At 53.8% G+C, this 57,671-nt stretch carries 55 protein-coding genes and 1 tRNA gene (1 of these 56 running past the window's edge); 28 read left to right on the forward strand and 28 right to left on the reverse strand.

Annotation, left to right across the window (positions count from 1 at the left end; genetic code table 11):
- The 3 genes from ACFQ1Z_RS14210 to tyrS form a co-directional block, all read right to left on the reverse strand.
- A partial coding sequence (locus ACFQ1Z_RS14210) for a pertactin-like passenger domain-containing protein (RefSeq protein WP_379058926.1) occupies positions 1–604 on the reverse strand: 604 nt, incomplete at its 3' end.
- Between the two features lie 60 nt (positions 605–664).
- Positions 665–1,168, reverse strand: coding sequence for a hypothetical protein (locus ACFQ1Z_RS14215; protein ID WP_379058928.1), 504 nt, complete (start codon positions 1,166–1,168; stop codon positions 665–667).
- 433 nt (positions 1,169–1,601) lie between these two features.
- Positions 1,602–2,840 carry a tyrosine--tRNA ligase gene (tyrS, locus tag ACFQ1Z_RS14220; RefSeq protein ID WP_379058931.1) on the reverse strand — a complete coding sequence of 413 codons (1,239 nt, stop codon included), beginning with the start codon at positions 2,838–2,840 and terminating at the stop codon, positions 1,602–1,604.
- A 131-nt stretch (positions 2,841–2,971) separates the two neighbouring features.
- Here tyrS and ACFQ1Z_RS14225 point away from each other — a divergent pair, with 131 nt between their 5' ends.
- Positions 2,972–4,099 (forward strand): anhydro-N-acetylmuramic acid kinase, encoded by a 1,128-nt coding sequence (locus ACFQ1Z_RS14225; RefSeq protein ID WP_379058934.1) that lies wholly within the window; start codon positions 2,972–2,974, stop codon positions 4,097–4,099.
- 185 nt (positions 4,100–4,284) lie between these two features.
- Positions 4,285–5,574, forward strand: a complete 1,290-nt coding sequence (gene gltA, locus ACFQ1Z_RS14230; protein ID WP_379058937.1) for a citrate synthase — start codon at positions 4,285–4,287, stop codon at positions 5,572–5,574.
- Positions 5,575–5,667: 93 nt separating this feature from the next.
- Here gltA and erpA read toward each other — a convergent pair whose 3' ends face one another.
- The 6 genes from erpA to rplM all read right to left on the reverse strand — a co-directional run bounded on the left by erpA (position 5,668) and on the right by rplM (position 8,912).
- Complete coding sequence (gene erpA / locus ACFQ1Z_RS14235; protein ID WP_379058939.1) at positions 5,668–6,030, reverse strand: iron-sulfur cluster insertion protein ErpA; 363 nt, start codon at positions 6,028–6,030, stop codon at positions 5,668–5,670.
- Positions 6,031–6,082: 52 nt separating this feature from the next.
- Positions 6,083–6,478: a bactofilin family protein gene (locus ACFQ1Z_RS14240; protein ID WP_379058942.1), complete on the reverse strand. Its 396-nt coding sequence runs from the start codon at positions 6,476–6,478 to the stop codon at positions 6,083–6,085.
- A gap of 58 nt (positions 6,479–6,536) precedes the next feature.
- Complete coding sequence (locus ACFQ1Z_RS14245) at positions 6,537–6,899, reverse strand: hypothetical protein (RefSeq protein ID WP_379058944.1); 363 nt, start codon at positions 6,897–6,899, stop codon at positions 6,537–6,539.
- Positions 6,899–7,945 (reverse strand): N-acetyl-gamma-glutamyl-phosphate reductase, encoded by a 1,047-nt coding sequence (gene argC / locus ACFQ1Z_RS14250; protein ID WP_379058947.1) that lies wholly within the window; start codon positions 7,943–7,945, stop codon positions 6,899–6,901. Before argC ends, ACFQ1Z_RS14245 begins: the two co-directional genes overlap by 1 nt.
- A 123-nt stretch (positions 7,946–8,068) precedes the next feature.
- Positions 8,069–8,461, reverse strand: a complete 393-nt coding sequence (gene rpsI / locus ACFQ1Z_RS14255; RefSeq protein ID WP_379034087.1) for a 30S ribosomal protein S9 — start codon at positions 8,459–8,461, stop codon at positions 8,069–8,071.
- A gap of 22 nt (positions 8,462–8,483) precedes the next feature.
- The gene (gene rplM, locus ACFQ1Z_RS14260) at positions 8,484–8,912 is read right to left on the reverse strand and encodes a 50S ribosomal protein L13 (protein ID WP_055828872.1); all 429 of its coding nucleotides are present in this window, start codon (positions 8,910–8,912) and stop codon (positions 8,484–8,486) included.
- Between the two features lie 357 nt (positions 8,913–9,269).
- Between rplM and ACFQ1Z_RS14265 the strand changes: the two genes are divergently transcribed.
- Positions 9,270–10,856, forward strand: a complete 1,587-nt coding sequence (locus tag ACFQ1Z_RS14265) for a hypothetical protein (RefSeq protein WP_379058950.1) — start codon at positions 9,270–9,272, stop codon at positions 10,854–10,856.
- On the opposite strand, the gene ubiA is transcribed toward ACFQ1Z_RS14265, so the two are convergent.
- The 6 genes from ubiA to thiS all read right to left on the reverse strand — a co-directional run bounded on the left by ubiA (position 10,848) and on the right by thiS (position 15,098).
- Positions 10,848–11,711: a 4-hydroxybenzoate octaprenyltransferase gene (gene ubiA, locus ACFQ1Z_RS14270; protein ID WP_379058953.1), complete on the reverse strand. Its 864-nt coding sequence runs from the start codon at positions 11,709–11,711 to the stop codon at positions 10,848–10,850. The two genes, ACFQ1Z_RS14265 and ubiA, sit on opposite strands and share 9 nt — an antisense overlap.
- Positions 11,712–11,730: 19 nt before the next feature.
- On the reverse strand, positions 11,731–12,288 hold the full coding sequence (locus ACFQ1Z_RS14275; RefSeq protein ID WP_379058955.1) for a chorismate--pyruvate lyase family protein: 558 nt from the start codon (positions 12,286–12,288) through the stop codon (positions 11,731–11,733).
- 5 nt (positions 12,289–12,293) lie between these two features.
- A complete protein-coding gene (gene mltA, locus ACFQ1Z_RS14280) occupies positions 12,294–13,520 on the reverse strand; it encodes a murein transglycosylase A (RefSeq protein WP_379059073.1) in 1,227 nt (408 codons plus the stop codon).
- 142 nt (positions 13,521–13,662) lie between these two features.
- Positions 13,663–14,046 (reverse strand): Co2+/Mg2+ efflux protein ApaG, encoded by a 384-nt coding sequence (gene apaG, locus ACFQ1Z_RS14285; RefSeq protein ID WP_379058957.1) that lies wholly within the window; start codon positions 14,044–14,046, stop codon positions 13,663–13,665.
- A gap of 2 nt (positions 14,047–14,048) precedes the next feature.
- Positions 14,049–14,831, reverse strand: a complete 783-nt coding sequence (locus ACFQ1Z_RS14290; protein ID WP_379058960.1) for a thiazole synthase — start codon at positions 14,829–14,831, stop codon at positions 14,049–14,051.
- Between the two features lie 63 nt (positions 14,832–14,894).
- Positions 14,895–15,098, reverse strand: a complete 204-nt coding sequence (gene thiS / locus ACFQ1Z_RS14295; RefSeq protein WP_379058962.1) for a sulfur carrier protein ThiS — start codon at positions 15,096–15,098, stop codon at positions 14,895–14,897.
- A 315-nt stretch (positions 15,099–15,413) separates the two neighbouring features.
- Here thiS and ACFQ1Z_RS14300 point away from each other — a divergent pair, with 315 nt between their 5' ends.
- Positions 15,414–15,602: a hypothetical protein gene (locus tag ACFQ1Z_RS14300; RefSeq protein WP_379058965.1), complete on the forward strand. Its 189-nt coding sequence runs from the start codon at positions 15,414–15,416 to the stop codon at positions 15,600–15,602.
- Between the two features lie 212 nt (positions 15,603–15,814).
- Here ACFQ1Z_RS14300 and gndA read toward each other — a convergent pair whose 3' ends face one another.
- Both gndA and ACFQ1Z_RS14310 read right to left on the reverse strand, forming a co-directional pair.
- On the reverse strand, positions 15,815–17,329 hold the full coding sequence (gene gndA, locus ACFQ1Z_RS14305; RefSeq protein ID WP_379058968.1) for an NADP-dependent phosphogluconate dehydrogenase: 1,515 nt from the start codon (positions 17,327–17,329) through the stop codon (positions 15,815–15,817).
- Positions 17,330–17,478: 149 nt separating this feature from the next.
- Positions 17,479–18,219, reverse strand: a complete 741-nt coding sequence (locus ACFQ1Z_RS14310; RefSeq protein WP_379058971.1) for a dienelactone hydrolase family protein — start codon at positions 18,217–18,219, stop codon at positions 17,479–17,481.
- A gap of 166 nt (positions 18,220–18,385) precedes the next feature.
- Here ACFQ1Z_RS14310 and ACFQ1Z_RS14315 point away from each other — a divergent pair, with 166 nt between their 5' ends.
- From ACFQ1Z_RS14315 to hemE, 6 genes are all read left to right on the forward strand, one after another.
- Positions 18,386–19,402, forward strand: coding sequence for a S1 family peptidase (locus ACFQ1Z_RS14315; RefSeq protein WP_379058974.1), 1,017 nt, complete (start codon positions 18,386–18,388; stop codon positions 19,400–19,402).
- A 101-nt stretch (positions 19,403–19,503) separates the two neighbouring features.
- Positions 19,504–20,790 (forward strand): glutamate-1-semialdehyde 2,1-aminomutase, encoded by a 1,287-nt coding sequence (gene hemL / locus ACFQ1Z_RS14320; protein WP_379058977.1) that lies wholly within the window; start codon positions 19,504–19,506, stop codon positions 20,788–20,790.
- A gap of 493 nt (positions 20,791–21,283) precedes the next feature.
- Positions 21,284–25,933, forward strand: coding sequence for a glutamate synthase large subunit (gene gltB, locus ACFQ1Z_RS14325; RefSeq protein ID WP_379059075.1), 4,650 nt, complete (start codon positions 21,284–21,286; stop codon positions 25,931–25,933).
- An 88-nt stretch (positions 25,934–26,021) separates the two neighbouring features.
- A complete protein-coding gene (locus tag ACFQ1Z_RS14330; protein WP_379058980.1) occupies positions 26,022–27,449 on the forward strand; it encodes a glutamate synthase subunit beta in 1,428 nt (475 codons plus the stop codon).
- A 25-nt stretch (positions 27,450–27,474) separates the two neighbouring features.
- Positions 27,475–27,672, forward strand: coding sequence for a hypothetical protein (locus ACFQ1Z_RS14335; RefSeq protein WP_379058982.1), 198 nt, complete (start codon positions 27,475–27,477; stop codon positions 27,670–27,672).
- A complete protein-coding gene (gene hemE, locus ACFQ1Z_RS14340; RefSeq protein ID WP_379058984.1) occupies positions 27,669–28,733 on the forward strand; it encodes a uroporphyrinogen decarboxylase in 1,065 nt (354 codons plus the stop codon). Before ACFQ1Z_RS14335 ends, hemE begins: the two co-directional genes overlap by 4 nt.
- A 61-nt stretch (positions 28,734–28,794) precedes the next feature.
- Here hemE and ACFQ1Z_RS14345 read toward each other — a convergent pair whose 3' ends face one another.
- Positions 28,795–29,388, reverse strand: coding sequence for a cytochrome b (locus ACFQ1Z_RS14345; RefSeq protein WP_379058987.1), 594 nt, complete (start codon positions 29,386–29,388; stop codon positions 28,795–28,797).
- Positions 29,389–29,479: 91 nt separating this feature from the next.
- Between ACFQ1Z_RS14345 and ACFQ1Z_RS14350 the strand changes: the two genes are divergently transcribed.
- The 4 genes from ACFQ1Z_RS14350 (at position 29,480) to ACFQ1Z_RS14365 (ending at position 34,885) form a co-directional block, all read left to right on the forward strand.
- Complete coding sequence (locus ACFQ1Z_RS14350) at positions 29,480–30,409, forward strand: quinoprotein relay system zinc metallohydrolase 2 (protein WP_379058989.1); 930 nt, start codon at positions 29,480–29,482, stop codon at positions 30,407–30,409.
- A gap of 287 nt (positions 30,410–30,696) precedes the next feature.
- Positions 30,697–32,403, forward strand: a complete 1,707-nt coding sequence (gene cptA, locus ACFQ1Z_RS14355) for a phosphoethanolamine transferase CptA (RefSeq protein ID WP_379058991.1) — start codon at positions 30,697–30,699, stop codon at positions 32,401–32,403.
- Positions 32,373–33,089, forward strand: a complete 717-nt coding sequence (locus ACFQ1Z_RS14360; protein WP_379058993.1) for a phosphatase PAP2 family protein — start codon at positions 32,373–32,375, stop codon at positions 33,087–33,089. Before cptA ends, ACFQ1Z_RS14360 begins: the two co-directional genes overlap by 31 nt.
- Entirely contained in the window at positions 33,086–34,885 is a 1,800-nt protein-coding gene (locus ACFQ1Z_RS14365) for a phosphoethanolamine transferase (RefSeq protein WP_379058995.1), read from the forward strand. The genes ACFQ1Z_RS14360 and ACFQ1Z_RS14365 overlap by 4 nt, the downstream gene beginning before the upstream one ends.
- Before the next feature lie 37 nt (positions 34,886–34,922).
- On the opposite strand, the gene ACFQ1Z_RS14370 is transcribed toward ACFQ1Z_RS14365, so the two are convergent.
- Complete coding sequence (locus ACFQ1Z_RS14370) at positions 34,923–35,351, reverse strand: hypothetical protein (protein ID WP_379058997.1); 429 nt, start codon at positions 35,349–35,351, stop codon at positions 34,923–34,925.
- A 59-nt stretch (positions 35,352–35,410) separates the two neighbouring features.
- Positions 35,411–36,433 carry a hypothetical protein gene (locus ACFQ1Z_RS14375; RefSeq protein ID WP_379058999.1) on the reverse strand — a complete coding sequence of 341 codons (1,023 nt, stop codon included), beginning with the start codon at positions 36,431–36,433 and terminating at the stop codon, positions 35,411–35,413.
- Between the two features lie 60 nt (positions 36,434–36,493).
- On the opposite strand from ACFQ1Z_RS14375, the gene ACFQ1Z_RS14380 reads away from it, so the two are divergent.
- Both ACFQ1Z_RS14380 and ACFQ1Z_RS14385 read left to right on the forward strand, forming a co-directional pair.
- Positions 36,494–38,158: an ATP-binding protein gene (locus tag ACFQ1Z_RS14380; RefSeq protein ID WP_379059000.1), complete on the forward strand. Its 1,665-nt coding sequence runs from the start codon at positions 36,494–36,496 to the stop codon at positions 38,156–38,158.
- Positions 38,159–38,180: 22 nt separating this feature from the next.
- The gene (locus ACFQ1Z_RS14385) at positions 38,181–39,536 is read left to right on the forward strand and encodes a sigma-54-dependent transcriptional regulator (RefSeq protein WP_379059002.1); all 1,356 of its coding nucleotides are present in this window, start codon (positions 38,181–38,183) and stop codon (positions 39,534–39,536) included.
- Between the two features lie 81 nt (positions 39,537–39,617).
- Here ACFQ1Z_RS14385 and ACFQ1Z_RS14390 read toward each other — a convergent pair whose 3' ends face one another.
- The 3 genes from ACFQ1Z_RS14390 to ACFQ1Z_RS14400 form a co-directional block, all read right to left on the reverse strand.
- A complete protein-coding gene (locus ACFQ1Z_RS14390; protein WP_379059005.1) occupies positions 39,618–40,391 on the reverse strand; it encodes a DODA-type extradiol aromatic ring-opening family dioxygenase in 774 nt (257 codons plus the stop codon).
- A 25-nt stretch (positions 40,392–40,416) separates the two neighbouring features.
- Positions 40,417–40,806, reverse strand: coding sequence for a DoxX family protein (locus tag ACFQ1Z_RS14395; RefSeq protein WP_379059007.1), 390 nt, complete (start codon positions 40,804–40,806; stop codon positions 40,417–40,419).
- Positions 40,807–41,013: 207 nt separating this feature from the next.
- Complete coding sequence (locus tag ACFQ1Z_RS14400; protein WP_379059009.1) at positions 41,014–41,418, reverse strand: DoxX family protein; 405 nt, start codon at positions 41,416–41,418, stop codon at positions 41,014–41,016.
- Positions 41,419–41,704: 286 nt separating this feature from the next.
- On the opposite strand from ACFQ1Z_RS14400, the gene ACFQ1Z_RS14405 reads away from it, so the two are divergent.
- From ACFQ1Z_RS14405 to ACFQ1Z_RS14445, 9 genes are all read left to right on the forward strand, one after another.
- A complete protein-coding gene (locus tag ACFQ1Z_RS14405) occupies positions 41,705–42,331 on the forward strand; it encodes a TetR/AcrR family transcriptional regulator (protein ID WP_379059012.1) in 627 nt (208 codons plus the stop codon).
- A complete protein-coding gene (locus ACFQ1Z_RS14410; protein WP_379059014.1) occupies positions 42,324–43,400 on the forward strand; it encodes an efflux RND transporter periplasmic adaptor subunit in 1,077 nt (358 codons plus the stop codon). The genes ACFQ1Z_RS14405 and ACFQ1Z_RS14410 overlap by 8 nt, the downstream gene beginning before the upstream one ends.
- Entirely contained in the window at positions 43,400–46,588 is a 3,189-nt protein-coding gene (locus ACFQ1Z_RS14415) for an efflux RND transporter permease subunit (protein WP_379059016.1), read from the forward strand. The genes ACFQ1Z_RS14410 and ACFQ1Z_RS14415 overlap by 1 nt, the downstream gene beginning before the upstream one ends.
- Before the next feature lie 118 nt (positions 46,589–46,706).
- A complete protein-coding gene (locus tag ACFQ1Z_RS14420; protein WP_379059018.1) occupies positions 46,707–47,363 on the forward strand; it encodes a protein-L-isoaspartate O-methyltransferase family protein in 657 nt (218 codons plus the stop codon).
- Positions 47,364–47,376: 13 nt separating this feature from the next.
- Positions 47,377–48,720: a TolC family outer membrane protein gene (locus tag ACFQ1Z_RS14425; protein ID WP_379059078.1), complete on the forward strand. Its 1,344-nt coding sequence runs from the start codon at positions 47,377–47,379 to the stop codon at positions 48,718–48,720.
- A 23-nt stretch (positions 48,721–48,743) separates the two neighbouring features.
- Positions 48,744–49,298, forward strand: coding sequence for an isochorismatase family protein (locus ACFQ1Z_RS14430; protein WP_379059020.1), 555 nt, complete (start codon positions 48,744–48,746; stop codon positions 49,296–49,298).
- Positions 49,299–49,358: 60 nt separating this feature from the next.
- Positions 49,359–49,697 carry a tRNA-binding protein gene (locus tag ACFQ1Z_RS14435; RefSeq protein ID WP_379059022.1) on the forward strand — a complete coding sequence of 113 codons (339 nt, stop codon included), beginning with the start codon at positions 49,359–49,361 and terminating at the stop codon, positions 49,695–49,697.
- A gap of 18 nt (positions 49,698–49,715) precedes the next feature.
- The gene (locus tag ACFQ1Z_RS14440) at positions 49,716–50,198 is read left to right on the forward strand and encodes a GNAT family N-acetyltransferase (protein WP_379059024.1); all 483 of its coding nucleotides are present in this window, start codon (positions 49,716–49,718) and stop codon (positions 50,196–50,198) included.
- A 104-nt stretch (positions 50,199–50,302) separates the two neighbouring features.
- Positions 50,303–50,650 (forward strand): GFA family protein, encoded by a 348-nt coding sequence (locus tag ACFQ1Z_RS14445; RefSeq protein ID WP_379059026.1) that lies wholly within the window; start codon positions 50,303–50,305, stop codon positions 50,648–50,650.
- A gap of 61 nt (positions 50,651–50,711) precedes the next feature.
- Here the strand turns inward: ACFQ1Z_RS14445 and pnp are convergent, their stop codons facing one another.
- From pnp to ACFQ1Z_RS14460, 3 genes are all read right to left on the reverse strand, one after another.
- Positions 50,712–52,832, reverse strand: coding sequence for a polyribonucleotide nucleotidyltransferase (pnp, locus tag ACFQ1Z_RS14450; protein WP_379059028.1), 2,121 nt, complete (start codon positions 52,830–52,832; stop codon positions 50,712–50,714).
- Between the two features lie 295 nt (positions 52,833–53,127).
- Entirely contained in the window at positions 53,128–53,397 is a 270-nt protein-coding gene (gene rpsO, locus ACFQ1Z_RS14455; RefSeq protein ID WP_379034001.1) for a 30S ribosomal protein S15, read from the reverse strand.
- Between the two features lie 214 nt (positions 53,398–53,611).
- On the reverse strand, positions 53,612–54,505 hold the full coding sequence (locus ACFQ1Z_RS14460) for a PfkB family carbohydrate kinase (protein WP_379059030.1): 894 nt from the start codon (positions 54,503–54,505) through the stop codon (positions 53,612–53,614).
- Positions 54,506–54,818: 313 nt separating this feature from the next.
- Between ACFQ1Z_RS14460 and ACFQ1Z_RS14465 the strand changes: the two genes are divergently transcribed.
- The 3 genes from ACFQ1Z_RS14465 (at position 54,819) to ACFQ1Z_RS14475 (ending at position 55,514) form a co-directional block, all read left to right on the forward strand.
- Positions 54,819–54,894: transfer RNA gene (locus ACFQ1Z_RS14465), tRNA-Phe, on the forward strand.
- Positions 54,895–54,935: 41 nt separating this feature from the next.
- The gene (locus ACFQ1Z_RS14470; RefSeq protein WP_379059032.1) at positions 54,936–55,253 is read left to right on the forward strand and encodes a rhodanese-like domain-containing protein; all 318 of its coding nucleotides are present in this window, start codon (positions 54,936–54,938) and stop codon (positions 55,251–55,253) included.
- Between the two features lie 27 nt (positions 55,254–55,280).
- The gene (locus tag ACFQ1Z_RS14475; protein ID WP_379059035.1) at positions 55,281–55,514 is read left to right on the forward strand and encodes a sulfurtransferase TusA family protein; all 234 of its coding nucleotides are present in this window, start codon (positions 55,281–55,283) and stop codon (positions 55,512–55,514) included.
- A gap of 78 nt (positions 55,515–55,592) precedes the next feature.
- Here the strand turns inward: ACFQ1Z_RS14475 and ACFQ1Z_RS14480 are convergent, their stop codons facing one another.
- Together ACFQ1Z_RS14480 and ilvA are read right to left on the reverse strand one after the other, a co-directional pair.
- On the reverse strand, positions 55,593–56,708 hold the full coding sequence (locus ACFQ1Z_RS14480) for a YVTN family beta-propeller repeat protein (RefSeq protein WP_379059038.1): 1,116 nt from the start codon (positions 56,706–56,708) through the stop codon (positions 55,593–55,595).
- Between the two features lie 167 nt (positions 56,709–56,875).
- Positions 56,876–57,671, reverse strand: the 3' portion of a protein-coding gene (gene ilvA, locus ACFQ1Z_RS14485) for a threonine ammonia-lyase, biosynthetic (RefSeq protein WP_379059040.1). It continues 716 nt past the right edge of the window; the window shows 796 of its 1,512 coding nt (coding positions 717–1,512); its start codon lies beyond the right edge, outside the window — the gene reads right to left on this strand; its stop codon occupies positions 56,876–56,878.

The raw sequence follows: 57,671 nt of genomic DNA on the forward strand, positions 1-57,671 counted from the left end.
GGTGTTTGGCGTTGGGGTCGGTGCTGGTATCCATACTGCTGCCTACGCTTTGCGGGCCATTCAGCAGTGCATGCAAGGCCATACGGCCTGAGAGGTCCATGAGGGCGGGCAAGGCGGCGCTGGCGGGACGGTAGGCTGTCCGGGCATTCTCAGGACTGCACGACTGACCGCACAACTCACTGCTCAGATACCAGTTCTGGCCCAGGCCGCTCGCATCACCAGCGCGCAACAGATATTGATAGGCACCTGCATAGACCGGCTCCTTAAGTTTGAAACCATCTTTGCTGGTTTGTGCGGTGGTGCTAGCAATGCCCAGCGCCTCGACCACCAGCAGGCCGTTGCCCGTGGTCTTGCCACCGAGGCCGCCATGGTTGCGGATGGCGATGTTGGTGGTGCCGGTGACAGTACTGCCATCGCGGATAACGATCTTGTCACCCGGCGTATTACCCTGGTCCAGCACCTGGTTGAGCGTGATCAGGCCGCCTTTACCGTCTAGCTTATCTATGCTCAGGGTTTTGGCGGCGAACGCGCCGCCGGGGGCATCAAAGTCGATATGGCCGGTGCCTAAAAGTGTGAGGTTATTGAGGACAGAATTGGCAGTCATTTTCCAGGCGGTTTTAAGTACTGATACGCTATCGCTGCTGCTGCCTGGCTCGAACCTGATCTAGCCTTTCCATATTGAGCCAGCCACAAGATAAGCAGTGCCACCGGATTCGACGGTGAGATCTTCTATAGTCGCTTTATCATCAACATTCAGAGACCCAGACGATTTCACAGTGGTATTCTTCGCAGTACCGCCTGACTCTACATACTGAGCACCGCTGGCTTCTACTGTGGTCTTTTCTGTTAGGCCAAAAACATATTGCGAACTGCGCTGACCCCCCGCAGACTTACCGCGCACCGTAATATTAGTCGCCTTGCCTTTAACGACTTGTATATCACCATTATCAATCACGACATCCTCAGCAGTCTGGTTAGACTCCACTGTAAAAGTGGCCGCCTGGGCCTGCTGAGCACCCAGGTATAACAAGGCTATCAGCAGGCTGGCTGGGGTTAAAAAACGGCTCTGCGAACCCGGAAAAGCATGGGACTGAGCTGGGAGCTTATGGTGATAATGCAGGGATAAACAGCCTGTTGTTTGCAGGGGCTTAGTTGTGTTTTTTGGCATGCCGCTGGCCTTTCCAGATGAAAGCTTGAGAATAAAAATGCAGGTAGTGCGGCATTCTCAAACATCTGGCAGCCATAAAGCTGACAAAAACTGGCGCGTGTTAACGCTTTACTGTTTAACCTTTGAAAGATAAGCGATGAATAATGCGTGCGCCTGTGGCTGACCATCAAGCGCGACTGGTGCCGGGGAGTATTTAATTCGTTGACAGGTTTAGCATCGCATCAGTAGCTGCTGCGACATTGCCGCGGGGGTATCGTGGGCAGATGAGCCAGCCAGCTTAGTTGCTTGCTAAGTGGCTTGCCTGGTTATCAACATTGTTGCCATCACACTCAAAGCACTGGCATGGCAGCCTTTAGCCCTGCAACATACGGCGGTATGAGGTTGCAGCAGCGCGCTGCCGGCAGGGGAACAGCGTTTTTACAACACGCGAAGATTACTGGATGGTGATACGGGCAAATTTGCGTTTACCCACCTGGGCAACCACCACGCTTTTTGCCAATTGCAGGTTTTTATCTTCTACCTTGACGCTATCCAGCTTGACGCCGCCCTGCTGGATGGCACGCATGGCTTCACTGGTGCTTTCAACCAGGCCGGCCTGTTTTAATAACTGGCTGATACCTATGCTTTCACCTTCTATGCTGACGGTGACTTCAGGCACTTCATCCGGGATACCGCCTTTGGCACGGGTCTGGAAATCGTGCAGGGCTTTTTCAGCGGCTGCCTGACCGTGGAAACGCGCTACGATCTCCTGGGCGAAACCAACCTTGATATTGCGCGGGTTTTCGCCTGCCACTACACTGGCTTTCCACTCGGCTATGGTTTCCAGGCTGGCAAAAGACAGCAAGTCGATATAACGCCACATCAGTTCGTCCGAGATAGACATGATCTTGGCAAAAATGCTTTCTGGCGCTTCGCTGATACCGATATAGTTGCCCAGCGATTTGGACATTTTATTGACGCCGTCCAGCCCTTCCAGCAATGGCATCATCAGCACGCATTGTTGCGCCTGGCCAGCCTGCTTTTGCAACTCGCGGCCCATCAGCAGGTTGAATTTCTGGTCGGTGCCGCCCAGCTCCAGGTCTGCTTGCAAGGCGACCGAATCGTAACCCTGCAACAGTGGGTAGAGGAACTCGTGTATGGCGATAGGCTGGTTGCCCTTGAAGCGCTTGGAGAAATCATCACGCTCCAGCATGCGCGCGACGGTGTGGCTGGCCGCCAGTTTGATCATGCCAGCCGCCCCCAGCTCGCTCAACCATTTGGAGTTGAACACGATCTCGGTTTTGGCCGGGTCTAGTATCTTGAATACCTGCTCGGCATAAGTATCGGCATTGATCTTAACCTGCTCTACTGTCAGCGGTGGGCGGGTGGTACTTTTGCCGGTCGGGTCACCTATCATGCCGGTGAAGTCACCGATCAGGAACAATATCTGGTGACCCAGCTCTTGCAGCTGACGCAATTTATTGATCAGCACGGTGTGGCCAAGGTGCAGGTCAGGCGCGGTGGGGTCAAAGCCAGCCTTGATACGCAAGGGTTTGCCGGTTTTGAGTTTTTCGATCAGTTCCTGCTCTATCAGCAACTCATCGGCACCGCGCTTGATTATGGCGAGGGCCTTACTGATTTCCGGCGTAATTTCCGGGCTGATCGCTGCAGCAGTGGGTTTTGCGTCTGTCATAAATACAATTCTGTCATGCCGTAGCGCCTGGTCGGCAGGCCACAGCCGTGGTTAAATTTAAAGCGGCTATTTTAACGTAATCTGCTGCTTTACTGTAGGCATATCCCTGCGCGGTGTTACCATATCGGGCTATGAGCTCCCAGTCTTTCAACCCCGCCAGCCGTTATTTTATCGGCATTATGTCAGGCACCAGCCTGGATGGTGTCGATGCGGCACTGGTCACACACACCGGCGATACGCTGCAACAGATAGATCAGGCATTTGTGCCGTACCCGGCTGCAGTCAAACAGGGCTTGCTCGATTTGCATCAGGCGGCCACGAATGAATTGCATGCAGCAGCCATCATGGCCAATACCCTGGCCGGACTTTACGCAGAGGCGGTGCAAAAAATCTTGCAGCAAAGCGGTTTAACGGCAGCTGCAATCACCGCCATAGGCTGCCATGGTCAAACCATACGCCACTGCCCTGACCTGCCTGACGGGCAGGCCTATACCTTGCAGATCGGCAACCATGCCCGGCTGGCCGAACTGACACAGATCGCTGTCATAGGCGATTTCCGTAGCCGCGATATTGCGGCAGGCGGCCAGGGCGCGCCATTGGTGCCGGCGTTTCACCAGGCGGTATTTGCCAGTGCTTCTAGCAATCGCGCCATTATCAATATAGGCGGCATTGCCAATGTCTCGTGGCTACCGGTCAGCGGCCAGGTGACTGGCTTTGATTCTGGCCCCGGCAATATGCTGCTCGATCAATGGACTCAACAGCACACCGGCCAGGCTTATGATGCCAATGGTGGCTGGTCGGCCAGCGGCCAGGTGAATGAGGCCTTGCTGCAAGCCATGCTGGCTGAACCTTATTTGGCACTGGCGGCGCCCAAAAGTACCGGGCGCGATCTGTTCAACCAGCAATGGCTGGCAAAGCATTTACAGGGCATAGTTGACCAGCCGCAGAATATCGCCCGCAGCCTGCTGGAGCTGACAGCGGTCAGCATCGCCGATGCCATCGCCCGCTTTTGCCCTAATACCGATGAAGCCTATGTCTGCGGTGGTGGCGCGCACAATGGTTTGTTAATGAGCCGTTTATCAGCACTGCTGGGCTGCCCGGTTGAGCGCACCGACAAACTGGGGGTGGATGCAGACTGGGTAGAGGCGGTTGCCTTTGCCTGGCTGGCACAACGCTGTGTAGATGGTTTGAGCGGCAACCTGCCGGCAGTCACCGGCGCACATGGGCCACGCGTGCTCGGTGCGATCTACCCCGCATAAGCGCATTTTTTATCGGCTTGTTTTTCACCCATGCAGTGCCCATGCACCATGCCCGGGTTTTAAACTGGTGCATGTTTTTGTGGCATTTTCTGTGTTTTCACTGACTATCTCCCGGCAAGTGCGCTTTTTAAGAGTTGATTGCGTATAATTTAGCCTTAACCCCGTCTATCTATTTTGAGCATGTCATGGCAACCAAAGCGACCATTTCTTTTGACAACGACACCCCGGCGATCGAACTCCCTATCCTGAAAGGCTCCTTAGGCACCGATGTCATAGACATCCGCAGCCTGGGCAAACATGGGATCTTCACTTATGACCCCGGGTTTATGTCTACGGCGGCGTGTGATTCAGGCATTACGTTTATCGACGGCGAAGAAGGCCTGTTGTACTACCGCGGCTACCCTATCGAAACCCTGGCAGAAAACTGCGACTTCCTCGAAGTCTCACATTTATTGCTGCATGGTGAATTGCCGAATGCCACTCAGAGTGAAGAGTTTGGCCGCGCCATACGCAAAAACAGCATGTTGCACGACCAGATGAGCAATGTGTTCCGCGGTTTCAGGCGTGACGCTCACCCTATGGCGGTCATGATCGCCGTGGTGGGCGCGATGGCTGCGTTTTACCCGGATAACAATGATGTGACCAACCCTGAATCACGCAAGCGCGCAGCGATGCGCCTGCTGGCCAAGGTACCCACCATTGCTGCCTGGAGCTATAAATATAATATGGGCCAGCCGTTCATGTACCCGAAGAACGATTTGGGCTACGCTGAAAATTTCATGCACATGATGTTTGCCACGCCGTGTGAAGAATACGTGCCTAACCCTATCCTGGCGCGTGCATTTGAGCGGATTTTGATCCTGCATGCAGATCACGAGCAGAATGCCTCGACCTCAACGGTGCGCCTGGTAGGTTCTAGCGGTGCAAACCCGTTTGCCTGTATCGCTGCCGGTATCGCCTCGCTGTGGGGCCCTTCGCATGGCGGCGCTAACGAAGCCACACTGAACATGCTGGAAGAGATGGGCGACATCAGCCGCATAGGTGAATTCATCAATCGCGCCAAGGATAAAACCGACAGCTTCCGCCTGATGGGTTTTGGTCACCGCATCTACCGCAATATGGACCCGCGTGCCTCTATCATGCGCAAGACCTGCCACGAAGTGTTGAATGAACTGGGCTTGCAGGATGACCCTATGTTTAAACTGGCGATGGAACTGGAGAAGATCGCTCTGGAAGACGAATATTTCGTCTCGCGCAAACTCTACCCTAACGTCGATTTTTACAGCGGCATCGTTATGCGCGCCATGGGCATACCCAACTCCATGTTCACGGCCATTTTTGCGCTGGCGCGTACCGCAGGCTGGATCTCGCAATGGTGCGAGATGAATGCCGACCCGGAACAGAAGATAGGCCGCCCACGCCAGCTTTATGTCGGCGAAACGCGCCGGGAATTCGTACCACTGCATCAACGCTGATTTCAGCGTAGCCTGAAAACAAAACGCCGGCATTGCCGGCGCTTACCAGTAAAAAAAGCCGGTCTATGACCGGCTTTTTTATGTGAACTCAGTTTAAACCGAGAACGAGCTGCCGCAACCGCAGGTGGTGGTGGCATTCGGGTTACGGATGACAAACTGCGACCCTTGCAGGCTGTCGGTGTAATCGATTTCAGCACCAGCCAGGTATTGCAGGCTCATAGGGTCTATCAGCAAGGTGACGCCATCTTTATCCACTTGCGTATCGTCTTCATTCACTGCTTCTTCAAAGGTGAATCCGTACTGGAAACCTGAACATCCACCGCCGCTGACGAACACGCGCAGTTTCAGGTCTGGCGTGCCTTCTTCATCGATCAGTTCTTTTACCTTTTTAGCGGCATTATCGGTAAATACCAACGGTGTTGGCATTTCAATATCAATCATAGCTTCTGCGGTCATCATAGACTCCTGTCAAACTTTCAAAACCAATATGGCGGCGAAATCCTGGATTTCAAGTCAGTTCGGGCACAGTCACTTCAGGTGGCTGTTCGCCAACATAGATCAACTTGCCTTCTATCACCGCGCCTGTGTGCATTTCAAGTGATTTGTAATATAAATCACCCACAATTCTTGCCTTGCTTTGCAACTCAATAAACACCGAGGCTTTCACCGGCCCGCGTATCAATCCGTTCAAAACCACTTTAGAGGCTTCGACCGCGCCGGTAATGGCACCGTTCTCACTAATGATCAAAGTACTCGGATGCTCACGCTTTTCAATCACATTGCCTGCGATCTGGCCATCCACACGCAAACCACCGGCAAAGTGCATATTGCCATGTATCTGGGTGTCATGACCGACTAAGGTATCAATATGGCTATCGATATGAACGCTTTTTTTGAAAAACATAGCACTTCCTAACTTTTATTGCTGCTAACGCTTGCACAAGCTCATATCATGCACGCATTCAGCGCTTGGTTATTTTCTTGTAAAACACCAATTCTTCTTTCAGTTTGATGTTTTCATCCTGCTGCGCGGTCAGCGTTTTTGCCAGGTTGTTGCTGGTTGCCAGTTCTACTTGCAACTCACGCTGCGATGCAATTAATTTTTTCTGTAGTTCAATATTTTCAGAGGTGACCTGGCTTAAGCGCTGGCGCACATATTCACTATTATCATCATGCAGCGCCCAGTAGGCCAAAGCAAAACCAAGTAGCAGGTTGATGACGGCCAGCGAGCCCTGAAAATACCACGGCCGGTGTGAGCGCACCGCAACTTGCTTGGCCGTTAATCCAAAATGGTTTCTGAGTCTTCTGCGTATGGGTCTTATCATTATGGCAATAATGGCAATACTTGCAAACCGGTATCTGCTGCCAGGCCGAACATCAGGTTCATATTCTGCACCGCTTGGCCTGAAGCACCTTTGACCAGGTTATCTTGCACCACAACGATTGTGACATAATCACCCGCCTGTGGATATAAAGCCATCCGCAAAACATTGGAGCCACGGACTGACCTTGTTTCTGGCAGCGCACCTGCGGGCATCACATCAACAAAATAGTCATGCTGGTAGCGTTGCTCATACACTTGTTGTAATGACTGTTTGCTGCCGGCAGCGTTCAGTTTTACATGCAGGGTGGTCAACATACCGCGTATCATCGGGATCAGATGTGGCACAAAGATTAAATTGACTGCGGCATCGCCTGAGAGTTTCTTCAATTGTGCAAGAATCTCAGGGTGATGGCGGTGCCCTGCCACGCCATAGGCTTTGAGGTTGTCACTGGCTTCGGAGAACAAGGTGCTGACTTCGGCTTTTCTGCCAGCGCCGGATACGCCGGATTTGGCATCGGCAATGATAGGCACGGAGTAATCTATCCAGCCGTTTTCCAGCAATGGTGCCAGACCCAGCAACACTGTGGTCGGGTAACAGCCGGGGTTGCCTATGACTTGTGCCTGCGCCACCTGGTCGCCATATAGTTCTGTGAGGCCGTAGACGGCCTGCTGCAGAATATCGGTACAGCTATGCGGCAGTTTGTACCATTTTTCAAATTCCGCCGCGTCTTGCAGGCGGAAATCCGCCGCCAGATCAATGACTTTGACACCGGCGGCGACCAATGCAGGTGCCTGGCTCATGGCCACACCATGCGGCGTGGCAAAAAATACCACATCACACTGGGTTAAATCGATAGTGGCCGGATCACTGAAGGCCAGGTCGACCACGCCACGCAAGCTTGGAAACATATCGGCCACTGGCAAGCCAGCTTCGCCGCGCGAAGTGATCACCTGCAATTGCACCTGCGGGTGCCTTGCCAGCAACCGCAACAATTCGACACCGGTATATCCGGTACCACCTACAATGCCGACTTTGATTTTTTCCATAGCTTTCAACCTGGCTCGCGATTTATCCAGCAACTTGCTGTTATGCACAAAAGGTAAAACAATAAATGAAAAAGGCCGCCAATGCGACCTTTTTGCACAACTCTCTTTGTAACAAACGTGAAATTAACGTTTGGAGAACTGCTTCCGACGACGCGCTTTGCGCAGGCCGACTTTTTTACGTTCTACTTCACGTGCGTCACGGGTAACGAAACCAGCGTGAGACAGGGCGCTCTTCAAAGCGGTATCGTAGTCTATCAGTGCGCGGGTGATACCGTGACGAACTGCACCAGCCTGACCGGATTCACCACCACCATGCACGTTGACCAGAATGTCAAAAGTACCGGTGTTGTTAGTTAATTCCAGCGGTTGACGCAGAATCATGCGAGAAGTCTCGCGTGAGAAATAAACGTCAACTGGCTTGTCGTTTACTACGATGTTGCCGCTACCGGACTTCAGGAACACACGTGCCACGGAGCTTTTGCGGCGGCCTGTGCCATAGTTGTATTTACCGATCATGCTTTATCCTAATCGTCTTATATTAGATGGTTAATGTTTGCGGTTGCTGAGCAATGTGCTCATGCTTGTCACCAGCATACACTTTCATTTTCTTGATCATGGCATAGCCCAATGGACCTTTTGGTAACATGCCTTTAACCGCTTTCTCCAGCGCGCGACCTGGGAAACGGTCTTGCATTTTGGAGAATGTAGTGGTGGTGATACCACCTGGGTAACCGGAGTGACGGTGATACAACTTGCCACCAGCCTTGTTACCAGTTACTTTAATCTTGTCCGCATTGACGACAACGATGTAGTCACCAGTGTCTACGTGAGGTGTGTAAATAGCTTTATGCTTGCCGCGCAGACGATGGGCAATAGCACTGGCCAGACGACCCAAGACCAAATCGGTGGCGTCGATCACGAACCAATCACGTTGAACTTCATGCGATTTTGCTGAAAATGTTTTCATTTTATAACTACCAAGTTATAGCGTGTAAATTAAGAGGGCGGATTATAAGCCAGCTTGAGAAAGCTTGTCAACGAATTAATCCGAAAAAAGAAACGATCTTAGCCAGTGGAATGCAATCACTATGGCAAGCATTGACGCCCGCTGCTTTTTCTCGTGTCAATTATGCAAATTAAGCGAAATAACACAGGTTTACTGGCCTATGCCCCTTGATATTGTGGGGTTTTATGCGGCTAAGTGTTATATTAGGCCATTCATTAAGTTTCTACGCAAGCTTGAATTTAAAAAACAATTATTCGTATCATGCTTTTTAGCAACCGCAGGCGCAAACAGAGTGGACGCTTCGCAGCCATTTCCCGGTTGCGACAGATTGCTTTACTGCCAGCATTATTTCTTTTTGCTTTTGCACAACCAGCAACTGCCGCCGAGTTCAAAACCTTCAGCATAGAATCTGCGCCCGGCCAGCCTTTTCTGGCACAACTGGCGATAGATCACGCACACCCCAATACCGATATCAGCTGCTTCAGCCTGCAACAGACTGCGTCCAGCCACCCTATACAGCTGGAATACACTACTTTAGGCAGCCAGCAAGGCGTGCTTATGTTGTGGTCGGATACTGCGATTGCAGGCCCGCTGACATTGACACTGACTGATAGCTGCCTGCATCACAGCCAGACATTCACCATACAGGCGGATAACACTGTGACTAGCCCGGCGCCGCCAATGACTAATCAAGTAGTCACGACTCAAGCTGCACCTGCAATCACCGCCCAGGCCGCACCGGTTGCTACGCCTGCGCAGCCAGCCATAGCGGCTGAAGCAGACGCAGCCAGCGAGACCATTCCGGCAGACGCCTACAATGCTTTGCAGCAACAGATCGCTGCCTTGCAAACAGACTTTAAGCAATTGCAGAAACAATCGGACGTCCTTTACGCTAACAATCTGGCTCAGGCCAGCATTTTAACCACCCTGAAGCAGCAACTGACCCAGCTGCAGAACGAAAACCATTTATTACGCACCCTGGTGTTGACCTTGAGCCTGGCACTGATCATCACCGGCTATTTCTTTGCTGACTGGCTAAGACGTCATGCGGCGGTGCCTAAAACCACTAAAGTACGCGAGCAAGAAAAAACACAGGGCAGCCACACAAAAACCGGCCATAGCCAGCCAGTGCAAGCCCAGCCGGCGTCAGCAGCAGGCATGGCGGCCAGTCATCAGCCGCCAGTCACGCAATCACCTTACCAGGCCGCGCCTGTCAGGCTGCAAGCGGTGCCCTTGCATGCCAATGACGATATCGTCTCCCCGGCCAGTGCCCCGCAAAGGATCAGCTCACAGCAAACCACCAATGCAGTGATGCAGGATGCCTCGCGCCTGTTTACACATGGCCGCATCAATCAGGCGATCGAACATTTGCAGCAGCACCTGGCCAGGCACCCGAAATGTTCGCCGTGGATGTGGCTATATTTACTCGACCTGCTATCCAAGGAAGGCAAGCAGCAGGAGTTCGATATTGCCGCCGGCGATTGCAAAAAGCATTTCAACCTCAGCATAGAGCGCAACCCCGACTTTAAACAGCAGGGCATAGAGTCTTATCCGCGCGTCATGAAGGCTTTGCAACAGACCTGGGGTACGCCGCAAGTGATCGCATTGATCGATGACCTGGTTTACAACACGCGACTGGTGCCGCGTATGGGCTTTGAGCGCAGTATCTTTGAAGAGTTGATGATGTTGAAAGAGATCGCCTGCCAGACACAGAACCTGCCCGCAACGCCGCCTGCAATGGCGCCCGCTGCTGACGCAGACAGCATGCAGGATAATCTGCGCGAACTGCAAAAATTGTCAGGCGATATTTATGTGCTGGCGCCGGTAGACCAGACGCCTTTCCAGTACTGGACCGATTTTACCTTTGAGCTGGATGAGCCTTCGACCTTGCGTAAATCAGCTTAAGTAAAAAGCCAGCGCCAGGCCGGCAGTTAAAGCCGCCCCTATCCAGACATTCTCCAGAAACGCTTTAAAGCATAGCCCGGGGTCACGCGTGCGAACCAGTTGGTATTGGCGCAGTATCAACAGCGCTGCCAGCCCCCAGCCTGCCCAGAACGGCCACCCCAGGCCAAGCGCAACTGCCAGCCCGGCCATGATAGCGAGCATGACCACGAAACAGGCCATGATAGCCAGCACATCCCAGCGCCCGAAAGTGATGGCTGAAGAGCGGATCCCGACCTTGAGGTCATCCGCTCTATCGACCATGGCATAGGCGGTGTCATAGGCGACCGACCAGCTCACATTGGCCAGCAACAGCCACCACGCCAGCGCAGGCACCTGCCCTTGCAGGGCGACGAATGTCATGGGGATACCAAAGCCGAACGCCACGCCCAGATACGCTTGAGGAATGGCTAAAAAGCGTTTGGTATAAGGGTAGCTGATAGCGAGGAACAAGGCCGGTACCGACCAGGCCACCACTTGCCAGCCCAGCGTGCACACCAGCATAAAGGCGAGCAGGGCCAGGCCCATGGCCACCAGGTAGGCCTCTTGCACCGATATCTCGCCGGTGGCCAGCGGCCGCAAGCGCGTGCGCGCTACCGCGCCATCCCAATGACGGTCGGCAATATCGTTGAGTGCGCACCCTGCCGAACGCATCAGCACCGTGCCCAACACAAACACCAGCAGCACATGCAGGTCTGGCCTGCCTTGCCCGGCGATCAGCAGCCCCCACAAGGTAGGCCACATCAACAGCCAGATGCCTATAGGCTTATCCAGCCGGGTCAAGCGATAGTATGCATTCCATTTTGCCAGTGACAACATAGTGTTTATTCAGTCACATTCATAAAGTGCCGGCCTGCCTGGCAGAGCCAGGTAAAAAGACTTCTGTCACCAGCAGGTGATGCTGTTGCAGGCAGAATAATGAGCGCCGCGCCCACAATGGCTGGCGTGGCAGCAATGGCAGATGTTTGGCCACCGTTTTATACAAGGCATGCGCAGGAGAAAGTTTGCGGAAATGCAACACGCCACGCTCTACGGCGGGGTTGGCAAACAAGGCGGCCCCCAGCGGCAAGCGGCCCATCTTGCGCAGGCCATACCATGCGCCGCGCAGGTCCTTACGCGCGATCACGCTGTGCGCGAATACGCGCGGCTGGCCATCGCCCATCAGCCACACTTCACGCACCCAGGCCTGTGTGCCCATGGCTAACTGCAGCAACAGCCTTTCGTCTAAATTCGGCTTGCACCAGGCTTCACGCACTAACTGCACAGAAAAGTCGGCATATTGGCGCTTGAGGCGTGCGGTGAGTGAGCCACGCTCTTGCAGCCAGGGGCGCAAGGCATGCTGGGCAGTCGGTGTAGCCTGCCAGCCAGCGTCATCGCAATAGTGCACGCGTTGCATGCCAGTCACTGTTGCGGCAGTTTGAAGGTTTTAGGCAGCCACACCCACAGCTGCCCTTGCTGACGCATGGCCCCGGCCAGCTTGCCGGCAGGCTCACCCTCTCCCCAGTAGATATCCGCGCGCACGCCACCCTTGATGGCGCCACCGGTGTCCTGTGCCAGCATCAGTTGCTGCAAAGGCGTTTCGGAGTTGGGGTATGGTTGCGTGGTCGCCATGAACACAGGCGCGCCCAGCGGGATATAAAACGGATCGACAGCGATACTGCGCGCCGCAGTTAACGGCACGCCTAGCGCACCCAACGGGCCGGACAAGCCGGCAGGCAATAATTTAAAAAACACATAACTGGGGTTGGCATTCAGCAAGCCCTGCAACTGCTCGGGATGTTGCTGGCCCCAGTTTTTGATGCCTTGCATGGAAGCTTCACTGGCAGTCAGCTCGCCTCTTTCGACCAGCAATTTACCGATAGACTGGTAGGGATGGCCATTCTGGTCAGCATAGCCGACCGGCACCCGCTCGCCGTTCTCCAGCTCGACGATACCTGAGCCCTGCACTTGCAGGAAGAAGGCTTCTACTGCGTCATTCACCCACAGCAGCTCATTACCCAGCAAGGGCGACTGCAACTGATCGATCTCGCTACGTGTGTAATAAGGCACCAATGTCTGCCCCTGCACACGTCCGCGCACACGTTTGTATTTAAGGTCAGGGAACAGGTTAGACAGATTTACCGTGATCAGGTCGCCAGGCACCTTGTACAGCGGCACCGGGAAACGCTCACTGGCAGCCCTGGCCCCTTTTAGCACCGGCTGGTAATAGCCGGTGATCAGGCCCTGTGCTGCGCCATCTACCTGCTGGGTGGTGTAGACATTGAAATACTGCTGCCAGTAGGCCTGGATGGCGCTGGCATCATCGGCCTTTACTGTTTGTGCTGCGCTGCACACCGCTTGCCAGTCAGGCTTTTTCTTCAAGCCCTGGCAGCTTTGCAACCAGGCGCTCCAGCTGGCCAGCCAGTTTTCATTTTCCAGGCCGGGAATCGCGGACCAGCTGGCTGCATTCAACAAAGCATAAGGCTGGGTGGGTGGCTGACGACTGGCTGTATCGCTCTTTTCAGGTGCCACAGTGACGCTGTCCGGCGCTTTGGGCGCTGATTTTTTTGGTGGCAGCGGTGCAGCAGACTGGCAACTCGCCAGCAGCAGTACACCAGCGAGCAGCCCTAACTGACTGAGTCTGAACATAGGCTTGGCCACTGCGCCGGCCAGCCGTGTTGCAGCAATAAACTTTTTAACTGATTGCACTTGTTCAATAATTCCGCTTTTACCTAAATACGTTTTAACCTGATTCAGTTTTTTAAATAAGTCCGACTGGATATTTGCAGCCTTAATGCAAGCCCGCTGCCTGATGCAGCCAAAAAGTCGGGATGTCTACCTCGAACCAGTGGCCATCGATCGCCACCATCTGATAAGTCCCATACATTTCGCCGCTGGGGGTACTGAACATCACGCTGCTGGTATATTTGTATTCGGCATCCGGCGCCAGTAAAGGCTGCTCACCGATCACGCCCAGGCCTTTGACTTCACGCACTTGCTGCATGGCGTCGGTGATCACCCAGTGGCGGCTGATTAATTGAGCCGCAGTAGTGCCGGTGTTGCGGATAGTCACGGTATATGCATAGACATATTGCCCTGCTTCCGGAGAAGATTGGTCCTGAAGATACTCGGTGACTACCGATACCTCGCATGCATATAAGCCGCTATCTGTCACATTTACCCTATCATGCCTGTCGTAGGTGAACTGGGGCTGGCAGAATAAAGTTTTTTCGCCATCCGCCCCGCTAAAAATGATTCGCGCCCAGCCTCAACCGCTTTTTTCATGGCGCTGGCCATCAACACCGGGTCACGCGCTGCCGCGATCGCCGTATTCATCAACACACCGGCACAGCCTAGTTCCATGGCAATGGCGGCATCTGAAGCGCAGCCGACACCGGCATCCACCAGCACAGGAATATTGGCGCTCTCGATAATGATCTGCAAGTTCCAAGGGTTGAGTATGCCCATGCCGGAGCCTATCAGTGAAGCCAGCGGCATCACTGCCACACAGCCTATGTCTTCCAGCTGTTTGGCGATGATAGGATCATCGGAGGTGTAGACCATGACTTCGAATCCTTCTTTCACCAGGGTTTTGGCAGCTGCCAGGGTCTCTGTCACGTTGGGGTATAAAGTATTCGGGTCACCCAGCACTTCCAGTTTGACCAGTTTATGGTCATCCAGCAGTTCGCGCGCCAGGCGCAAAGTGCGTACGGCGTCATCTGCACTATAACACCCGGCGGTGTTGGGCAAATAAGTAAATTCGGCTGGCGGCAGATAATCCAGCAGCGAAGGCTCGTTGGCATGCTGGCCGATATTGGTACGCCGGATGGCGACTGTGATGATTTCGGCACCACTGGCATCAATGGCCGCGCGCGTTTCCGCAAAATCTTTATATTTACCGGTCCCCACCAACAGGCGGGATTGGTAACTGTTACCGGCGATCACCAGTGCATCACTCATGTTATGTATTCTCTAAAATTGATAGGATAGGCAAAGCAGGGCTTTGGTTGCAGCCGGCCCGGCTTAACCGCCGCCGACTGCGCCTACGATTTCCAGCTTGTCATCGCCTTGCAGCTGCACGGCCGGGAACTGGCTGCGGGGCACGATATCACCATTACGCTCAATCGCTATGCGTTTTCCTGTCAACTGCATATGTTCAACCAGCGCCAGCACTGTCATAGACTCCGATGGCAGCTGCATGGCATTACCATTCACAAAAATTTGCATCCCACTCTTCATTTCTCATAGTTTCAGCCGTTATTTTACGAAATATTGACGCATTTGGCTTTTAGTTTTTCAGCGCTGCTGGTGTTGTCATCCGATCGCCGCGGTTGCGCGTTGAAATCATACAAACATGGCACCATGTTTGCTTTGATGTTGTAGCGGCGCAAATACAGCATCAGAATTGGACCAAATTGGGCACTTTACGCTTTAAGTCTTTGCTCGATCAGGAACTTTTTGTTAATTTTGTCGCCACAGACACGACGAACACAATTCGTCATGTTTCACTGGAAATATTGAATCCCAAAAGGAAAAATTGAAATGCAAATAGTAGAGTCTTACCAAGCAGCTTCGTCTATCCATTTTTTAACTGACGAAATTTACTCCCCAAGCTTGAATACTGCCGCGGCTGATGCGCTTGCTTCAAATGCATCCATCAAGGCGCAACAGCATTTAAAAGCAATTACTGAGTTACATCGCTTTCTGGAATCCAGTTGCGATTGCGTTTAACGCTTTAAAACAGCTTGATCCCTGACCCATATTGGGTCACCTTTTATAAGCAGCACGCAGTCTAAGCATTTACATAGTGCGCTAGCACTGTTTCGCTTTTTTTTGCAGGCAGGCTTTATAAAACAAAAAAGATGGCAATCAGCCATCTTTTTATTTTTGTACCTTTCCAACTGCGCAGATGCCAGACTGGCACCTGCACCTCACGCCTAGCCTTATTCGATAGACAATTCTGGTCTACCTTTTTCTGGCCAGTCCAGGTGGAAGAATTGACCACGCGGATGATCCTTGCGCTCATAAGTATGCGCACCGAAGAAGTCACGCTGACCTTGCAGCAAGTTAGCAGGCAGGTCGGCACTTCTGTAACCATCGTAGTAAGCCAACGCTGCAGCAAACCCTTGCGCCGGAATACCATTAGTCACCGCCAGCGCGATCACTTTACGCCAGCCAGCCTGGCCTTCATTCATGGCATTGGTAAAGTACGGGTCCAGCATCAGGTTCTTCAGGCGTGAATTCAAGGCGTAGGCATCGGTGATCTTTTGCAGGAAGCGCGCACGGATGATACAACCGCCACGCCAGATCTGCGCCAGTTCGCCGAAGTTGAGTTTCCAGTTATAAGCCACTTGTGCTTTGTCGATCAGCTGGAAGCCTTGTGCATAAGCGCAGATCTTGGAGCAATACAGCGCGTTCTTGATCGCTTCAATAATGGCTGGCTTGTCGGTTTCCTTGACGATCTCCGGCCCTTTCAGAATACGGCTGGCTTCTACACGCTCTTCTTTCAGGCTGGATAGCGCACGTGCGTACACGGCAGCGGCGATGGCATTGGCCGGGGCGCCCAGTTCGAGAGCGTTGGCTGCGGTCCACTGGCCAGTACCTTTCTGGCCTGCGGTATCCAGGATATTGTCGACCAGGAAGCCTTTGCCGCCCGGGTCTCTTTGTTGCAGGATATCTGCCGTGATCTCGATCAGGAAGCTGGACAGCTCGCCTTTGTTCCACTCGGCGAATACTTTACCGATCTCATCGGCTGGCATGCCCAGCAGGTTCTTCATCAACCAATAGGCTTCGCAGATCAGCTGCATATCGATGTACTCGATACCGTTATGCACCATTTTCACATAATGGCCGGCACCGTCAGGGCCTATATATTCGGCACAGGAGAAGCCACCTTGCACCGGCTTGCCTGGCTCGCCACCTTCCAGCGGCGTACCGGTCACCGGGTCTACCTTGGCGGCTATATCACGCCAGATCGGTTCCAGGCTTGACCAGGCCTTACGCGTGCCGGATGGCATCAGTGAAGGGCCAAAACGGGCACCGGTCTCACCACCGGAGACACCGGAACCGATAAATTCTATGCCTTTGGCAGCCAGTTCTTTTTCGCGGCGTATGGTATCTGTCCACAAGGCGTTGCCACCATCAATAATAATGTCGCCGTGCTCGAGGAAAGGCAGCAAAGCGTTAATAGTCACGTCCGTAGCGCTGCCAGCTTTAACCAGCAATACGATCTTACGGGGGCGTTTGATGCTCAACACGAAAGAAGCCAGGTCAGCGTGACCAACCACACGCTCGTGTGAAGGCTCTTTGGCTTTGCATTCTTCGATGAAATTCAGCATTTTTTTGGGGTCACGGTTATAGACCGCAATGGTGTAGCCGTGATCAGCAATGTTTAACGCCAGGTTTTGGCCCATCACTGCCAATCCTACCAATCCAATATCCGCATTTTTTGTAGTCATAATTATTGTCTCTAAATAAATGGTTAATTTAGTTGAAAAAAAAGCACAGGCTTTTGGCCTATGCTTGGACTAGATGACATATTGAACGTTCAACGATTGTTTTAACTGCAGACCGTTCAACATATACATACTAAGTTTTCGGTTTCAAATTATTTCAGCGCATTACCGAGCAAGTGCAGCGCCAGCTGGTAACCGATGCCCGCCACTTGCGCATCGTATCTTTCACCTTCATCGCGCATAAAGGCATGTTGTCCGTTCACTTCATGCCAGGTGTAATTCAAGCCAGGTATGTTGGCAAAGCGGTTATATAACTCGGCACGCTTATCGCCAGGGATATGCGGGTCCTGCTTGCCCCAGATCATCAGCAACTCACCTTTGATCTCGTTGACACGCTCCATACTGTGCTGGCCGGGCTGATTAGGAATAAGATTAGTATGTAGGTCGGTAGCGTAGAAGCAAGCGGTCGCTTTCACTTCTGGCTGCAAAGCGGCACGGAAAGCCAAATGACCACCGATACAGAAACCGGCGGCGCCCAACTTGCCGCTATACCATGGCTGAGCATTCAGAAACTCAATCATGGCACGGTTATCGGTGTCGTAAGACTGCACGTCTTTTGCAAACTTGTCAGCGTTACCCTTATCGCGGCCGGCGTCATCGTAACCGAGCACGGTACCGATAGGGTTCAGCTCATGAAACACTTCCGGCACTAACACCGCATAACCATGGCTGGCTAAAAACCGCGCCGCACGTTCGATAGGGCCGGTCTGCTGGAAGATTTCCGAGTAAAACAAAACCGCAGGCACTTTACCATCCTGCTTGGGACGGTGCACATAAGTGCGCATCACCCCGGTCGGCGTGTCCAGATCAACGATTTCGCTTGTAATCAGCATAACTATCCTTCAGCAATCAAAAATATCGGCTATTCTAGCGCTGTTTTGCTGCGTTTTCACTGTTATTCATCACCAGCGGCAGAATTTTTTGCATTTCACCGGTTTAAATGCGCTTAAGTCTTTGCCCGGTAAAATGTCACCAGCGTAAACGTCATAAGGAGTCAGCATGCGTACCCTGCTACATGGCTTGATCACACTACTACTGGTTTTATCTGTGCACACAGCGTTAGCCGAACCTGACCGTGAACTGGTCTACCGTTTAAAAGCCTCGGTGGTGAAAGTGCATGTCATCACGCAAAGTGGTGGCCATGGCGTAGGCACTGGCGTGGTGGTGGCCAAGGACATGATAGCCACTAATTGCCACGTATTAGCCAACAGCAATGGCATCAGCATTTCAAAATTCGGTGAAAGTATCAGCCCGGTGGCACTGGTCGCCGACTGGGCGCACGACGCCTGCCTGCTCAAATTCCAGTACCTGGAGCTGGCACCGGTCAAACTCGCCTCGGCGGCTTCGCTGCATTATGGTGACGAGGTGTTCAGCATAGGCTTTCCCGGCGGGCCACCCAAGCCACAAACCATTGCTGGCAAGGTGCGGGCGCTTTACCCTTTTGATGGCAGCACCATGGTGCGCTCGGATGCAGCATTCATCATGGGCTCCAGCGGCAGCCCGACCTTTAACCAGGCCGGTGAGCTGGTCTCGCTCAGCACCTTTAAAAGCCCGGGCAAGCAGGCCTATTTTTACAGCATCCCGGTCGAGTGGGTGCAGGCCTTGATGCAGCAGGACAGAACCTCTAGCCCTGCGCCGGATGCAACACCGTTCTGGGACCTGCCGCCGCAAGCACGTCCCTTCTGGATGCAAGTGGTGCAACCCTACCAGAACAGCGACTGGCCAGCGCTGGAGGCCATAGCCCGCGGCTGGTTGCAGCAGCAGCCAGCATCGGCAGAAGCTTATTTCTACCTGGCCAGCGCCCTGCATGGGCAAGGGCAGCTGGCGCAAGCACAGCAGGCTTACCAGCAGGCACTGGCCTTGCAGCCCGCCCATATTGATGCCTGGACCGGGCTGGCCATCCTGGCCCGGCAACTTAACCAGACTGCCCTGCTCGCTGATGCTCAGGCGCACATCAGGCAACTGGACCCGCAGGCATATGCCGACCTGGAACAGCGCCTGCAGGAAACGCACTGATGCCTACATGCAACGAAGCCACTGAGGCGCCATCGCCCGCATGCATGACCGCACATGCCTCTGTTAGAATAGCGTTTTTGATGTTTTGACTCACTAGGCTTATGACTTCTCGCAATCAGCAACTGTTTGACCTATCCCAAAAACTGATCCCCGGCGGGGTGAACTCGCCGGTACGCGCTTTCCGTAGCGTGGGCGGCACACCGATCTTCTTTAAAAAAGGGCTGGGTTCCAGGTTATGGGACGCAGACGGCAAGGAATACATAGACTACATCAACTCCTGGGGGCCTATGATTTTGGGTCACGCCCACCCGGAAGTGGTGGCAGCGGTGCAGCAAGCTGCCGCAAACAGCCTGAGTTTTGGTGCCCCCACCGGCCTGGAGCTGGAAATGGCCGAGCTGATCAACCAGCTGGTGCCCAGCATGGAACAGGTGCGCCTGGTCAGCAGCGGCACCGAAGCGACCATGAGCGCCATCCGCGTGGCGCGCGGCTACACCAAACGCAACAAGATCATCAAGTTTGAAGGTTGTTATCACGGCCATGCCGATGCGCTGCTGGTAAAAGCCGGTTCAGGATTGCTGACTTTCGGCGAACCAAGCTCGGCCGGGGTGCCGGCAGAAGTGGCCGCCCACACCCTGACGCTGGATTACAATAACGTGCAGATGCTGCAAGACACTTTTTCCAGCATTGGTGATGAGATCGCCTGCGTGATCCTGGAGCCTGTGGTTGGCAATATGAATTTAATCGTGCCGCAGCAGGAATTTTTGCAGACCCTGCGCAGCCTGTGTACGCAACATGGCACGGTGCTGATCTTTGATGAAGTGATGACCGGCTTCCGCGTCGCACTTGGCGGTGCACAAGCGCTGTATGGCATCACCCCGGACATGACAACGCTGGGTAAAGTGATAGGCGGCGGTTTGCCGGTAGGCGCTTTTGGTGGCCGCAAAGACATCATGAGCGTACTGGCACCGCTGGGTGCGGTGTATCAGGCAGGCACCTTGTCCGGCAACCCGGTGGCGGTCAGCGCCGGCCTCACCACATTAAAACTGGTGCAAGCCCCTGGCTTTTACGAAAAACTGACCGCACAGACCAGCAAGCTGATGGATGGGCTAAAAGCCGCCGCGCAAAACAGTGGCATTGCCTTTAATGCACAAAGCGTGGGCGGCATGTTTGGCCTGTATTTTAGCCACAACATTCCTGCCAGCTATGCTGAAATGCTGCAAACCGATAAAACCGCGTTTAACAGCTTTTTCCATAGCATGCTGGATAGCGGCATTTACCTGGGCCCATCTGCGTTTGAAGCCGGTTTTGTCTCGGCCGCCCATACCGATGCCGATATCGCGGCCACCGTAGCAGCGGCAGAAAAAGCATTTGCTGCGCTGCAAGCGTAACCAGCCAGCTAAAACTGCAATTTAGCCTGACGCTTTAAAACAGCACCAACACCGGCCCCGCCTGCTAAAACACGCGGGGCTGTTTATTTTTGCACCCCCGATTGCGCCTGATCATCAGGTAGATATGAAGCAGCCGATTGCGATAACAACGCGATAGCCGTTCTTTTCGCAACGCCTTCCCTGAACTCGTGCCATAAACTTCAATTAACCCACACCTAAACGGCACTGGTATACAGCTGGCATATCCTTGCCTACCAGGCGCTGGCCAGCCTGAATTTGAGCATTCAGTTTCATTCAAATACAGCCGACTTTGATACGCAATAAGCAACAAATGAAAATCATTCTCAATTGTGCAGTAAAAAAGTTACTCTCCGTTATTTAACGCAGGCTAAACGATTGAAATTGCTAAACTTTAACGGTATCATTGAAGGTTCCTCCAAATGTTTTGTAAGTGAAGAATCTGGCAATGGATATGCAGTCCGACAACAACCTGATGAGTGCTTCTCAAGATACCGCAACCGCTCTGGACAACCAGCTCGGTTTAGCCCCGCAATCGCAGGGTTTATACGACAGACGCCATGAAAAAGATAGCTGTGGCGTGGGCTTTGTTGCCCATATTAAAGGCCAGAAGAGCCACGACATTGTTGCCAAAGGCCTGCAACTGCTCGACAACCTGACCCACCGCGGTGCCACCGGTTACGACCCAAAACTGGGCGACGGTGCCGGCTTGCTGATGCAAATGCCAGACACCTTTATGCGTGAAGAAGCCGCATCGCTGGGCATGACATTGCCTGCCGCCGGCCAATACGCTGTTGGCCAGGCATTTTTGCCGCAACAGGCAGAAAACCGCGCCAGGTGCGAAGCCATTTTTGCGCAGATCATCGCTGAAGAGAACCAGACCCTGCTGGGCTGGCGCGATGTACCGGTAGACAACAGCAATATCGCCGACGCTGCGCGTGCGGTCGAGCCGGTGATGCGCCAGGTATTTATTGCCAGCACCACCGCTGACAGCAATACTTTTGAGCGCAAATGTTTTGTTATCCGCAAGCGCATAGAGCATGCGATCCGCATGCTTAACCTGCAGGATAATGCACAGTTTTACATGCCTTCATTCTCCTCACGCACCATCGTCTACAAAGGCATGTTGCTGGCGAATGAAGTCGGTGTTTATTACAAAGACCTGAAAGACGCACGTGTGGTGTCTGCCCTGGCACTGGTACACCAGCGCTTTTCTACCAACACCTTCCCTGCCTGGGATCTGGCCCACCCATTCCGCATGATCGCGCACAACGGTGAAATCAACACCGTGCAAGGCAACGTCAACTGGATGACTGCCAGGCACGAGACCATCAAGTCTACCGTGCTCGGTGAAGACCTGGAAAAACTGTGGCCGCTGATCGTTGAGGGCCAGTCTGACTCAGCCTGTTTCGACAACTGTCTGGAATTGCTGGTGGCTGGCGGTTACAGCCTGCCACACGCCATGATGATGCTGATCCCGGAAGCCTGGAACAACAATCCGCTGATGGACGAAGATCGTCGCGCTTTCTACGAATATCACGCCGCCATCATGGAGCCATGGGATGGCCCGGCGGCGGTAGCATTTACCGATGGCAAGATGATAGGTGCCACGCTGGACCGTAACGGTTTGCGTCCGGCGCGCTACCTGGTGACCGAAGATGACATCGTCATGATGGCATCTGAAATGGGTGTGATCACCTTCCCGCAAGAAAAAATCGTCAAGAAATGGCGCTTGCAGCCAGGCAAAATGTTGCTGATAGACATGGAGCAAGGCCGCATCATCGATGACGAAGAAGTGAAAAAAGAACTGGCGCAGGCCAAGCCTTACCGCCAGTGGATAGAACAGACGCGTTTCCATCTGTCTGAACTGCCTGCGGCAGGCACAGGTGAAGTCACCCTGCAAGCCGACCTGCTGGACACTCAGCAAGCGTTTGGCTACTCGCAGGAAGACCTGAAATTCGTGCTGCAACCTATGCTGGATAACGGCGAAGAAGGCGCAGGCTCCATGGGTAATGACGCGGCTTTGCCGGTGTTGTCCAACAAGGCCAAGACCCTGTACAACTATTTCAAGCAGTTGTTTGCCCAGGTCACCAACCCGCCGATTGACCCTATCCGTGAAGAATTGGTGATGTCACTGGTCACCTTTATCGGGCCCAAGCCTAACCTGCTCGGCATAGATGAGACCGATCCGCCACTGCGCCTGGAAAGCAGCCAGCCGGTGATCAGCCTGGATGGCCTGGAAAAACTCAAAAACATTGCCAGCCTGACTCAGGGCCAGTTCAAGTCCATAGTACTCGACCTGACCTATGATGCCGCGTTGGGCAAAGCCGGTATGAAACAGGCGCTGGACCTGTTGCATGACCAGGCCGAAAAAGCCGTGCATGACGGTTATAACGTACTGATATTGTCTGACCGCAACGTCTCTGCCGCACGCGTGGCTATCCCTGCCCTGCTGGCCTGTTCGGCGACGCATGAGTTCCTGGTCAAAGCCGGTTTGCGCACCAGCACCGGCCTGGTGATAGATACCGGCTCAGCGCGTGAGGTGCACCACTTTGCCTTGCTGGCAGGTTACGGCGCTGAAGCGGTCTGCCCATGGCTGGTATACGAAACCATGAAGACCCTGACCAGCGATGTTGAAAAAGCTGGCAAAAACTTTGTTAAAGCGATCGGCAAAGGCTTGTATAAAGTCATGTCCAAAATGGGCATTTCTACTTACCAGTCCTACTGTGGCGCGCAGATCTTTGAAGCGATAGGCCTCAACAGCCAGTTCGTGAATGACTACTTCACCGGCACTGTTAGCCAGATCGAAGGCATAGGCCTGGATCAGGTGGCTGAAGAAACCATGCGCATGCATGACCAGGCATTCGGCAACGACCCTACCTTGTTGAACGCGCTGGAAGCAGGCGGTGAATACGCTTTCCGTGTGCGTGGTGAAGAGCATCTGTGGACACCGCAATCGATCAGCAAATTGCAAAGCGCCACCCGTACCGGCCAGTACGATACCTATAAAGAATATGCTGCCCTGATCAACGACCAGAGCCGTCGCCATATGACCTTGCGCGGCCTGTTCGAAATCAAGCCAGCCGGAGCCGCGATCCCGCTGGATCAGGTCGAGCCGGCCAAAGAGATCGTCAAACGCTTTGCATCCGGCGCCATGTCGCTGGGTTCTATCTCTACCGAAGCCCATGCCACGCTGGCAGTCGCCATGAACCGTATTGGCGGCAAATCAAACACTGGCGAGGGTGGTGAAGACGTTAAACGCTTTATCCCGGTGCAAGTGGATACCAGCATCGCCAACGTGCTGGGCAGCGAACTGATAGAAGCCGATGTACCGCTCAAAGCCGGTGATTCGCTGCGTTCACGCATCAAGCAAGTGGCCTCCGGCCGCTTTGGTGTGACCGCTGAATACCTGAGCAGCGCTGACCAGATCCAGATCAAGATGGCACAAGGTGCCAAGCCGGGTGAAGGCGGCCAGCTGCCAGGGCATAAAGTTTCGCCATACATCGCGAAACTGCGTTTCTCTGTGCCTGGCGTAGGCTTGATCTCGCCACCACCGCACCATGATATTTATTCGATCGAAGATCTGGCACAGCTGATTCATGACCTTAAAAACGCCAATCCGCAAGCGTCTATCTCTGTGAAACTGGTGTCAGAAACCGGCATAGGTACGGTAGCGGCAGGGGTGGCAAAAGCCAAATCTGACCATATCGTGGTTGCCGGCCATGACGGCGGCACCGGCGCTTCGCCGCTTTCGTCTGTCAAACACGCAGGTACGCCGTGGGAGCTAGGTCTGGCTGAAACACAGCAGACCCTGGTGCTCAACCAGTTGCGTGGCCGTATCGTATTACAGGTCGACGGCCAGATGAAAACCGGCCGTGACGTGCTGATAGGCGCCTTGCTGGGTGCGGATGAGTTTGGTTTTGCCACCGCACCGCTAGTGGTCGAAGGCTGTATCATGATGCGCAAGTGCCATCTGAACACCTGCCCGGTAGGCGTGGCGACACAAGACCCGGAACTGCGCAAGAAATTCACCGGCCAGCCTGAACACGTAGTGAACTACTTCTTCTTTGTGGCAGAAGAGTTACGCGAGTTGATGGCCAGCATAGGCATTGCCAAGGTCGATGACCTGATAGGCCGTGCTGACTTGCTGGATATGAAAGCCGGTATCGAACACTGGAAGATCAATGGCCTGGATTTCAGCAAGATATTCCACCTGCCAGACATGCCAGCCAGCGTTTCGCGCAAAAACAATGACATTCAGGATCACGGCATTGCCAAAGCCCTGGATAACCAGCTGATAGCGTTGTCGCAAGCAGCACTGGAAAAAGGTGAAAAAGTCACCCTGGACCTGCCTATCATGAACACCAACCGTACTGCGGGCACAATGCTGTCGCATGAAGTTGCGCGCCGTTACGGCAATGATGGCCTGCCTCACGGCACCATACACGTTAATTTCACCGGCACTTCAGGTCAGAGCTTTGCTGCTTTCCTGGCCAAAGGCATCACCTTTGAGCTGACCGGCGAAGGCAACGACTATGTGGGTAAAGGTTTGTGTGGTGGCCGTATCATCATCAAACCGCCAACCACTTTCCGTGGCTTGTCTTATGAGAACATCATCGTCGGTAATACCGTGATGTACGGCGCGACCACCGGCCAGAGTTTCTTCAGTGGCGTGGCGGGCGAGCGCTTCTGCGTACGTAACTCCGGCGCGACCGCCATCGTTGAAGGCGTGGGCAACCACGGTTGCGAATACATGACTGGCGGCACCGTGCTGGTACTGGGTCAAACCGGCCAGAACTTTGCAGCCGGCATGAGTGGCGGCATCGCCTACATTTATGATATCGATGGCCAGTTCGCCAAACGCTGCAACATGAGCATGGTGTCACTGGAAAAAGTCGAAGCGGCCGAGGCCGACGTCGGTAAAGTACAGCACATGGGTCAGCCTGATGAAGTACTGCTGAAAGTCTTGATCGAGCAGCATGCAGCGCTGACCGGCAGTCCACGCGCCAAAGATATCCTGGCTGACTGGCCTGCTGCACGCGCGAAATTCGTCAAGGTGTTCCCTAACGAATATAAACGCGTACTGACCGAAATGGCTGCAGCCTCTGCCAAACAAGCCGCTTAATCATTTTTGTTTATTGAATACCCCGCGCACGCGCGGGGCCTAGTTAAGGTTGCGCCTGAGTGGCGTGATAGGGAAGAGATAATTTAACATGGGTAAAGTCACAGGTTTTATGGAGTTTGATCGTCTGGCAGAAGAAAATCTGCCAGTCAAGGATCGCGTCAAAAACTACAAAGAGTTTGTTCTGCATCTGACAGACGACCAGGCCAAGCAGCAGGGTGCCCGTTGCATGGACTGTGGCATTCCGTTCTGTACTACCGGCTGCCCAATTAACAACATTATTCCGGACTGGAACGACCTGGTGTACCACCAGGATTGGCGCAATGCGATCGATGTACTGCATTCCACCAACAACTTCCCTGACTTTACCGGCCGTATCTGCCCAGCCCCTTGTGAAGCGGCCTGTACGCTCAATATCAATAACGACCCGGTCGGCATTAAATCGATAGAGCACGCTATTATCGACAAAGCCTGGGAAAACGGCTGGGTCACCCCGCAGATCAACCCCAACAAAACCGGCAAGACCGTTGCTATCGTTGGTTCTGGCCCTGCCGGCCTGGCGGCGGCGCAACAACTGGCACGTGCCGGCCACAGCGTGACCGTGTACGAGAAAAACGACCGTATCGGTGGCTTGCTGCGTTACGGTATCCCCGACTTCAAACTGGATAAATCGGGCATAGACCGCCGCGTGACACAGATGGAAGCCGAAGGCGTGACTTTCAAGGTCAACCAGTACGTGGGCGAGAATGTCAGTGCGGCCGATCTTGAGCGTGACTATGACGCGGTAATCCTGGCCGGTGGTGCCGAGTTGCCACGTGACCTGCCAGTCACCGGCCGCGAGCTGGATGGCGTGCATTTCGCCATGGATTTCCTGACACCTAACAACAAGATGGTGGCGGGTGACAATGTGCCTGACCAGATCAAAGCGACCGGTAAGCACGTGGTCGTGATTGGCGGCGGCGATACCGGTTCTGACTGCGTAGGTACATCCAACCGTCACGGCGCTGCCAGCATCACCCAATTCGAGCTGATGCCGCAACCACCGGAAAAAGAAAACAAGGCCATGGTATGGCCGAACTGGCCGTTGAAAATGCGTACTTCCAGCTCACATGAAGAAGGCGCTGCGCGCGACTGGTCTATCACCACTAAAGAGCTGATAGGCGAAAATGGCAAGCTCACCGCACTTAAAGGTGCGCGTGTAGAGTGGAAAGACGGCAAAATGACTGAAGTGCCAGGCACTGAATTCACCATCAAAGCCGACCTGGTATTTTTGGCCATGGGCTTTGTTTCGCCTATCCAGAAAGTACTGGATGCCTTTGGCGTAGAAAAAGATAACCGTGGTAATGCCAAAGCGACTACCGATGGCGAAGGCTGCTACAAGACCAGCAAAGCCAAGGTATTTGCCGCCGGTGATATCCGCCGTGGACAATCGTTGGTAGTGTGGGCGATACGTGAAGGCCGTCAATGCGCACGCGAGGTAGATGTTTTCCTGAGTGGAAGTTCTACCCTGCCACGCTGATAGCCTGGTTAACAAGTAAACGCCGATGCATAACAACATCGGCGTTTTTCATTTGGGGCGTTTTTATTTGCAGCGGTTTTGTTTGCGTTGGCGCAAAAAAACGTCATTCTTTCCGGTGAAAGCAAGCGGCGCACTTTATAATGCTATTTTGATTGTTAACTGGTCGCAGCCAGTAGCAAAACGACTCTGTTTTGCTGCCGGGCTAGACCCATGCCACCCATGACCCAACTGCAAAACGATACCTTTTTACGCGCACTGCTGCGCCAACCTACCGACTACACGCCGGTGTGGATGATGCGCCAGGCCGGACGTTATTTACCCGAGTATAGAGAAAGCCGTAAAACCGCCGGCAGCTTTATGCAGCTGTGCCAGAGCCCGTCGTTTGCCACTGAAGTAACATTGCAGCCGCTGGACAGGTACCCGCAGCTGGATGCAGCGATCCTGTTCAGCGACATCCTGACCGTGCCGGATGCCATGGGCCTGGGTCTGTACTTTGAAGAAGGTGAAGGGCCGAAGTTTGAGCGCACCTTGCAGCATGAAGCGGATATCCTCAAGCTGGAAATTCCGGATATGTCCAAACTGCAATATGTGTTTGATGCAGTGAGCAGCATACGCTCAGCACTGCATGGCCGCGTGCCGCTGATCGGCTTTTCCGGCAGCCCGTGGACACTGGCGACCTATATGGTAGAAGGCAAAGGCGGCACCGATTTCCTTAATACCAAAAAAATGGGCTATGCCAGGCCTGAGCTGTTACACCGCATCCTGGAGATCACCGCGCAAACGGTGATCCAGTACCTGAATGCACAGATCGCTGCCGGTGCGCAGGCGGTGATGATCTTTGATTCCTGGGGTGGCGCGCTGTCGCATAACGCTTACACCGAGTTCTCGCTCAACTATATGCAAAAGATAGTCGCCGGCCTGACCAAAACCGCCCAAGGCCGCCAGGTGCCCAGTATCGTGTTTACCAAAGGCGGCGGCTTATGGCTGGAAGCCCAGGCCGCGATAGGCGCAGATGCACTGGGCCTGGACTGGAGCATGGATGTAGGCAACGCGCGCAAACGTGTAGGTGATCAAGTCGCATTGCAAGGCAATATGGACCCGGCGATCCTGCTGAGCTCGCCCGCTGCGATCGAAAAAGAAGTCGCCAGCATCCTGGCCAGTTATGGCCATGGTCACGGCCATGTATTCAACCTGGGCCACGGTATCACGCAGTGGACGCCGCCCGAACATGCGGCCTGCATGCTGGAGACAGTACGCAAGCTGAGCCCGCAATACCACCAGTGATCAGCATGCTGTATAAAAAAATCCCGCTCTTGAAAAAGCGGGATTTTTTATTGTGCTCAGATCACTTGAGCGTCATGCGCGACAAAGTCTTATCTTTATCGATAAAGTAATGTTTGAGTGCACCGACGATATGCAAGATGATCACCACCAGCAAAATAGTTGCAAACAACTCATGCGAGTCTTTGAAAATATCGCGCAGATCGGCATTGTCCAGGCCGCCAAATACTTCCAGCCCAAACCACTTCAGGCCATATTTGCTATACAGCGTCATTAATACGCCAGTCAGTGGCATGGCTACCATTAACACATACAGAAAATGATGTGCGGCAGTCGCCAGTTTACGTTCAAAGGTGGAGTGGATCAGCATGGCAGGCGGCGTATGACTCACGCGCCAGAACACGCGGAATACCACCAGCCACAACAAGGTAAAACCCAGGGATTTGTGCAGATTGAAATACAGGGTACGTGCACTGCCAGCCTCATCCATTTGCCAGGTATAAATGCCCCAGCCAAATAAATCAAACTCGGTTTGTTTGGGACCGTCTTTCGGTAGCCCGGTCATGTACCACCCCAGTGCAAACATCCCGGCGATGGCCAATGCAATCAGCCAATGCAAAATAACGGCAACTTTGGTATATCGTTGCGTAGAACTCATGTCTTCTCCTTGAAATCCCCGGTGACAACTGTCACTTTGTACTCATGAATATATTGATTATGATGTATGAAACATTCATGGGTGAGTCAGCATGTTATCAAAAATCGCGCGACTGTGTGTCGGTGTTACATTCGGCTTTGTAACGTTTTGTAGTCATGTGTGGGCAGACAGCTTTGAATTGAAGAAAGTTGCCGAAGGCGTATATGTGCACCACGGCCAGCACCAGGATATTGATGACGGTTACCAGGGCGATATCTGCAACCTGGGGGTGGTGATAGGCCGCGACGCCATTGCCGTGATAGACAGCGGCGGCAGCAAACATACCGGCGAGCAATTGCTGCAAGCCATACGCCGGATCAGCAAGCTGCCGGTACGCTACGTGATCAACACCCATGTGCACCCTGACCATATTTACGGCAATGCCGCTTTCCAGGGTGAGCCCGTGCATTTTGTCGGCCATGAAAAGCTGGCCAACACCATGCTGCTGCGCAAAGAGCAGTACGAGAAACTCAATGCCAGCCTGCTGGGCGATGCCGGCAAAGCCAGTTCCACCATTCCGCCGGATACTGCAGTACATGGACAGTTGTCGCTGGACCTGGGCGACCGCGTATTACAGTTGCAATCACAGAGCGTGGCGCATACACATACCGACCTCACCGTGCTGGATAGCAAAACTAACACCCTGTTTACCGGCGACCTGCTGTTTGCGCAGCGTACGCCAGTGGTAGAAGGCGATATCAAAGGCCTGATCGCGGTGCTGGACAAACTCAACCAGAGCCAGTATGCCCTGATCGTACCTGGCCACGGCCAGGAAAGCGCAGACCAGAAAACCATCATTGGCGATGAATTGCGCTACCTGAACCTGTTGCTGGCCGATGTGCGCAGCAATATCAAAAAAGGCATCAGCATGGAGCAGACCATGGACACCGCTGCCGAATCCGAACGCAAGAAGTGGCTGCTGTTCGAGATCGCCAACCGCCGCAACGTGAATGTGATCTACCCGCAGCTGGAGTGGGAATAAGAAGATTGAGCGCACCTGTGTCAGGCATAAGCTGAATCAGCTGGAAACATCTGTTAGAAACATCTTAAAAAAACCTGCAAAAAATGCAGGTTTTTTAAGTTTTAAGGCTTGGGTTTATGCAATTTATGCAGCATCTATCTTCTGTCGCTCAAAGAAATATCTTACATTACAGATAAAAACATCATAACTATCAATATGTTATAAACAAATAACGTTCACGTTATCCATATGGCATAGCGCTTGCAAAGACATACCCGTATTGAATCAAAACAATAAGGGAAGTCTTAGTGAAGCATCCATTTTTACGTGCCTATGGCCTGTTCTTGCTGCTGGGCGGATTAACGCAATTTCTGCTCTGGCTGTTTGGTGCCTCTTCGCTTGAAGGGTTCAAGGACGCGGTGATCGTTTCCACTTTGTGGCTGATCCCGCTGTGGTGGCAACCACAACACTTGCGGACCTGGAGCGCAGGTATAGCAGCATTTATCGGTGTCTCGGCTTTGCCTGGCCTGGCTTATTTCCTGGTTTATCGTCAGGAGCTGACCCAGAGCTTGATGATGATACTGTTTGAATCGAACAAAAGCGAATCACAGGAATACCTGCACAACTATTTCAGCTGGTGGATCTTGCTGGTGTTGCTGGCGTTTATCCTGATCCCCGTTGTGTACTGGCGTGCCCTGAAACCGGCGCAACTGCCTAGGTCGCGCGCCGCGGTTTATACCCTGATCACAGTGCTGATCGCTTTCTCCTCGCCTATCAAACCGGCCCTGCAGAATGAGTGGGGCTATGCCTACAAGAGCTTTAACAAGCATTTTAGCGGTGTGCCGCCCTACCAGCTGGCGCTGGGTTATTTGAACTACCAGCAGCAACTGGATGAAGTCAACCGCACCTTGCTGACCATGAACAGCATCCCGCCGCTGGCGCAGTTATCAGAACAAGCCAAGCCGGGGCCGACCACGGTAGTGCTGGTGATAGGTGAATCCACCTCGCGCCTGCACATGGGTTTATATGGCTATGGCCGCGATACCAACCCCGAGCTGAGCAAGATCAAACATGAGCTGACGGTGTTTGAGAATGTGTATTCGCCACGGCCGAACACCATTGAAAGCTTGCAACAGGTGCTGACCTTTGCCGACCAGAAACATCCGGATGATTACAAGACGAAACCTTCGCTGGTGGCGATGATGAAACAGGCTGGCTACCACACCACCTGGATCACCAACCAGCAGACCCTGACTGGCCGCAACACTATGCTGACCACGTTCGCCAAGCAGGCAGACAAGCAGTATTTCCTCAATAACGAGCGCAGACAGAACGCCTACAGTTTTGATGAAAAAGTGCTGGCACCGTTTGCTGAAAGCCTGAATGACCCGCACCCGAAAAAGCTGATCATAGTGCATCTGCTGGGCACGCATATGAAGTACAGCTACCGCTACCCGGAAAGCTTTAACGTGTTTAAAACCGCGCAAGGCTTGCCGTCGGCCGGGATGGATGAAGATAAGACCGCCCTGATCAACAGTTACGACAATGCCATACGCTACAACGACTGGATCATGGCGCAGCTTATCTCTACCCTGAAAGCCAAACAGCAACATAGCCTGCTGATGTACTTCTCTGACCATGGTGAAGATGTGTATGACACCGCACCACACGATTTTCAGGGCCGTAACGAAGCCGCGCCTACCCTGCCTATGTACAGCATACCGCTGATCATCTGGCACTCGGATAACTGGTTCAACGCCAAAACATTGCTCGCACATGTGGATACGCATGTGCAATACGACAATGCCGACCTGATTTACACCCTGGCGGATCTGGTAGGCCTGAGATTTGATGGTTTCCGCCCGGATGAAAGCATAGTCAATGCGCAATTCATGCCAGACAGCATACTGGTCGGCGACCCCTATCTAGGCAAATTGCAGACCCTGCCTGGCACTATCCACTTTCCTGAAACCGAGGTCGCGTCATGGAACGCTGGCTTGCATACACACGACTAGCCTGGTTATGGGGCCTGCTAGGCGTGAGTGCCGTGGTCATTATCGTCATGGCCAATTACACGCCGCTGGACCTGCTGCTGGCAGACCGCATGTACGACTTCAACCTGGGGCAGTTCAGTTACCGGCATGCGTTCTTTTTCGACACCGTCATGCATGTATATGCCAAGCAATTGCTAGTCAGCATCTGGCTGCTGTGCCTGCTGCTAGCCATCTGGCCCGGCAATCTGCGCCCGGCCTGGCTATCTGCGGAGCAGCAGTACCGCTTGCGTTGGGTAGCCGCGCTGGCGGTGGTACATAGCGGGCTGGTGTCATGGCTCAAGCACCAGATGCCGCACGCCTGCCCATGGGATATCACCCGCTACGGCGGCAGCCTGCCCTGGTTTCCTGCATTTGCTGCCCATAGCCCGCTCATGGCCGGACACTGCTTCCCGGCCGGCCATGCCAGCAGCGGTTTATGGCTATCTGCCTTGTGCCTGTGCTGGTTACCGCAACATCCGCGCAAAGCCCTGGTGGTCGCGCTTGCCGGGCTCACAGTCGGCCTGGTGCTTGGCTGGTGCCAGCAAATGCGCGGCGCGCACTTTCTTTCCCACACGCTGACTTCGGCATGGCTGATGTGCGCCTTGCTGCTCTGCGTGTTGTCGTTTTTCCCTAGCGCTTATGCCCCTTTTAAAAAGAGTGCCGTATGAAAAAAACTTTCTTGTCCACCATATTCCGCCACCTGTTCACACCGCAGATCGTATTGATCTGGGGCGTCACCCTGTGGCTGATGGCTTTTGATAATTATGCCCTGGTCTCACACCTGACCCAGCTATACCCGCCGCTGCACGGGCAAAGCGGCTTGCTGGTCAGCCTGCTGCTGTTTTTTACGCTGGTCACCGCGCTGTGGCTGTTGCTGGTCAGCCATGGGCGCAGTGCGCGCTGGCTGTTGGCACTGATACTTTTCAGCAGTGCGTTTGCCGGGTTTTATATGCAGGAATTCGGCATCATCATAGACACCGTGATGCTGGATAACCTGTTCCAGACCGACAGCAAGGAAGCATTCGGCTTGCTGTCATGGCAAATGGTGGTGTTTGTGACTGTGCTCGGCCTGCTGCCGGCCTTATGGCTATTGTTTAAAGCACCCGCCAGCTGGTTTGCCCGCGACAGTTTGCGCGTGCGCGCCGTGCATATGGGGCTGTTACTGGTGCTGATGGTCACTTGCGTATGGCCTTATTCCGCCGGTTATGCCAGTTTTATCCGCGAACATAAACTGGCGCGCATGTATGCCAACCCCAGCTTTATGCATTATTCGCTGATCAAATGGGGCAACCAGCACCTGAGTATTCCTGAAAGTCAGGCGCTGGAACAGGTCGCCACCGATACGCAAAGAATAGGCGGCCAAAGCAAACACGAGCTGGTGATCATGGTGGTGGGCGAGACCGCGCGTTACGACCGTTTTTCGCTGAACGGCTACCATAAACTGACCAACCCGCGCCTGCAGCAGGAAGATGTAGTGAGTTTCAAGCAGGTCAGCTCGTGCGGCACCTCCACCGGTGTCTCTGTGCCATGCATGTTCTCGGTGCTGGGCCGGCAGCAGTACTCCGCCAAAAAGGCCAGGCATATGGAGAACGCGCTCGATATATTAAAAGAACACAATGTCAGCGTGCTCTGGCGTGACAACAACTCCGATTCAAAAGGCGTGGCGACACGCATGGCGTATGAAGACTTTCAATCGCCAGCCATGAACAAGACCTGCGACACAGAGTGCCGCGATGTAGGCATGTTGCAGGGTCTGGACCAGTATATACAGGCGCACAACGGCCAGGACATCATGATAGTACTGCACCAGATGGGCAACCATGGCCCGGAATATTACCGCCGCTACCCGAAAGCGTTTGAGAAATTCACGCCGGTGTGCCGCAGCAGCGATCTATCCAAATGCAGCCAGCAGGAGATCGATAACGCCTATGACAACGCGATCTTGTATACCGATTACTTTTTGAGCGAAGTGATACAACTGCTGAAGAAATACGACCATAGCCACGAAACGGCCATGCTGTACGTGGCTGACCATGGCGAATCACTGGGTGAACATGGCATGTATCTGCATGCCGCGCCTTACATGATAGCCCCTAAGGAGCAGACCCATGTGCCGGCCATACTATGGTTAGGTAAACAGTTTGATTACTCGCTTAAGCAGATCTCGCCTTACCAGAATTACCCGCTTAGCCATGATGACTTGTTCTGCACGCTGCTGACCGCCTATGAGCTGAAATCAGATACTTGTCATTCACACTACCAGTGGCTGGTGGCCAACCCGGAGGTACGGGCAGAGCTCAAACTGCCACCGTTACCAGCACCGCCTGCTGCACCGCAGCTTGCCGCGCCTGCTGTTGCCAGCGGTAATCAGAAAATACAGCCGCAAGCCGGGCCGGGGCCACAGGTGGTCAGTGTAAAAGCTATCCCCAATCCTGCGATCAGGCATAGCGGCGCTAAGGCATAACGGAGCTAGGGTATAGCGCTGCTAAGACATGGTAGAGCTAGGGCATAGTAGGGCCGCAGCGTAAACTGGGCGGCTCGCTGAGGACTTTGTTGCCGGCGACCCACAAAATGGCGCGCACACGCTCATCGAGTTTGCAGGCGTCGATATAACCTATCGCGCTTTCGGTATAAGCGACATAGCGTATCATCGCTTCCTGCGATTCGACGGTATAAGGCGGCTGGGTACCGTGGAAGTAAAGCTCGTTCCAGTAACCTACCTGCGATTTGGGGCTACTGTGCAACACCTGTTGCGAAAAGCGCAGGCGCAAAGGATGGTCGCTGGATAAATTGGCCGGGTGCAATGGCTTGCCCTGGTTGTCGTATAACTTCTTGCGCCAGTAGACTGAAGCCAGGTCATTGACCGCCACCGGCACGCTATAAGTGGCCTGGGCAGACACAATGACGGCGATCACCGGCTCTTCTGCCATCGTCACCGATGGCAGACATACGATCAAGAGGAGCCAGGCTCTGAGCAAGTGCAAACGCATCAATACATCATCGCAAATGAAGTGGTGAATCCACGCGGTATATCTTCATAATCACCGCTGCCTCCAACCACCTCGAACTTCAGCAACTGGTTGGGCTTGAGCCGCTTGGTCACACCCAGCACCCAGCGGTCGCCATCAGGGGCATCCGGCTTGTGCATGCTTTCCAGGCGTGTGATCCAGTACCAGTCATTCTTGATCAGGAAAGCACTTTGCAGATAAGCACCACTGCCGCCGCCCTGGCCGTGCTCGGCTTTGCGGCTATAGGCCTCGCCGCTGAACTCCCAGCGGTTGAACTCCAGCAGAAAATCCAGCCCGATCAGGCTGTATTTGGTACCGTTTGGTCGCTCGTCGCGATAACTGGAAACATTCAGGCCTATGGTGTTGAGGCCGGCGTTTTCATCGCTGAAATTGAAGATGTTATTGATGGCGACGCGGGCGCCGCGCATGTCTTTGTATTGCGTTTCGCCTCGGCTTTCCGGCTGCGCGTTCATGGTCGCGGTATACACCTGGTAATCCACCGAGCGCTCGCTAAAAGGCACGGTGCCAAACAGTTGCAAACCACTGGTAAAACTTGGAAACAATTCTGTGGTCGACAATGGACGGCTGGCGGTCCACACCAGCGGCGAGGCGTGCAGCTGGTTCCAGCGCCCCAGCGGGGTTAAAAAGCGCCCTATGCGCAGATTGGCTTTTTCATGCAGATTGACATCAAAATACAGGCGTTCGGGGTTGATATACACGTCACGAAAATCCAGGCCTTGCTTGTGGGTGTAGGTAGCGACATTTTCCAGATCCAGTTCGCCGAAAAACTTGATGCGTGAATTCTTATCCCAGGTGACGATCATGCTTAATTCGTTCCAGTTCAACCGGGTAGATTCAGTGCGCGGCACATGCAGATCGACGCTGGTGTAGCCACCGACGCGGAAGCCATCCCAGAACGAAGACTCCTCCTCGGCCAGCAGTGGCTTGCACATCATGCACAGGCTGATTACACTGACCGCGCAACGCAGTAAAATAGTGGACATAAACACTTTCTGATCAAGCAAGTACAACGCCTAAATTAAGCCTACATTTTCTCATATATCATGCCAAAACAAGCGCCTTTAACCATACGAAAAATGCTGCTGATCGCATTTTTGCTGGCAGGACTACTGCCAGCCCTGCTGGTGAGCGTGCTCAGCTTTTACCAGGCGCGTACCGCATTGCGCACCGAGATTAAACATGACCTGCAAACCACAGGTAAAGCGGTGGGTGAACACATAGACCGCGTGCTGTTTGAGCGCGTGCAGAACGTGCGCAGCTGGAGCCAGCTGGCTATCATGCAGGATATGCAGATAGGCGATATTGATAAACGCTTATCGGTGTTTCTGGAAGAAACCCGCCTCAGTTATGCCGCCCAGTATATCGCGATAGACGTTGTCGACCTGCAATCAAGCATAGTGGCATCCAGTGATCCGCACCATATCAACCAACGACTGAGCAGCCCGCCAGTCTGGTTTTCGTTCAAGGACGGTGACCAGCCTGTCACCCTCTACCATTTGCAGAATGACCAGCTGATGATCGCTACGCCCATCTACTCTGATTTCACTTTGCAGCCCATGGGCCACCTGATCGCCACATTTAACTGGTCGGTGATACAAGACCTGCTCAACCATGCCGCACAGCACGCCACCGAACTGGCATTGGTGGACGAGCATGAGCGGCTACTGGCGCAATCCAAGAACTGGTCGCAGCCGCGCTACAACCTGCATACTCATATCCCCATACAAAGCACACTGCCTATCTACGGCTGGGAGGTAAAGCTCAATAAAGAACATGATGTCGCCGTGGCCCCGGTACACCGGCTGGGGCTTATTTTCGTGATCCTGCTGGTGGTAATCCTGTTATTCTCGCTGATCTTGGTCAGGCCGCTGGCCAGGCGTATCACCCAGCCACTGGAAGACTTGCTGGAGTTTGTGAAAAAACTGCGCCAGCCCGACGTGGTCAGCCCGCCGCTGACCGGCCCGGTCGAAGTGCAGGCACTGCACCAGACTTTTACCAGAATGGCGGCGGATCTGGCGGAATCAGAACAGCAACTGACGCGTGCCGCCAAGCTGGCGGTGGTGGGTGAGATGGCCGCCGCCATGAGCCACGAGGTGCGTACGCCATTAGGTATCATGCGTTCATCTGCCGATGTGTTGAAACGTGAACCGGCACTGAGCGACGATGGCCGCGAGGTATTGGGATTTATTGTTTCCGAGACCGATCGCCTGAACAAGCTGGTGACTACACTGATTGATTCAGCCAGACCGCGCCTGCCAAGTAAGACGCCGCTGGAACTGCAATCGCACCTGCAACACGTATGCGACATGCTGCAGAAACAGGCGCAGGATAAACATATCCAGTTGTCATTGCATGCGCCCGAGCCGTTGACCATACAGGTAGACCAGGACCAGATGACGCAGGTGATGGTCAACCTGATCATCAATGCCATACAGATATTGCCAGAGCATGGCCAGGTGGCTGTCTCACTCGCGCAAGATACGCGATACGCGCATATCTCAGTCGCAGATAACGGCCCTGGCGTCCCACCAGCACAGCAGGCACATTTATTTGAAGCCTTTTTTACCCAGCGCGCCGGCGGTGTCGGCCTGGGGCTGGCAGTGGTGAAACAGATCGTGGAAGCGCACGGTGGTACAATCAACTACAGCACCAGCCCATGGCAAGGCGCCCAATTCAACCTGGCACTGCCGTTAAACCCTGAACCTTAACCCTGCACACTGCCGATAGACTATGTCCACCCCCACCCTCACCATACTGGCCGTAGATGATGAACCGAATATGCGGCGCCTGCTGGAGATCAGCCTGCGCCAGGCCGGCTATCGTGCTTTATCCGCAGGCAATGGCCGTGAAGCGCTGGAGATCATCAGCCAACAACAGATAGACCTGGTGGTGAGTGACCTGCATATGCCAGGCATGAATGGCCTGCAACTGCTGGAAGTGTTGCGTAACGAGCATGAGCACCTGCCCCTGATCATGGTCACGGCGCAAGGTGAGATCAAAACGGCAGTGGCGGCGATGAAACTGGGGGCCAGCGATTACATTTTGCGGCCTTTCGAGCTGGAAACACTGGAAATCGCCATTGCCAAAGCGCTGAACGTCAAGCGCATGCAGCAGGAAAACACTTTTCTCAGGCAGATGCAGCAGCCGGACGTGACCGGGTTGGTAGGCAACAGTGCGGCCATGCAGTCGCTCAAGCAGATGATCCAGCAAGTGGCACCAGAACGCGCCACGGTGTTTATCGTGGGTGAAACCGGCACCGGCAAAGAGCTGGTAGCCAAAGCCCTGCATGAAGCATCACCACGTCATGCGGCGCTGTTTGTCGCTATCAACTGTGCTGCCATCCCGGCGGATATGCTGGAGTCTGAACTGTTCGGCCATGAAAAAGGCGCTTACACCGGCGCGCTGAAAGAGCGTATCGGTAAATTTGAACTGGCCAATGGCGGCACGCTGTTCCTCGATGAGATCACCGAGATGCCTATCCAGTTGCAGTCAAAATTACTGCGCGTATTACAGGAAAGCGTAGTCGAAAAGCTGGGCGGTAACCGGCAGATCGCACTGGACGTGCGCGTGGTGGCCGCCACCAACCGCGACCCGCTACAGGCAGTCAAAGAAGGCAAACTGCGTGAAGACCTGTACTACCGCTTGAATGTCATGCAATTACAGATCGCGCCCTTGCGCGAGCGTCACGATGATATAGGCCTGCTGGCTGATTTTTTTCTGGCTAAACGCCAATGCCAGCTGAGTGAAGAAGCGCGCTTGTGCCTGCAGCATTATGGCTGGCCAGGCAATGTGCGAGAGCTGGAAAATATTCTGGAACGGGCGGCCATTCTGGCAGGCAACCAGCTTATACAGCCGCAACATTTACCGGCCGATATTGCCCAGCATGCCGGGCCTGCCGCGGCAGAAACGACCACCTCTGCAGATACCAATATGCTGTCTATACCGCGCACTACAGAAGCCATGGAACGCAGGCTGATCATGCAGGCACTGGATGCCTGCCAGGGCAATAAAACCAAGGCAGCCAAGCTGCTCGAGATCAGTGAGCGTTCACTGTGGAACAAACTGAATCAATACCAGTTACGTTAAAACTGTTTTAATACAGCCTGTTTTATCACTGACAGTTTTTAATACTGCTTTATTTATTACTGACAGTTACGCCGCGTTTTCCTAAGCACTTTCCCAGACATAGGCATCCATCGCCAGAATACCGTAGGTGGTTTCCGGCGTGAATCTTTTAGGTGCTCCCCGACCACTGCCGGCGGCGACAAACAGCGGCATCAGGTGGTCTTCACTCGGGTGTGCCTGGCTGGCATGCTCACTTACCCGCCGGTAATCCAGCAGGGTTTGCGCCTGTTGCGTGTGCAGTTGCGTGGCCACCCAATCGGCAAAACTTTGCACATAGGCCAATGGCGCAGCATCGCGGTCAGCGCTAAAAAAATCTGACAGATTATGCGTCACCGCACCGGAAGCCAGTATCAGCACATTCTTTGCATGCAGGGGCTGTAAGGCCTGGCCTAAGGCAAATTGCTCTGCCGTAGTGCTGCGGCTTTGTATCGATAATTGGGTGACCGGAATATCGGCATCTGGATACATCAGTGCCAGTGGCACCCAGGCACCATGGTCTAAGCCGCGCTCGGCATGGCTATGCACAGTGATGCCGTTTGCCTGCAGCAATGCCATGACTTGATCGGCCAGCGCCGGTGCACCCGGTGCCGGATAGCGGATGTCATAAAGTGCTGCCGGAAAGCCGGAAAAATCATGGATGGTGGCCGGGTGTGCCGCCAGGCTGACGGTGGCCACCCGGGTATCCCAGTGCGCGGAGATGACCAGAATGGCATCCGGCCTGGGCAATGACGCAGCCAGGTGCGCCAGCATCTGGCCAGTCTGCCCCGGTTCGAGTATCAACGAGGGCGCGCCATGCGAAACAAATACAGTGGTCATTCAGTCACTTGCGGCCACTACCAGATTAGCGACGGCGGTTATCCAGGCTATATGCACCCGGGCCAAAGGCAACCACCAGCAACAAGCCACCGGTAATGGTCAGGTTTTTCAGGAACATGATCTGCTGCATCTGGTCAGCCAGGTTGAAATGGAACAGGAACGCCGTCGCAATGGTGAACAATGCAATCCCCGCCGCAGCCCAGCGCGCCTTAAAGCCGACCAGCAAAGCAGTTGCCAGGCCCAGCTCTACGATCAGGGCAATGGCGTAAGCAACCTCAGGCAACGGTGCGCCCACACTCTGGATATAACCTATAGTGCCTTGCGGATCTGTGGCCTTGCTGATGCCACTGATAATAAACAGATGTGATAACAAAATGCGCCCAACGACACTGACGACGGATTGAAAACTATTCATATTGTGCTCCTCCTGTTGATAGTCCCTGTTAATAGACATAGTTAAAACAGTCACCTTCAGGCTGGCCTGACACACAACGTGTGACTGCTTAGACGTATTGTAAGCCTGATTGCACCATAGTGTACCCACTATGCAAGCGGGATCAGTTGCTGACCGAATATCAGCGATTGATTATTACTGACAGACTGGCCGCTAGGTCAGTGGCCTTCACTCACTGGCACCTGTGCGCCTGACCCTGTCCACGCTATAGCCGCCAGGGCCAAATGCTATGACCACCAGCAAGCCGCCTATGATAGTTGTGTTTTTCAGAAACATGGCCACCTGCAACGGGTCCGCCATATTGCTGTGAAACATCAGGGCCGTGATAAAGGTAAAAATGGCGATGCCGGCCGCCGCCAGTTGGGCGTGAAAACCGAGCAGCAAGGCAGTGCCCAGGCCCAGCTCGACGAACAGGGCCACTACATAAGCCACCTGTGGCAGCGGCAGATGTGAGGTTTCGATATAGGCGATGGTGCCCGCCGGGTCCAGCAGTTTAAACACGCCGCTGATAATAAAAATCAAGGATAACAATACCCGTCCCACTAAACTGAACCAACGTTGCCGCACATTCATATTTATCGCTCCTGATCATGAGAGTACTAGTCGCTCGCGCAGCTCTGTGGCCGCTACGAACCCTAGGCTATGATGCAGCCGGTGACAGGCTGGGTAGCGATGTATCACTCAGCGACTCAGCCCATCTGACTACCGGTGTACCACATTTGTTACTCTGCACCATTCTGGCCGGAAATACCAGCACATAAACCCGCAGGCGTTGACTTTATAAATTAACAATGTTAAGTTAACGGCGTTAATGTTTTAAAACCGTGTTTAACATACGTATTTATTCATGCCGCCAAAAGTGAAAACCGAAGCTGAAAAACAGGCCTTGCGCACCGTGATCATCGATGCCGCGCGCGAACTGTTCATTCACCAGGGCGTAGAGGCGGTGACCATGCGCGCCATCGCTACCCGCATAGGCTACTCAGCCACCAGCCTTTATCTTTACTTTAGTGATAAGGAACAATTACTGCGGGCAGTGGTAGACAGTGACGTATTGAAACTGGCGCAGGCATTGCAATCGACTTTAAGCATAGACGACCCCTTGCAACGCTTTCTGCAATTCGCGCAGCACTATGTGCAATTCGCGCTGACCAACCCCAACCACTATCGCATGATGTTTATGACCCAGCATCCACCATGCGATCCTACCCTGTCCAGCATAGAACAAAATAATCCCGAGCAGGATGCCTACTCACAACTGATAGGCGTGGTGAGCAGCGCTTATGCAGCTGGCATTTTCAAACCGGCCTTCACCGACGCGACCCTGATCGCGCAAACGGTGTGGGCCGCCATGCACGGGCTGTGCTCATTGCAGATCAATATGGCGGAAGATGCCTGGATCAACTGGCGGCCGCTGGAAACACGCATAGATTGCATGGTGCAAATGTGTACGCATGGACTCCTGAAAGAAGCTCAGCATGAATAAAACCATCATGATTGCGACCATTGCTTTGCTGCTGGCCGCCTGCCAGCAGCAAAGCCAGCAAGCAGCAGCGCCGCGCCCGGTGTGGGTCATGACGGTGGGCACTTCCGACCACGCCGTTGGCGGCAGTTATACCGGCGAAGTGCGCTCACGTTATGAATCAAACATAGGCTTCAGGGTGGCGGGCAAGATCACCGAGCGGGCAGTCAATGTCGGCGACCAGGTGAAAAAAGGCCAGCTGATTGCCAGGCTGGACCCGAATGACTCCAGGCTCAACGCGCAAGCGGCCAGTGCCGACGTGCAGACCGCGCAGGCCAATCTGGCCCTGGCACAAGCCGAACTGCAACGCCGTCAGCAACTCTACCGGCAACAATTCATTTCAAGGTCTGCGCTCGACACTTACGAGACACAGGTCAAAACCGCGCAGGCGCGCGTGACCCAGGCACAATCACAAGCCGCAGTCAGCCAGCACCAGACCGCCTATACGCAACTGCTGGCCGACCGTGCCGGGGTCATAGGCATGATACAGGCCGAGCCCGGGCAGGTGGTCGCCGCCGGGCAAACTGTGGCACAGATATATGACCTGCAAACACTGGAAGTGCAGATCGCGGTGCCTGAGACCCTGATAGACCACTTGCAGGTCGGCGACCAGGCACAGGTCAGCCTGGGCGACGCTAGCCAGGTGCATGCCGGGCGTATCCGCGAAATTTCGCCAGCCGCCAACAGCCAGACCCATGCCTTTGATCTGCGCATACAGCTGCTGCAGGTAGACCCGCGCATCAAGCTGGGCATGACAGCACAAGTGACTTTCAGCCCGGCGAGCGCGACACAAAAAATCATCGTTCCTACCACTGCTGTCACCCGCCATGGCGATCAGGCGGCGGTGTGGGTGATAGATAACAAGCAGCAGGCACATCTGCGGCCAGTCACCACTGGTGACCTCACCGAAGCGGGCATGGAGATCACCAGCGGCCTGCAAGCACAGGAGACCATAGCCACCATAGGTGTGCATACCCTGGCTGAAGGCATGCAGGTACAAGCAGTGACACCGGCACCTGAGGTACTCAACTGATGTCAGCGCCACAAGCTCCTGAGCAGCTGCCGGATGGGCAACCATCGCATCGCTTCAACCTTTCTACCTGGGCACTTAAGAACCAGGCGCTGGTGCTGTATTTTATTATTCTGACCCTGGTAGGCGGCATGCTGGCCTATACCCACCTTGGCCAATCCGAAGACCCGCCGTTCACGTTCAAAGTCATGCTTATCCGCAGCAGCTGGCCCGGAGCTTCGGCGCAGGAAGTCGAGCAACAGGTCACAGACAGGATAGAGAAAAAGCTGCAGGAGATCCCGTCTATAGACTACATGAACAGCTACTCGCGCCCCGGTGAGTCAGTGGTGTTTGTGGTGATACGCGACGATACCTTCTCGGAGAAAATCCCGGAACTGTGGTACCAGATACGCAAGAAGATAGGTGATATCCGGCATACTTTCCCGGCAGATCTGCAGAGCCTGACCTTTAATGACGAGTTCAGTGATGTGTACGGCACCATGTACGCCATGACCGCCGATGGACTGACGCCGCAACAGCTGAAACGCCAGGCGGAGTGGGTGCGTGCCCGCCTGCTGAAACTGCCGGATATTGAAAAAGTCGACCTGTTTGGCGAGCAGCCGCAAAAGATCATTATCGAGCTGTCTAACCAGAAACTCACCTCGCTGGGTATCAGCCCGGCGCAGCTGGCGCAAATGCTGCAGCAGCAAAATGCAGTCACCGGTGCCGGCACGTTTGATGCAGGCCCAGAGCGCATCCGCATGAGTGTGAGTGGCCGCTTGCAGACACTGGAAGACTTGCGCGATTTTCCTATCCGCACTGGCACGCAGAACCTGACCCTGGGTGAGATCGCCACTATTAAACGCGCTTATGCCGACCCGCCAGCACAACGCATACACTACAATGGCAAGCCTGCTTTACTGATAGGCGTGAGCATGCAACAGGGCGGCGACGTGATCGCCCTCGGCAAAGCCTTGCAACAGCATATCAGCAGCGTACAACAGCAATTACCGCTGGGCGTGCAGTTGCAACTGGTCACCTCGCAGCCCGAGATCGTGCAGCATTCGGTGCAGGATTTTGTCCACTCACTGACCGAAGCCCTGCTCATCGTGCTGGCGGTCAGCCTGCTGTCACTGGGCTGGCGTACCGGTATCGTGGTCGCCGTGGCGATTCCTATCGTGCTGGCTGGTACCTTCCTGCTCATGGACTGGTTCAATATAGGTCTGCACAAGATCTCGCTGGGCGCACTCATTCTGGCATTAGGCCTGCTAGTGGATGACGCCATTATTGCAGTGGAGATGATGGCGGCCAAAATGGAGCAAGGCTGGGAAAGAATGCAGGCGGCTTCGTTTGCCTTCACCTCTACCGCCATGCCCATGCTCACCGGCACCCTGGTCACCGTGGCCGGTTTTCTGCCTATCGCCACTGCGGTTTCTTCAACCGGCGAATACACACGTTCAATCTTCCAGGTGTCGGCCATTGCGCTGACCTTATCCTGGGTCGCCGCCGTGATCGTGGTGCCATTCCTCGGTTATCACCTGCTGCCCGGTGCCAGGCAGCCTGAGCAGGGCCCGCCGGGCAGACTATCCCGTATCAAACAGTCCCTGGGCTGGAAAGCAAAGCCGGCAAGCGAAGCAAGTACTCACCACACCGCACTGTACGAGACGCGTTTCTACCGGCGCCTGCAAGGCATAGTCAGCTGGTGTGTGCTGCATAAAGGCAGCGTGATCATCGCCACCATCATACTGTTCGTGGTGGCTATGCTCAGCTTCGGCAAAGTACAACAACAGTTTTTCCCTGACTCCACCCGGCTGGAGATCGTGGTCGATCTGCGTCTGGCTGAAAACGCCAGCGACCAGGCCACCGATGATGCCGTCAGGCAGCTCGAGCACTGGCTGCAACAATGGCAACAAAGCCATGCACCATTGCAAAACGTGGTGTCATATGTAGGCTCAGGCGCACCGCGTTATTACCTGCCGCTGGATGTGCAGCTGCCACACAGGGCATTCTCGCAACTGGTGATCCTGTGCAGTGACCTGCAGCAGCGCGAGGCTTTACGCAATGACTTGCTGACGCTGTTTGAACACGATTTCCCGCAGTTGCGCGCCTCTGTCCTGCGCCTGGAAAACGGTCCGCCGGTGGGTTTCCCGGTGCAGTTCAGGGTCAACGGCCAGCATTTGCCGGCTATCAGGCAGGTCGCGCACGAGATCGCCGCTGCCATGCGTGCCAACCCGCACCTGCGCAACGTGCAGTTAAGCTGGGAAGAGCCCAGTAAAGTCATGCGCGTGGACATAGACCAGCACAAAGCGCGCCTGCTGGGTGTCAGCTCTGCCGATATCGCGCAATTGCTGAATACCCAGTACTACGAGCAGGTGATCAGCGAGTTCCGCGAAGGTAATGAGCGCATAGACCTGGTAATGCGCAGCACCGCAGCCGAGCACGCCAGCTTATCGCAACTGGGGCAATTGACCGTATTAAGCCAGCGTGGCGAACGTGTGCCGCTGGCGCAAATCGCCAATATCCATTATGGCTTTGAGGAAGGCGTAGTCTGGCGGCGCAACCGCGTGCCATCGATCACGGTCAGGGCGCACCTGAGCGGCAATATGCAGGCGCCTGTGGTTTCAGAACAGATACAGCAGGCACTGCAGCCGCTACTGCAAAAACTCCCGGCTGGCGTGACAGTAGAAACTGGCGGCGCGATCGAAGAATCGGCCAAAGGCGCGCAATCGGTCGCCAAAGGCGTGCCCTTGTTTCTCGCAGCGGTATTCACCTTATTGATGCTGCAACTGCGTAGTATCAGCAATGTGCTGTTAGTGGTATTGACCGCGCCGCTGGGCATGATAGGCATCACCTTCGCCCTGCTGTTGTTCAACATGCCATTCGGCTTTGTCGCCATGCTGGGCAGCATCGCGCTCTCGGGCATGATCATGCGTAACTCGGTCATCCTGGTGGATCAGATCAATCAGGATATCGCCGAGGGTGCCACGCTGCAACAGGCCGTGGTGCAATCCACCGTGCGTAGATTCCGCCCCATCGTGCTGACGGCGGCAGCGGCGATACTGGCGATGATACCGCTGACACGCAGCGTGTTTTTCGGGCCCATGGCGGTGGCTATCATGGGTGGCCTGGCAGTAGCGACCGTGCTGACCATATTATTCGTACCTGCCCTGTATACATTCTGGGCCGGATTGACTGCCAGGACCTCGAAATAAGGGCGCAATAAACTATAATGGCGATAGAAACAGGCATTAAATGCAGGGCGGGTTGCACGGGCAATTGCCCTGCATTCTGCAACGAGATGGACATTGAACTTACACACAGGACTAGACCATGACAGACCAGGCAACCGCACGTTTTAACATGATAGAGCAACAGATCCGCACCTGGGAGGTGCTGGACCCCAGGGTACTGGCCACGCTTAACAGTATCCCGCGTGAAAACTTTGTGCCGGATGCCTATCGCGGGCTGGCCTTTGCCGATATTGAGATCCCCCTGGCGCACGCGCAGCAAATGCTCAGCCCTAAAGTCGAAGGCCGCTTTTTGCAGGCTTTGCAACTGCAGGCAACCGACAAGGTGTTGCTGATAGGTGCCGGTAGCGGCTACCTGGCGGCGCTGATGGCGCAGCATAGTGCGCAAGTGACTGCGCTGGAAGTTTTTCCCGAGTTATGCACACTGGCCAGCCAAAACCTGAGCAAGCAGGGCATACAGAATGTGCAGGTCATAGAAAGCGACGGCCATAGCGGCTACGAATCGCACGCACCGTTTGACGCCATCGTGTTCACCGCCTCCAGCCCGGTAGAACCTGAAGGCGTACGCCGCCAGCTCAGCATAGGCGGCCGCATGCTGATCGTGCTTGGTAAAGCACCGGTGATGCAGGCGGCCCTGATCCAGCGCCTGGCCGAGCATAGCTACAAGCAGGATGTGCTGTTTGAGACCAGTCTGACCGAGATGCAGAATGCCCCGCAAGCACAGGCATTTTCATTCTAGTTTGCTAGCGCCCATGCCGGTCGCCAGGTTTATCCGCTCTGTGTTGCTGGCCGGGCTGGCACTCACATCATCGGCCTGGGCGTCATCGCAAAGCCTGCTGGATATTTACCAGGAAGCCAAAGCCAATGATCCGCAACTGGCTTCTGCCGGCAGCGCCAACCAGGCCGCGCAGGAGATCATAGAACAGGCCAAAGCCGGTTACCGGCCTTCGGTCAACTTTCTGGCCGGGGCCAGTGCCAACCGCACCGATCTGAAGATCGTCGGTAACCAGGCCCCTTTTCCTGGTGGCCGCAATAACTTTGAAGGCTACCAGGCGCAGTTGCAAGCCAGGCAGCCTATCTTCCGCAAGGAAAATCTGGAACGCATAGACCAGAGCAAGGTGCAGGTCAGCATTGCCGACAAGCAATATCACTTAGCCCAGCAAGGGCTCATGCTGCGCACCACCCAGGCTTATTTTGATATGTTGCTGGCGCAAGACCGTATCAGGCTGATAGATGCACAGAAAAAAGCCATTCAACGCCAGTTGCAACAGGCTAAGGCCACTTTTGAAGTCGGCTCCGCCACCATTACCGACGTCAATGAAGCGCAGGCCCGCTATGACCTGATCGCAGCGCAAGAGCTGTCGGCACTGAATGAAATGGAGATCGCCAGACGCAGCCTGCAGGCGATCACCGGCAAACTGCCGGAACAGCTGGCCGCGGTACGCGAAGATATACAAGTCACACCCAGCCTGAAACCCATGCAGGAATGGCAGGATGTGACCAATGCCAGCAACCTGAATATCCAGATTCAGCAGGAAAGCATACAGGTCAGTGAAAAAGACATTGAGATCGCGCGCGCCGGCCATTACCCGTCAGTAGATGCGGTTGCCAGTTACCAGGACAGTTACAGCAACGGCGGCCAGTACGGATTTGGCAGCGACCTGACCAGCGCCAGCATAGGCGTGGAAGTCTCCATACCGCTCTACCAGGGCGGTGCGGCGACTTCACGCGTGCGCCAGGCCGCCTTTAACCGGCAAAAAGCAGTGGATGATCTGCAGAATGCCTTGCGCCAGACCACACTGGAAACCCAGCGCGCCTATCTGAACCTGAATACCAGCATCGCCCAGGTGAAAGCGCTGGAGCAGGCTCTCAAAAGCAGCCAGAGTCAGATGGACTCTACCCAGCTAGGCTACGAAGTCGGCATACGCACCAGCGTAGATGTGCTCAACGCGCAACAGCAATACTTCAGCGCTAACCGCGATCTATTACAAGCGCGCTATAACTACCTGGTGAATATCATCCGCCTGAAAACCGCCAGCGGCATCGTGTCTGAAGCCGATCTGCAGGATATAGACCAGCAACTTGCCAAAAAATAAACTAGCCAAAAAAAGGTATGAGCATGAACCCTGTCATCGCCAGCACTGATGCCGTCTGGATGCTAGTAGATGTGCAAATGCGATTGTGTGCCGTGATGCCGGACAGCCAGATGGCAACGGTGGTCAAAAATATCCAGCGCCTGATCCAGGCTGCGCAACTGCTCAATATCTCACTGTGGGTGACCGAACAATACCCGGAAAAACTCGGCGACACCCTGCCGGAATTACAGACGATGCTGCCGGAATATACCCCGCGCTATGGAAAACTCGCTTTTTCAGCCTGGCACGAAACGGCGTTACAGGAATCCTCAGTCAGTGTCGCGCCGCAGGTGGTGCTGTTCGGGCTGGAAGCGCATATTTGCGTACTGCAAACGGCACTGGATGCGCTGACCGCAGGCAAGCAGGTATTTATAGTTGAAGACGCAGTCATCTCGCGTAGCGACGCCAACCGCCTGAATGCACTTGCGCGCATGCGTGACGCCGGTTGCATCATCACCAACACCGAATCCATGTTGTTTGAACCGCTGCAAGCGGCAAACCATGCGCAATTCAAAGCCATCTCGGCACTGATCCGTTAACCAAAGCACGCCGTTTTTTCTGCGATAATGTGTTATCGCAAAAACGGGGCTATCGCAGCAATGAATCAAATTGAATGGAATGATTTCAGCAAAGTAGAACTGCGCGTCGGTCGCGTACTTTCAGCAGAGGCGTTCCCTGAAGCGCGTAAACCCGCCTATAAATTACAAATTGATTTTGGCCCCGAGATCGGCATCCGCAAATCCAGTGCTCAGATCACCGCGCATTACACAGCGCATAACCTGATCGGCAAACTGGTGGTAGCAGTAGTGAATTTCCCCGCCAAACAGATAGGCCCGTTTATGTCTGAATGCCTGGTGACCGGCTTTCACGATGCTGACGGAAATGTCACGCTTTGCGTGCCCGAACATGAGGTGCCACTGGGCACCAAGTTACTCTAAGTCATCAAGAAAGCAGCTATGCATATCCGTGAAGCCACCATCGCTGATTTTGATCAGATATGGCCTATCTTTAAAACCATAGTCGCTGCCGGTGAGACCTACGCCTACCCGCGCGATACCACCAGAGAACAAGCCATCAAACTTTGGCTGGAAGCGCCGAGAAAAACCTTTGTCGCCGAAGAAAACGGCGAGATCCTGGGCACCTACTACATCAAGACCAACCAGGCTGGCGGCGGCGACCATGTCTGCAATTGCGGCTATATGGTCTCGCCTGCCGCGCGTGGCCGTGGCCTGGCAACCACCATGTGCGAGCACTCGCAACAGATCGCCAGATCACTGGGTTACCTGGCCATGCAGTTCAACTTTGTTGCCTCTACCAATGAAGGCGCGCTACGCTTATGGACCAAGCTGGGTTTTGAAACAGTGGGCAGATTACCAAAAGCATTCCGTCATCCAGCGCTAGGTTATGTCGACGCAGTGGTGATGTACAAATGGCTATAGCTGCTTGGCTCATCTCTGATCAGCATTGTTAATACACTTTCACTTAGCCTTATTTCACCTTAGTCTTATTTCACTTAGCCTTAAAACCAATGAGGACATGAATAATGAAATATAAAGCAAGCTGTCACTGCGGCGCTATCGCATTTGAAGTCGAGGGAGAAATCAAAGCTGCATTGGCTTGTAACTGCTCGCTATGCCAGCGCAAAGGTTCGCTGCTTTGGTTTACGCCACTTGCCGCATTCAAGCTGCTGACGCCAGCGTCTGCCCTTAGCACTTACACCTTTAATAAACACGTCATCAAACATCACTTTTGCAAAACCTGTGGCATACACCCTTATGGTGAAGGTGTCGATCCTAAAGGGAATAGCATGGCCGCAATTAATATTCGCTGTATAGAAGACATTGATCTGGAAAGTATTCCCGTACAACATTACGATGGCAAATCTGCATGATCCGCTGCTAAATTTGCCAATAAAAAAGCCCGCTTGCGCGGGCTTTTTAGTTTACTGCTAATTACTCAGCAGCCGGTGTTTCTTCTCTGGCTGGTGGGTCTATCAGGGCTTTGATGCTTAAACGCACTTTGCCTTTGTCATCGATCTCTACCACTTTCACTTTCACAACGTCGCCTTCCTTGAGGTAGTCGCCTACCGCTTTCACGCGTTCGTGAGCGATCTGTGAAATGTGTACCAGGCCATCTTTACCTGGCAACAGTGTTACCACGGCACCGAAGTCCAGGATCTTGACCACTGGGCCTTCGTAAACCTGGCCGATTTCAACTTCTGCAGTGATGGCAGCGATACGGCGTTGTGCTTCAGCACCTTCTTCTGCACTGGTGCAGGCGATCTTCACGGTGCCGTCATCTTCAATATCAATGCTGGTGTTGGTTTCTTTAGTCAGTGCCTGTATCACAGCGCCGCCTTTACCGATCACGTCACGGATCTTGTCCGGATTGATTTTCATGGTGATGATGCGTGGGGCAAATTGTGACATCTCGGTGTTGACGCCGGAAACTGCTTCTTTCATCAGACCCAGGATATGCGCACGGCCTTCTTTGGCTTGTGCCAGTGCCACTTGCATGATCTGTGCCGTGATACCGGTGATCTTGATGTCCATTTGCAGGGCAGTAATGCCTTTATCGGTACCTGCTACTTTAAAGTCCATATCACCCAGATGATCTTCATCACCCAGGATATCGGTCAGCACCGCTACGCGGTTACCTTCCTTGATCAGGCCCATGGCGACACCGGCCACATGCGCAGTCAATGGCACGCCAGCGTCCAGCATGGACAGGCAGCCACCACAGACAGAGGCCATAGAGCTGGAACCGTTAGACTCAGTGATTTCTGACACTACGCGGATGGTGTAATCAAACTCGCCTTTGGCTGGCAATACTGCTTTCAGCGCACGTTTAGCCAGGTTGCCATGGCCGATCTCACGGCGTTTTGGCGTACCTACACGGCCGGTTTCGCCAGTGGCGAACGGAGGCATGTTGTAGTGCAGCATGAAATTTTCGTAGTATTCGCCACCCAGTGCATCTATGAGTTGCTCATCTTTACCAGTGCCCAGTGTAGTTGCAACCAGCGCCTGTGTTTCGCCACGGGTAAACAGGGCTGAACCGTGTGTACGCGGCAATACACCGGAGCGGATCACGATAGGACGCACAGTGCGTGTATCGCGGCCATCGATACGTGGCTCGCCGTTCAGGATCTGGCTACGCACGGTTTTGGCTTCCAGTTTAAAGAACTCGTCTTTAATCTTGTTGGCTTCCAGCGTTGATGTTTCTTCAGTGATCAAGGTGCTCATCACTTTAGACTTCACTTCATCCAGCTTGGCTGAACGCTCGCCTTTGGATTTGATCTGGAAAGCGGCATTGATATCAGTAGCAGCGATCTCCTCGATTTTTGCGATCAGAGCAGTGTCTGGCTCTGGCACAGCCCAGTCCCAGGCATCTTTACCGGCTTCATTAGCCAGTTCGTTGATGATCTTGATCACAGACTGCATTTGCTCGTGGCCGTAAACAACGGCGCCCAGCATCACATCTTCTGGCAGTTCTTTCGCTTCTGATTCCACCATCATCACAGCGGTTTCTGTCGCCGCAACCACCAGGTCCAGTGCAGATTCTTTCAGCTGTGTCGCGGTTGGGTTCAATACATATTCACCATTGATATAACCCACACGCGCAGCACCCATAGGGCCGTAGAATGGGATACCGGACAATGCGATCGCTGCTGATGCACCGATCATAGCTGGAATATCCGCATCAATTTCAGGATCGTAGGACAACACTGTGGCAACAATTTGCACTTCGTTGTAGAACGCATCCGGGAACAGAGGGCGCATAGGGCGGTCGATCAAACGTGCGGTCAAGGTCTCTTTTTCTGAAGGACGGCCTTCACGCTTGAAGTAGCCACCTGGAATGCGGCCTGCTGAATAGGTTTTTTCCTGATAATCAACCGTCAGTGGAAAAAAGTCCTGGCCTTCCTTCACTGTGGTTTTTGCAGTAGCGGCAACCAATACCACGGTATCGCCGTAGCTCACCATCACGGCACCGTCAGCCTGGCGCGCGACTTCCCCGGTTTCTATGGTCAGGGTATGCGCACCGAACTGCACGCTTTTTTTAGTAATTTCAAACATTGTTTTTCCTTTATCTACCATGGCTATTCACTACCTAATAGCCAATCTCAACAGTATAGAATCAGCGAATAAATGATTAATTCGCTGTTTCGCGATATGCGGTGACTTCTATCAGCACGCTGTTTGTTTGCTCAGCAAGCAAAACGCACTCACAGAAGCCACCCCGTTAGTGATGTTTCACCCTGGTGTTGCGTGCAAATCCAGGATTTTTAAAACAAAAAAGCCGAGGCAATCACCATGCCGTCGGCTTTTATTTCGTTATAAGTGAGTTGTAACTTTCGTCACTTTAACCAAATTATTTACGCAGGTTCAAACGCTCGATCAATGTCTGATAGCGGCTGACATCTTTGCCTTTCAGGTAATCCAGCAAGCTACGACGTTGGCTTACCAGCGCCAGCAGACCACGACGTGAGTGGTTGTCTTTTTTGTTGGATTTGAAATGCTCTGTCAGGTAAGTGATGCGGTTGGTCAATAAAGCAACCTGCACTTCTGGACTGGCAGTATCGTTAGGACTGCGTTGGAAATCTTTGATAATTTTTGCGGATTGTTCTGCGGTAACAGCCATCTTTAATCTTCCTAATTAGCGTCAATATCGTTGCAGCCAGACAACCTATTTGCCTTACCGCGTCGATAATCAATTTACTCGAACCCAGCATTATAGTGACAAAGCATAACCTTGCAAAGTTATTTGTGCAGTAAGTTTCTGTTTTTGCTAATTTTTTGCCTTTGGCCGCGCAAAACCGGCTAACTGAAATCTTTGAGTTAAGTGAAATCCTGAGTCAGATGAAATCCTGATAAAACCCGGTGTTGTCAGGCACGGCACCACGGATACCACAAATGGCCGCCGCAAATCTGGCTGCCTCCGCCAGCATGGCTTGCCTGGGTTTATCGGCCAGCAGGCCGCGAATGACGATGGCAGTGTAGGCATCGCCAGCGCCTACGCTATCGACGAATGCGGTTTTTAACGGCACAGGCGCCTCGCGGAAACTGTTGCCATGCGCATCCAGCCAGAAACTGCCTTGCTCACCACAGGTGACGAACATTTCGCGCAAATTGAATGCGGCCAGCAGCTGCCCAGCCTGCGCGTTCAGGTCAGACTCAGCCGGCAAGCCCATTAGTTTGCACACTTCAGGCAATTCTTCATGGTTGATCTTGAGGATGTGCGCCGCATTGAGGGCCAGCGTCAGGCTGTTTTTGTCATACCAGGGCGCGCGCAGGTTGATATCGCAAAACACGGTGGCGCTATGGCAAAGCTTTAACCATTGTTGTGCCACGGCTTGCATGGGCGCATGCCTGAGTGCAAGGGTGCCGAAATACACCAATTTGGGCGGATATTGCTCGGCCAATGCCTGCACCGGCGGCCAGTCCAGCGCATCATAGGCCTGGTCATCCAGGATCTCGAAGCGGTGCCCATGTTGCTCAAAATGCACCTTCACCTGCCCGGTGGGCAAGTCAGCGTGTTGCTGCACACATTTGGTAGGCAAGCCAGCCGCTTGCATTTCATTGAGGATACGCTGGCCCAGCGCATCTTTGCCGACTGCAGTTAACAGGTGTACGTCCAGGCCAAAAGCATGGCTATGCCGCGCAACGTTATACGGAGCGCCGCCGATAATGGTTTGCTCGGGGAAAACATCCCCCAGCACTTCGCCTAAAATCATGACTGAATTTGACATACGTTATATCCTATTTTTATTAAGTGCTTAGTGAGTAATGCTTGTGCTATTTCACTGCCGTAGACTGCGAGACAGGTTTGACCGCCATACACCGCTGTTGTTGCAGTTTGAGCATGCACAGCGCCCATATTCATCATACAGCCGCATCCACCCTGTGTTGCCGTTGCTGCTGGCAAAAGTATAGCCAGGCAAATAATGCCTTTAAAACAGGTTGCGCATGGTCGCTGTGAAATTTTTTATCTTTTGTGTGCATTCCCGAATATCTTTGCTATAATGCGCAACTTGCAATTCGGGGCTAACTCGAATTGTTGTTGGCCAGATAGCTCAGTCGGTAGAGCAGAGGATTGAAAATCCTCGTGTCGGCAGTTCGATTCTGCCTCTGGCCACCACTTCTTCCATGCCTTCCGGCATCTTATTCCTGGGTTTGTTGATGTCATTAAAACACTTAACACCGGATGAATTACACCCCTTATTGAATGACCCGTCCTTGTTGCTGATCGATATACGCAACGATCACGAGCTGGTCTCCGGCATATTGCCTGGCGCATTGCATGTGCCTTTGGGCCACCTTGCCAGTGCTTTCGACCAACTGCCACAAGATAAAAAACTGGTGTTTTACTGCCGCAGCGGCGTACGCTCTGTTTCAGCAGGCGAGTTCGCCCTCGCCCAAGGGGTGAAGGATGTCTCGCACTTGGCAGGCGGCATACTGGCCTGGGCAGGCGCTGGCTTGCCGATCACCGCTGCATAGCCAGCAGCCACCTTCCAGGATATTCATATGCTGAGTGATAAAGAAGTCGATGCCCGCAACCTGAATTGCCCCTTGCCTATCTTGCGCTGCAAAAAAGCCCTGAATGAGTTAGGCCCGGCCCAAGTGCTGAAGATCATGGCCACCGACCCGGGTTCAAAAAAAGACTTTGACGCGTTTTGCCGCCAAACCGGCCACAGCTTGCTTGAAATGCAGGAAACCGATGGCGTATTCACTTTCTGGATCAAAAAGCGCACCGCTTAACACCCAGTTTCAAATGAACACCCAGCAGCAAAAAAAAGCCCGCATCGCTGCGGGCTTTTTTATTGCTGCCAGCGATGATTACTTGGCGTTTTCCAGGCTACCCATGGCTTTAGGGAAGGTGACTACACCCCAGGGCATGTTTTTCACTTCAACCTGCTTGGTCACTTCGAGCTTATCAGCATCGATCACAAACACGGCATCAGACTTGCCGCAGGCCAACAGGATATCCTTGTTGTCCGGGGTAAAGCTGAAATGCCAGCAACGGTTGCCGGTAGGCACTTCCTTGATCTTTTCATAAGTCTTGGCATCAAACACTTGCAACAGTTTGGCTTTATTAGTGGCAACAAAGATACGCTCGCCTTTAGCGTCATAGGCGATACCATACGGCGTTTCTGCGGTATCTACCGTGCGCACCACATTGAACTCTTTATCCAGCACCAGGAATTTATTGCCGAATTCCAGGGTGGCCAGATAGGTGTTGCCGTCCGGCGAGACCTTGATACCGCGCGGGCGGTCGCCATGCGCATGTGTCTGCACGGTTTTGATCAGCTCGCCGGTTTCAATGTTGTGCACCGTCACGGTATTATCGGCTTCGTTGGTGATCACCAGTTGCGTGCCATCGGCGGAAAACTCAATACCTTCAGTTTCCGGCCCGCCAGTGATCTCGCGGACCTTCTCGCCTTTGCCTAAATCAACCACCGCGATCTTGGCCGGGATTTTTTCTTCATCATCGTCATCGTCGTCTTCCTCACCCGCTTTTGGTGGAGGCCCGCCTTTTGAGCTAGGCTCGGATGACACAAATGCATAATTGCCGCTCACGCGCACGAACTCTGGGTTTTTGCCGACATTGATCTGCTGCAGGACTTCGCCTGTGGCCGTGTCGATCACAGAGATACTTTCGTTGTCTTTAGTCGCGACTATCAGTTTTTTGCCGTCGTCGGTGACCGCCAGGCCGCGCGGGCCGGTTGCCTTAACATCAAAATGCCTGCTGACTTGCCAGGTGCTCAGATCTATGACCTCTACGCCTGCATCCTGTGTAGACACATAGGCCACAGCACCTGCCGGTGCACTGGCAGCAGGGGCAGCCGCTTCTGGCGCAGATTCGTCGGCTTTATTACAGGCAGCCACGCTGGCTACCAGCGCCAGCAATAGCAAACTGATGCGCGTACGACGCGCGAAAGGTGAATTCAACATGCAAACTATCTCCTGATTATTATTTAAAGTTTAATCACACCAGCAAAAATCATTCTCGCCCGGCAAACGGGCAGCGGACGCCACCCAAGACTGATTGCTATCAATACAGCATTAAAAGTGGCTGTTATAAACCACCATAATGGCTGTTATCAGCCACTCAATATCCCTTAACCCAGGAATAACTGATAGGCAGGGTTAGCGCTTTCATCCCAGTAAGGATAGCCCAATTGCTTGAGAAACTGCTCAAAAGCTGCTTTCTCTTCTGGCGGCACCTGCATACCCACCAGCACGCGGCCAAAATCTGCACCATGGTTACGGTAATGAAACAAACTGATGTTCCAGTTGTGACCCATAGATTCGAGAAAGTTCATCAAAGCGCCGGGTTTCTCCGGAAATTCAAAGCGGTAGACCACCTCATTCTGCGCTTGCGGCGCATGGCCGCCCACCAGGTGGCGCAAATGCAGTTTGGCCATTTCATTGCCGGTCAGGTCCAGGGCCTTTAAGCCGGCCGCATCCAGGGCACGCGTGATTTCGGCCGGCTCACTGGTGCTTTGCACCGAGACGCCAACAAAGATGTGTGCCTGGCTGGCATCGGCGTAGCGGTAATTGAATTCGGTGATATTACGGTTGCCCAGCAGGCGGCAAAAGGTTTTGAAAGCACCTGGCGTCTCCGGGATAGTCACCGCAAACACCGCTTCGCGGTGCTCGCCCAGTTCGGCACGTTCGGCAATAAAACGCAGGCGGTCAAAATTCATATTGGCACCAGAGGCGACTGCTACCAGATTTTTGCCCTGCAGCCCATGCTGCGCGGCATAGGCTTTCAAGCCGGCCACTGCCAGCGCGCCGGCCGGTTCCAGTATGCTGCGGGTGTCTTCAAACACATCTTTGATCGCGGCACAGATCTCATCGTTATCGACCACTATCATTTCATCGACATATTGCTGCACCAGTGCAAAAGTGTGC

Source organism: Methylophilus luteus, assembly GCF_042676265.1.
GTDB classification, from domain to species: domain Bacteria; phylum Pseudomonadota; class Gammaproteobacteria; order Burkholderiales; family Methylophilaceae; genus Methylophilus; species Methylophilus luteus.

Coding starts and splice junctions, on each gene's coding strand:
- ACFQ1Z_RS14215 (WP_379058928.1), bottom strand. CDS start 1,168: ATGCCAAAAAACACAACTAAGCCCCTGCAAACAACAGGCTGTTTATCC.
- tyrS (WP_379058931.1), bottom strand. CDS start 2,840: ATGACAGACGCAAAACCCACTGCTGCAGCGATCAGCCCGGAAATTACG.
- ACFQ1Z_RS14225 (WP_379058934.1), top strand. CDS start 2,972: ATGAGCTCCCAGTCTTTCAACCCCGCCAGCCGTTATTTTATCGGCATT.
- gltA (WP_379058937.1), top strand. CDS start 4,285: ATGGCAACCAAAGCGACCATTTCTTTTGACAACGACACCCCGGCGATC.
- erpA (WP_379058939.1), bottom strand. CDS start 6,030: ATGACCGCAGAAGCTATGATTGATATTGAAATGCCAACACCGTTGGTA.
- ACFQ1Z_RS14240 (WP_379058942.1), bottom strand. CDS start 6,478: ATGTTTTTCAAAAAAAGCGTTCATATCGATAGCCATATTGATACCTTA.
- ACFQ1Z_RS14245 (WP_379058944.1), bottom strand. CDS start 6,899: ATGATAAGACCCATACGCAGAAGACTCAGAAACCATTTTGGATTAACG.
- argC (WP_379058947.1), bottom strand. CDS start 7,945: ATGGAAAAAATCAAAGTCGGCATTGTAGGTGGTACCGGATATACCGGT.
- rpsI (WP_379034087.1), bottom strand. CDS start 8,461: ATGATCGGTAAATACAACTATGGCACAGGCCGCCGCAAAAGCTCCGTG.
- rplM (WP_055828872.1), bottom strand. CDS start 8,912: ATGAAAACATTTTCAGCAAAATCGCATGAAGTTCAACGTGATTGGTTC.
- ubiA (WP_379058953.1), bottom strand. CDS start 11,711: ATGTTGTCACTGGCAAAATGGAATGCATACTATCGCTTGACCCGGCTG.
- ACFQ1Z_RS14275 (WP_379058955.1), bottom strand. CDS start 12,288: ATGCAACGCGTGCACTATTGCGATGACGCTGGCTGGCAGGCTACACCG.
- mltA (WP_379059073.1), bottom strand. CDS start 13,520: ATGTTCAGACTCAGTCAGTTAGGGCTGCTCGCTGGTGTACTGCTGCTG.
- ACFQ1Z_RS14290 (WP_379058960.1), bottom strand. CDS start 14,831: ATGAGTGATGCACTGGTGATCGCCGGTAACAGTTACCAATCCCGCCTG.
- thiS (WP_379058962.1), bottom strand. CDS start 15,098: ATGCAAATTTTTGTGAATGGTAATGCCATGCAGCTGCCATCGGAGTCT.
- ACFQ1Z_RS14300 (WP_379058965.1), top strand. CDS start 15,414: ATGCAAATAGTAGAGTCTTACCAAGCAGCTTCGTCTATCCATTTTTTA.
- gndA (WP_379058968.1), bottom strand. CDS start 17,329: ATGACTACAAAAAATGCGGATATTGGATTGGTAGGATTGGCAGTGATG.
- ACFQ1Z_RS14310 (WP_379058971.1), bottom strand. CDS start 18,219: ATGCTGATTACAAGCGAAATCGTTGATCTGGACACGCCGACCGGGGTG.
- ACFQ1Z_RS14315 (WP_379058974.1), top strand. CDS start 18,386: ATGCGTACCCTGCTACATGGCTTGATCACACTACTACTGGTTTTATCT.
- hemL (WP_379058977.1), top strand. CDS start 19,504: ATGACTTCTCGCAATCAGCAACTGTTTGACCTATCCCAAAAACTGATC.
- gltB (WP_379059075.1), top strand. CDS start 21,284: ATGAGTGCTTCTCAAGATACCGCAACCGCTCTGGACAACCAGCTCGGT.
- ACFQ1Z_RS14330 (WP_379058980.1), top strand. CDS start 26,022: ATGGGTAAAGTCACAGGTTTTATGGAGTTTGATCGTCTGGCAGAAGAA.
- ACFQ1Z_RS14335 (WP_379058982.1), top strand. CDS start 27,475: ATGCATAACAACATCGGCGTTTTTCATTTGGGGCGTTTTTATTTGCAG.
- hemE (WP_379058984.1), top strand. CDS start 27,669: ATGACCCAACTGCAAAACGATACCTTTTTACGCGCACTGCTGCGCCAA.
- ACFQ1Z_RS14345 (WP_379058987.1), bottom strand. CDS start 29,388: ATGAGTTCTACGCAACGATATACCAAAGTTGCCGTTATTTTGCATTGG.
- ACFQ1Z_RS14350 (WP_379058989.1), top strand. CDS start 29,480: ATGTTATCAAAAATCGCGCGACTGTGTGTCGGTGTTACATTCGGCTTT.
- ACFQ1Z_RS14360 (WP_379058993.1), top strand. CDS start 32,373: ATGGAACGCTGGCTTGCATACACACGACTAGCCTGGTTATGGGGCCTG.
- ACFQ1Z_RS14365 (WP_379058995.1), top strand. CDS start 33,086: ATGAAAAAAACTTTCTTGTCCACCATATTCCGCCACCTGTTCACACCG.
- ACFQ1Z_RS14370 (WP_379058997.1), bottom strand. CDS start 35,351: ATGGCAGAAGAGCCGGTGATCGCCGTCATTGTGTCTGCCCAGGCCACT.
- ACFQ1Z_RS14375 (WP_379058999.1), bottom strand. CDS start 36,433: ATGTCCACTATTTTACTGCGTTGCGCGGTCAGTGTAATCAGCCTGTGC.
- ACFQ1Z_RS14380 (WP_379059000.1), top strand. CDS start 36,494: ATGCCAAAACAAGCGCCTTTAACCATACGAAAAATGCTGCTGATCGCA.
- ACFQ1Z_RS14385 (WP_379059002.1), top strand. CDS start 38,181: ATGTCCACCCCCACCCTCACCATACTGGCCGTAGATGATGAACCGAAT.
- ACFQ1Z_RS14390 (WP_379059005.1), bottom strand. CDS start 40,391: ATGACCACTGTATTTGTTTCGCATGGCGCGCCCTCGTTGATACTCGAA.
- ACFQ1Z_RS14395 (WP_379059007.1), bottom strand. CDS start 40,806: ATGAATAGTTTTCAATCCGTCGTCAGTGTCGTTGGGCGCATTTTGTTA.
- ACFQ1Z_RS14400 (WP_379059009.1), bottom strand. CDS start 41,418: ATGAATGTGCGGCAACGTTGGTTCAGTTTAGTGGGACGGGTATTGTTA.
- ACFQ1Z_RS14410 (WP_379059014.1), top strand. CDS start 42,324: ATGAATAAAACCATCATGATTGCGACCATTGCTTTGCTGCTGGCCGCC.
- ACFQ1Z_RS14415 (WP_379059016.1), top strand. CDS start 43,400: ATGTCAGCGCCACAAGCTCCTGAGCAGCTGCCGGATGGGCAACCATCG.
- ACFQ1Z_RS14420 (WP_379059018.1), top strand. CDS start 46,707: ATGACAGACCAGGCAACCGCACGTTTTAACATGATAGAGCAACAGATC.
- ACFQ1Z_RS14425 (WP_379059078.1), top strand. CDS start 47,377: ATGCCGGTCGCCAGGTTTATCCGCTCTGTGTTGCTGGCCGGGCTGGCA.
- ACFQ1Z_RS14430 (WP_379059020.1), top strand. CDS start 48,744: ATGAACCCTGTCATCGCCAGCACTGATGCCGTCTGGATGCTAGTAGAT.
- ACFQ1Z_RS14435 (WP_379059022.1), top strand. CDS start 49,359: ATGAATCAAATTGAATGGAATGATTTCAGCAAAGTAGAACTGCGCGTC.
- ACFQ1Z_RS14440 (WP_379059024.1), top strand. CDS start 49,716: ATGCATATCCGTGAAGCCACCATCGCTGATTTTGATCAGATATGGCCT.
- ACFQ1Z_RS14445 (WP_379059026.1), top strand. CDS start 50,303: ATGAAATATAAAGCAAGCTGTCACTGCGGCGCTATCGCATTTGAAGTC.
- pnp (WP_379059028.1), bottom strand. CDS start 52,832: ATGTTTGAAATTACTAAAAAAAGCGTGCAGTTCGGTGCGCATACCCTG.
- rpsO (WP_379034001.1), bottom strand. CDS start 53,397: ATGGCTGTTACCGCAGAACAATCCGCAAAAATTATCAAAGATTTCCAA.
- ACFQ1Z_RS14460 (WP_379059030.1), bottom strand. CDS start 54,505: ATGTCAAATTCAGTCATGATTTTAGGCGAAGTGCTGGGGGATGTTTTC.
- ACFQ1Z_RS14470 (WP_379059032.1), top strand. CDS start 54,936: ATGTCATTAAAACACTTAACACCGGATGAATTACACCCCTTATTGAAT.
- ACFQ1Z_RS14475 (WP_379059035.1), top strand. CDS start 55,281: ATGCTGAGTGATAAAGAAGTCGATGCCCGCAACCTGAATTGCCCCTTG.
- ACFQ1Z_RS14480 (WP_379059038.1), bottom strand. CDS start 56,708: ATGTTGAATTCACCTTTCGCGCGTCGTACGCGCATCAGTTTGCTATTG.